This window comes from Paraburkholderia monticola, assembly GCF_001580545.1.
GTDB lineage: Bacteria > Pseudomonadota > Gammaproteobacteria > Burkholderiales > Burkholderiaceae > Paraburkholderia > Paraburkholderia monticola.
The window spans coordinates 1-54,874 of the sequence record NZ_LRBG01000010.1 but is presented as its reverse complement, the minus strand read 5'-3'; the positions used below and the strand labels follow the sequence as shown (position 1 = coordinate 54,874).

Below are 54,874 nucleotides of genomic sequence, written 5' to 3'. Positions count from 1 at the left end.
GTGCCGTTACGGCTGCCCGGCAGAAAGCACAGCGTGATCGAACTCACCGCGTTCTCCCAGACGTACATCGGCATCGCACCCGGCGCCGCGGCGTTGCGCGTCGCGAGACGCGGCGGCCCGTAACGGTCTTCGAGCGCGTCGCGCAGATCTTCGGCGGTCAGCTCGTCGATCACGAACGACATCTCGTAGAGCCGCAGCGCACCCTGTCCGTCGATGCGTGTGAAGCGCATCACGTGTTCGAGCGCCGGCGCGCCATCGACCACCGCTTGCGACACCGTCCAGCGCTCATCATCGCGATGCGCCCAGCGGCACGCGACGCTGAGACTGTCGGGCGACTTCAGCCGCATACCGAGCGCACCGGCCTGCACGTCGGTCTCGCAGATCGGCACGCTGCCGAGCGGCGTCGCGCGCACGGCGGAGCCCGCGCGGAATTCGTCGATCGTGATGCCGAGCGCGACGCCGCGAAACGAAAACGGCGCATCCTGCGAGCGCCGGCGCGTGTCGGTGACGACACGATTCGATGCCGCGCCGGCCGCACTAGGCGCGTTCGCGCGGCGCGCAACGGGTTGCGCCTGCGCGGCGCACGACAGCACGCCGCCGAGCAGCGCCAGGGCACAAACCATCCGGGTGAGCATCATGATTCAATCGATTGCGGAAGCGCACATGTCGAAAGGCGTCGCCGCCGCATGGCCGACGACCGGCAGCACCTTCAGGGTCGCCGCTGTGACCCGGCACGGCAGCGCCGCGGCGCCGCAGCCACCGAGCGGCAGCAGCAGCACGCCGAAAACGAGCCACGCCACGGCACGCCGCCGATGCTCAGGAGTTCTTGGTAACGGCACGCGGACCTCGTCAGCTCACGCGGTCGTGTTGACCAGATGACCGATCAGCCCCGTCCCGGCCGCACGTTGCTCGGGTTGCGCAAGCGCGGCGCTCTGCTGCGATTTCGCCGTGGCGCCGGTGGAGTTTGAAGTGGCGGCCTTCTCCTTAGGCGAGGTATTCGCCAGCGAGGAGAAGGGCGTGGAATTGAGCGTGTTGTGGATCGTCATGATGGGCCTCGCGAAGGCGCGCTTTGCGCACCTGTGTCGGTTGAACGCCGCGCACCGTCGACGAGGCTGCGGGCCTCGTTCGGCGTGCGGCGCGACGTGCTGCGGAACGAATCATCGCGCCGCGCAAGTGCCGACCATGGGCGAAGCAAAGCACGCTTTCGCGCGGTTGTTACGAACCGTTCCGCGCGCTTGCGAGTGCTTTCGAGTGCTTGCCGACTGTTGTCATCGCGTGCCGGTTGTTGCGGGTAGCGGGATCAGGCAGTGCTAAAGTAAGCGCTGAACTTCCGGTGATCTGCCCCCGCGGCGCGAGCCCGCCAGCGCCGCGCGGTACACAGTAAGTGTTGGTAAGGAAATGCCCGGTCGCGCGTCGGGCGCGCCAGTCTAGAATTTCGCCATGAATCCACAGGTCCTTATCGTCGACGACGATCCGGTCGTACGCGATCTGCTTTGCAAGTTTCTGCAGTCGAACGGCTTCGATGCGTCCGTGCTGCATGACGGCACCCATTTGCAGCGTCGTCTCGAGCGCGAGCGGCCGTCGGTCGTCGTGCTCGACATCATGATGCCGAACACCGACGGCCTGCGCGCGCTCACGGCGTTGCGCGCCGCCGGCGACGACATCCCGGTGATCTTCGTGACCGCGCGCGGCACGGTGGCGGACCGCATCGTCGGTCTGTCGCTTGGGGCGGACGACTATCTGACGAAGCCGTTCGATCCGCGCGAGTTGCTGGTGCGCATCCAGACCGTGCTGCGCCGGCGCGGGCCATCCACTACGAGTGCGCCGGAAGCACGCAAGCGCTATCGCTTCGGTCCGTTCGAACTCGACTTCGCCACGCGCTCGCTGACCCGCGACGACGCCAAGCTGCCGCTGCGCGACAGCGAATTCGCGCTGCTGAAGATCTTCGTCAACAACCCGTACAAGGTGCTGTCGCGCGTGCTGATTCACGATCTCGTGCATCGCGACAACCTCGCGTTCCGCGACCGCAGCCTCGACGTGCCGATCTGGCGCCTGCGCCGCGTGATCGAGAACGACCCGTCGAACCCGTGCTACGTGCAAACGGTGCGCGGCAAGGGCTACGTGTTCGTGCCCGACGCCAACGGCACGCCCTTCGAGGACGAGGCCGCCCCGAGCGCATGAAAAATCCGCTGAACACACTGTTCGGCAGAATGGCATTGCTGTCGACGGTAGTGCTGTTCGCGATTCAGGCGAGCTGGTTCGTGTTGGTATCGATGCAGCCGCCGCGCCATGAAATCGACGGCTTCGCGCGCGGCATCCTGCTCGTGCTGCAGGCGATCAACGGCGAGCCGATCAAGGGCACCGCGCTCGCGCCCGCGATGCGCGTGCATCTGGTGCCCACCTGGAACATGCCGACCAGCGTGCATCTGCGCGAGCCGCACGAGCATATGCTGGTCGAGCTGAGCCGGCACCTGCGCGAGAATCTGCCGCCCGGCACGCAGATCGCCGTCGACGATCTGCACCCACCGCAACTGTGGGTATTGTTTCCGGGCAAGTCCAACTGGGTCGTCGTGCCGGCCGACGTTCCGCCGCCGCCGCGGTTCCTGATCGAATCGGTCTCGATGCTGCTCGCCGGGCTGATCCTGTCGCTGTTCGCGGTGTGGCAGATGCAACGGCCGTTGTCGCGCGTCGCCGATGCATCGCGCGCGTTCGGCTCGGGCGGCCGGCCCGAACCCGTGCCGGTGCACGGCCCGCGCGAACTGCGCGATCTGATCGGCTCGTTCAACGACATGATGCGGCGCCTGAACGAAGCCGGCGACGACCAGGCGGTGATGCTCGCTGGCGTCGCGCACGATCTGAAGGCACCGCTCACGCGCCTGAAGCTGCGCGCGAGCGTGCTGGTGGACGAAAGCGAGCGCGCGGGCCTGATCCGCGACGTGGATTCACTGACCAATATCGTCCAGCAGTTTCTCGAATTCGCGGGTCAATCGGCGGACGCCGGCCCCCCCGTCGAAGTCGACGAGTTCTTGCGCGAGCAGTTTTCCTCGGGTGACTCCACGCAAGCCGCCGAGGTCGCGGAAATGCCCGAAGCCGTGGACACCGCTAGCGCCACCGAAGCCGCCGAACCCCCATTGTTCGCGCTCGATCTACGCGCCGGCCCCTCGTTCACGCTGCCGCGCACGCTGCTCGACCGGCTCGTGACGAACCTCGTCGACAACGCGCTCGAACACGGCATGGCACCGGTGGAAATTTCAACCGCGCGCAACGATCGTCATTGGAGCATCAGCGTGCGCGATCATGGCCCCGGCATTCCCGACGACCGCATCGCCGCGGCGATGAAGCCGTTCGTGCGGCTCGATGCCGCGCGTGGCGGCGAGGGCCATTGCGGACTCGGTCTCGCGATCGTCGCGCGGCTCGCGCACGATCGCGGCGGACGCTGCCTCGTGCGCAATCACGCGCGCGGCGGGCTCGACGTACGGATCGAATTGCCGGTGGATCCGGCACTGTCATGAGGATGGACGCAGGCAGCGAACGGTGAGCGGACCGAGGTACTTTCCGGTCCTTACCGCACCGACTCTGGCGGGGGCGATGGCCTTATAGTCGCACCTGGCAACCTCGATGCCGCCCTTCCCGGTCCGCCCGCACCCCTGGGGCGGACTTTTTTTTGCGCCGTCGGAAAGTTAGAAGCGCGTCAATGCACGAGCCGATTGTGCAGCGCCTCGATGGTCGCCGTGGCAAGACCGAGGCCTTGCGTCAGATAGCTCGTCATCGTGCCGTAGCTCGCTTGCACCTGGTCGAAGCCCGCTTGCAGATAATTCTCGTCGACGTCGAGCAAAGGCGCTCTCGCCGTCGCGATGGCCGCGCCTTGCTGCGCGCGCAGCGTGCTGGTTTGCGCGGCGATCGATGACCCGAGATAGACGTTGCTCAGCACATAGTCCTGCAGGATCACATCGAGCGGCACATTCGCGATGCTGAGCAATAGCGCCGCGACCCAGCCGGTGCGATCCTTGCCCGCATTCGAATGGAACAGCTGCGCGCCCGTGCCATTGGCGAGCGCACCGAGCAGCGCGCCAAAAGCGGCTCGCTGCGGGGCACCCGTCACATACGCGCGCGCCTGCGCCTGCATGAACGCGACGGCGTCGGCGGCGGTTTCGACCGGGGGCGCGATGAAGTCGTTGGTGCCGAGCACGTTCAGCGTGGACGAAGTCGCGCCCATCGGCAGCACGTCGGCGGTGCGCGTGATTTCGGCGGGCGTGCGCAGGTCGTAGACCGACACGATGCCGAGCTTGTCGAGCGTCGCCGCGTCCGTGCCGCTCAGCGTCAGCACGTTCGCGCGATAGAACACGCCGCGCCGCATCTGCTTGCCGTCGACAGTCAGATAGCCGGCACCCGCGCCGCCGACATCGCGGAAATTGGTAACCGACACGAGGCGCGGCGTCTCCGGCTGATCCACTTCGAGACTGCCGCCGCACGCTGACAGCAGCGTGCTGCCGAAACCCGCGGCCAGCATCGCCCCCGCCGAGCCCTTGAGAAAGCGCCGCCGCCCCGCCGACGGTTCGCCCAGCATGTCCCGCTTCACGGGCACGGTCGTGCTCGCAGCGGCGCGGAAAGGCGAACGGTATTTCGCAATAACGGACATCGGGGGCGGCAGGTGTCTAGGAAGAATGGGTGGGGCAGCCGGGCTGCAGACGCAGTTTAACGGTGACCAATAAGTTTTGCGTTACATCGTAGGGGTTAGTAAGAAAAAAAGAGGGACGGTTGCCCTCCGATCCATGCCGCGCGCATCGGGCCGCGACGGCGCGCGAGCACGCGAGCACGCGAGCCACGTGATTCGTCGCTCCGCACGCATGTGCCACTGATTTCCTTACGTTTGCGTTGCCTTAGCGTCTGTTACCGCATCGATGCCATTTTTGGCCCCAACTGGCGGCACGACGCGGCATCCTCGTAGAATACGGACACCCTACCATCCAGCCCCCGCAGGCAAAAGAAACCTGGAGACCACAACAAAACATGTCTTCTCTCCAATGGTTCACCGAGCTGACCCCGCGCGAGCGTCGCACACTTTACGCCGGATTCGGCGGCTACGCGGTCGACGCATTCGACTTCATGATCTACTCGTTCCTGATTCCGACGCTGATCGCGACATGGGGCATGAGCAAAAGCGAAGCGGGCATGATCGCCACCAGCTCGCTGATTTCGTCGGCGATCGGCGGCTGGCTCGCGGGCATTCTCGCCGATCGCCACGGCCGCATCCGTGTGCTGCAATGGACGATCGCCACCTTTGCGATCTTCACGTTCCTGTCGGGCTTCACGCAGTCGTTCTGGCAGTTGCTTACCACACGCACGCTGCAGGGCATCGGCTTCGGCGGCGAATGGTCGGTCGTGACGATCATGATGGCGGAGACGATCCGCTCGCCGCAGCATCGCGCGAAAGCGGTCGGCACCGTGCAGAGCAGCTGGTCGTTCGGCTGGGCGACCGCGGCGATCGTCTATTGGGCGGCGTTCGCGCTGCTGCCGGAACAGTACGCGTGGCGTGCGTGCTTCTGGGTGGGCCTGCTGCCCGCCGCGTGGATCATCTATATCCGCCGCAACGTCAGCGACCCCGAGATCTTTCTCGCGACGCGTCGCGCGCGCGAAAGCGGCTTCAACACCGCGCACTTCATGCAGATCTTCTCGGCCGCGCATCTGAAGACGACACTGCTCGGCAGCGCGCTGTGCACCGGCATGCTCGGCGGCTACTATGCGATCACGACGTGGCTGCCCACCTATCTGAAAACCGTGCGCCATCTGTCGGTGTTCAACACGAGCGGCTATCTGATCGTGCTGATCGTCGGTTCGTTCGCCGGCTATATCGTCGGCGCGATTCTGTGCGACAGGATCGGCCGGCGCGCGTCGTTCGTGCTGTTCGCGGTCGGCTCGTTCGTGCTCGGCATGGTCTACACGATGCTGCCGATCACCGACACGATGATGCTCGCGCTCGGCTTCCCGCTCGGCATCGTCGTGCAGGGCATTTTCGCGGGCATCGGCGCGTATCTGTCGGAGCTGTATCCGAATGAGATCCGCGGCTCGGGGCAAGGCTTCTGCTACAACCTCGGGCGCGGGCTCGGCTCGTTCTTCCCGATACTCGTCGGCATCTTCGCGCAGACGATGACGCTCGTGAAAGCAATGGGCATCGTCGCGGGCTCAGGGTATCTGCTCGTGATCGTCGCCGCGTTGTGCCTGCCGGAAACGAAGGGCAAGGTCCTCGGCGCGAGCCGCGCCGCCGCATGAGATCGTCTGAAATCGCCGCTCCCCAATCATGAAAACGATCGTACTCGGTGGTGGCGTGATCGGCGTCGCCACCGCTTTTTATCTGTGCCAGCAAGGCTGCGATGTGACGGTGATCGAGCGCGAACCCGACGTCGCCTTGTCCACGAGTTTCGGCAACGCCGGCGTGATCGCGCCGGGCTACGTGACGCCGTGGGCCGCGCCCGGCATGCCGACGAAAATCCTCAAGTACCTGTTCAAGCCCGCCTCGCCGCTCATCTTCCGGCCCACGTTCGATCCGGCCCAATGGCGCTGGATCGCGCGCTGGCTGCGCGAGTGCGACCTCGAACGCTTTCGCGTGAACAAGCAGCGAATGCAGCGCATCGCGTACTACAGCCGCGCGTGCCTGCATGAATTCCGCGGCCGTCATCCGTTCGACTACGGCCGCAGCCAGGGCTATCTGCAACTGTTTCGCAGCGAGTACGACGTCGAGCTCGCCCAGCCGGCGCTCGCGGTGCTGCGCGATGCGGGCATCGCGCATCGGGAAGTCAGCGCCGCGCAGTGTGCGGAGATCGAGCCGGGGCTGCGCTGGGCGGCGCAGGCGCCGTTCTCCGGCCTCTACCTGCCCGACGACGAAGCCGGCGACTGCGCGCGCTTCACCCGCGAGTTGCGCGCGATCTGCGAGCGCACTGGCGTGAGCTTTCGCTTCGACACGCGCGTCACGTCGCTCGATGTCGCGGGCGCGACCGTGCGCGGGGTGCACATTCACAGCGAGCGCGACGGACAGACGCTGCCGGCCGACGCGGTGGTCGTCGCGCTCGGTGTCGATAGCGCGACGCTGCTCGCGCCGCTCGGCGTGAAGGTGCCGCTCTATCCGGTGAAGGGCTATTCGGCGACGCTGCCCGTGACCGACGAAGAAAAAGCGCCGCGTGCGGCGCTGATGGACGAATCGTTGAAGACGGCGATCACGCGCTTCGGCAACAACCTGCGCATCGCGGGCACGGCGGAGCTTGGCAACCGCCAGACGACGCTGCGCGAGCAGGCGCTGCAAACGCTGCTCACGGTGCTGCGCGACTGGTTTCCGCACGCGGCCAATCCGACTTCCGCGCACTTCTGGGTCGGCCGCCGGCCGATGACGCCCGATGGCGCCCCGCTGCTCGGCCCGTGCAACATCGATAACTTATGGCTGAACCTCGGACACGGCTCGACCGGCTGGGCCATGTCGATGGGCTCGGGGCGTGTGGTCGCGGATCTGATCACACAGCGCAAGCCGGAGATCGATCTCGATGGCCTGACGCTGGCGCGCTATCGCAAATGAGACGGTCATAACGTCCCGCGACCACCCAAAAGAAAACCGGGCTCCCCCATTCAGGCGAGCCCGGCTTCTATTTTCACTGCATCGCTTTAACGCTACAGACACCCTTCATGGGGTGCCTTGTCGTCTCCACGTCTTCCTGCAAATCGTTGCCGGCGTGCACGGCCTGCAAGAAACCTGGCACACCGGCTGAAGACGTTTAACGCGGCAGTTCCGAATGACCCATCAGGAACGCATCAACCGAACGCGCGCACTGACGGCCTTCGCGGATCGCCCACACGACCAGCGACTGGCCACGGCGCATGTCGCCCGCCGTGAACACCTTGTCCACCGACGTGTAGTACGCCTTGTCGCCCTCGGTCGCGGCGCGCACGTTGCCGCGCGCATCCTTGTCGACGCCGAACGCTTCGAGCACCGGCGACACCGGCTGCGTGAAGCCCATCGCGAGCAGCACGAGGTCGGCCTTCATTTCGAATTCGGAGTTCGGCACTTCGACCATCTTGCCGTCTTTCCATTCGACGCGCGCGGCGATCAGCTTCTCGACCTTGCCGTTCTTGCCTTCGAGGCGCTTGGTCGCGACCGCCCAATCGCGCTCGCAGCCTTCCTCATGCGAGGACGACGTGCGCAGCTTGATCGGCCAGTACGGCCACACCAGCGGCTTGTTCTCTTCTTCCGGCGGTTGCGGCAGCAGTTCGAACTGCGTGACGCTCTTCGCGCCATGACGGTTCGATGTGCCCACGCAGTCCGAACCGGTGTCGCCACCGCCGATCACGACGACGTGCTTGCCCTTCGCGATCAGCTGGTTCGGCACCTTGTCGCCGGCGTTGACCTTGTTCTGCTGCGGCAGGAATTCCATCGCGTAGTACACGCCTTCGAGCTCGCGGCCCGGCACCGGCAGATCGCGCGGCGTTTCCGAACCGCCGGCAATCACGACCGCGTCGAACTGCTCGTTCAGCTCGGCCGGCGTGATGGTTTCCTTCGCGGTGTTGCCGATGTGCGTCGGCAGCGAGTCCGGCTTGCCGATGAACACGTTGGTGCGGAACGTCACGCCTTCGGCTTCCATCTGACGCATGCGGCGGTCGATCTGCCACTTCTCCAGCTTGAAGTCGGGGATGCCATAACGCAGCAGGCCGCCGACACGGTCGTTCTTCTCGAACACCGTCACGTCATGACCGGCGCGCGCGAGTTGCTGCGCAGCCGCGAGACCCGCGGGGCCCGAGCCGACCACGGCGACCTTCTTGCCGGTCTTGTGCTTCGGCGTTTGCGGCGCGACCCAGCCTTCGGTCCAGGCTTTGTCGATGATCGCGTGCTCGATCGACTTGATGCCGACCGGGTCGTCGTTGATGCCGAGCGTGCATGCCGCTTCGCACGGCGCCGGGCAGATGCGGCCCGTGAACTCGGGGAAATTGTTCGTGGAGTGCAGCACTTCGATCGCGTTCTTCCAGTCCTGACGGAACACCAGGTCGTTGAAGTCCGGGATGATGTTGTTGACCGGGCAGCCGTTGTTGCAGAACGGAATGCCGCAATCCATGCAACGTGCGCCTTGAATCTTCGCTTCGTCGTCGGTCAGCGCCGCGACGAATTCCTTGTAGTGCTTCACACGCGTGAGCGGAGCCTCGTACGTCTCGTGGCGACGTTCGAACTCGAGAAAACCGGTTGCCTTGCCCATGTGGTTCTCTTCTCTATCTGTATCTAGGGGTAATCTGGACCCGCCGCGCGTCAATTGATCGGAACGCGGCGGGTACGTCTAAATGTGACTTCCGTGCCGGCAGCTCAGGCGGCGAGCACTTCGCTGTTCGCCTTCTTGGCGGCGAGTTCGCCGAGCGCGCGCTTGTATTCGGTCGGGAACACCTTCACGAATTGACGGCGTGCCGCGTCCCAGTTTTCGAGCAGCGCCTTCGCACGCGGCGAGCCCGTAAATTGGAAGTGACGCTCGATGAGGCCCTTGAGCAGCGCTTCGTCAGTCGTGCCGCGATGCCACACGCCCTTGTCGACCGTGCGTTCCTGTTCGGCCTGCTGCAGCACCGGGTCGAGCGCGACCATCGACTTGTTGCACTTGCCCGCGAACGTGCTGTCCGGATCGAACACGTACGCGACGCCGCCCGACATACCGGCCGCGAAGTTACGGCCCGTCTCGCCGAGCACGACCACCGTGCCGCCCGTCATGTATTCGCAACCGTGGTCGCCCGTGCCTTCGACAACCGCCGTCGCGCCCGAGTTACGCACGCAGAAGCGCTCGCCCGCCACGCCGCGGAAGAAGGCTTCGCCATCGATCGCGCCGTACATCACCGTGTTGCCGCAGATGATGTTCTCTTCCGACTTGCCGCGGAAATCGTTGGTCGGACGGATGATGATGCGGCCGCCCGACAGGCCCTTGCCGACGTAGTCGTTACCGTCGCCGACCAGATCCAGCGTGACGCCCTTCGCGAGGAACGCGCCGAAGCTCTGACCCGCGGTGCCTTTCAGCTGGATGTGGATCGCGTCGTCCGCGAGGCCATCGTGACCGAACTTCTTCGCGATCGTGCCCGACAGCATCGCGCCGACGGTACGGTTCACGTTGCGCACCGGCTGGATGAACGACACGTGCTCGCCCTTCTCGATCGCGGCCTTCGCCTTCTCGATCAGCACGTGGTCGAGCGCGCGGTCGAGACCGTGATCCTGGACGTCGACGTGCTTGCGCGCGACTTCGGCCGGAACCTGCGGTTGATAGAACACGCGCGAGAAGTCGAGACCCTTCGCCTTCCAGTGCTCGATGCCCTTCTTCGTGTCGAGCAGTTCCGCGCGGCCGATCAGGTCGTCGAACTTGCGGATACCGAGTTGCGCCATGATTTCGCGCGCTTCTTCCGCAACGAAGAAGAAGAAGTTCACGACGTGTTCCGGCTGGCCCTGGAACTTCGCGCGCAGCACCGGATCTTGCGTCGCAACGCCGACCGGGCACGTGTTCAGATGGCACTTGCGCATCATGATGCAGCCTTCGACGACGAGCGGCGCCGTCGCGAAGCCGAACTCGTCCGCGCCGAGCAGCGCGCCGATCACGACGTCGCGGCCGGTCTTCATCTGACCGTCGGCCTGCACGCGGATACGGCCGCGCAGCTGGTTCAGCACCAGGGTCTGCTGCGTTTCGGCGAGACCCAGTTCCCACGGCGTGCCCGCATGCTTGATCGACGACAGCGGCGACGCACCCGTGCCACCGTCATGACCGGCGATCACGACGTGATCGGCCTTCGCCTTCGCGACACCCGCGGCAACCGTGCCGACGCCCGACTCCGACACGAGCTTCACCGAGATGCTCGACGACGCGTTCACGTTCTTCAGGTCGTGAATCAGTTGTGCCAGATCTTCGATCGAGTAGATGTCGTGGTGCGGCGGCGGCGAGATCAGGCCGACACCCGGCACCGAGTAACGCAGCTTGCCGATGTAGTCCGACACCTTGTGGCCCGGCAGCTGACCGCCTTCACCCGGCTTCGCGCCCTGCGCCATCTTGATCTGGATCTGGTCGGCCGACGCGAGGTACTCCGCCGTCACGCCGAAGCGACCCGACGCGACCTGCTTGATGCGCGAGCGCAGCGAATCGCCTTCCTTGAGCGGAATATCGACGACCACTTCGTCGCCGATCACGGACTTCATCGTGTCGCCGTTCTTGATCGGAATGCCGCGCAGCTCGTTGCGATAACGGTTCGCGTCTTCGCCGCCTTCACCGGTGTTCGACTTGCCGCCGATGCGGTTCATCGCGACGGCGAGCGTGGAGTGCGCTTCGGTGCTGATCGAGCCCATCGACATCGCGCCGGTCGCGAAGCGCTTGACGATTTCCTTCGCCGATTCGACTTCGTCGAGCGGGATTGCCTTGGTCGGATCGAACTTGAACTCGAACAGGCCGCGGAAGGTCATATGGCGCTTCGTCTGATCGTTGATCAGATGCGCATATTCCTTGTACGTCTGGTACGAGTTACTGCGCGCCGAGTGCTGCAGCTTGGCGATCGCATCCGGCGTCCACATGTGTTCTTCGCCGCGCACGCGGTAGGCGTACTCACCGCCCGCGTCGAGCATGTTCGCGAGGACCGGGTTGTCGCCGAACGCTTCGCGGTGCAGACGGATCGCTTCTTCCGCGACGTCGAACAGACCGATGCCGCCGACCTTCGACGACGTGCCGTGGAAGTACTTCGCCACGAGATCCGAGGCGAGACCGACCGCTTCGAAAATCTGCGCGCCGGTGTACGACATGTAGGTCGAAATGCCCATCTTCGACATGACCTTCTGCAGGCCCTTGCCGACTGCCTTGGTGAAGTTGTAGACCGCCTTCTCAGCCGACAGGTCACCCTTCAGGCCGGCCGCGAGCTGGCTCAGCGTTTCCATCGCGAGGTACGGGTGCACGGCTTCCGCGCCATAGCCCGCGAGCAGCGCGAAGTGATGCGTTTCACGCGCCGAACCGGTTTCGACGACGAGACCCGTGCTGGTGCGCAGCCCTTGCTGCACGAGGTGCGTGTGGATCGCGGCGGTCGCGAGCAGCGCCGGAATCGCGACGTTGTCGCGGTCGGTCTTGCGGTCCGACACGATCAGCATGTTGTAGCCGGACTTGACCGCATCGACGGCTTCCGCGCACAGCGACGCGAGACGCGCTTCGATGCCTTCCTTGCCCCAGGCGACCGGATAGCAGATGTTCAGTTCGTACGAACTGAACTTGCCGCCCGTGTACTGATCGATCGCGCGGATCTTCGCGATGTCCTTGAAGTCGAGCACCGGCTGCGACACTTCGAGACGCATCGGCGGGTTGATGTTGTTCGTGTCGAGCAGGTTCGGCTTCGGGCCGATGAACGACACGAGCGACATCACCATGTTTTCACGGATCGGGTCGATCGGCGGGTTCGTGACCTGCGCGAACAGCTGCTTGAAGTAGTGGTAGAGCGTCTTGTTCTTGTTGGACATGACCGCGAGCGGCGAGTCGTTGCCCATCGAGCCGACGGCTTCCTCGCCCGCTTGCGCCATCGGCGCCATCAGGAATTTCAGGTCTTCCTGCGTGTAGCCGAACGCCTGCTGGCGATCCAGCAGCGCAGCGGCTTCGCGGCGTTCCGTCACGACGTCCTCGGCCTTCGGCTCGATCTCGTCGAGCTTGATGCGCACGGCGTCGATCCAGCTCTTGTACGGCTTGGCGTTCGCGAGGTTGTCCTTCAGTTCCTTGTCGTCGATGATGCGGCCGTGCTCCATGTCGATCAGGAACATCTTGCCCGGCTGCAGACGCCACTTCTTGACGATCTTCGACTCGGGGATCGGCAGCGTGCCGGCTTCCGACGCCATGATGACGAGGTCGTCGTCGGTGACGATGTAGCGCGCCGGGCGCAGACCGTTACGGTCGAGCGTCGCGCCGATCTGGCGGCCGTCGGTGAACGCGATCGCGGCGGGGCCGTCCCACGGCTCCATCATGGCAGCGTGGTATTCGTAGAACGCGCGGCGGTTTTCGTCCATCAACGTGTGCTGTTCCCAGGCTTCCGGGATCATCATCATCATGGCGTGGACGAGCGGGTAGCCGGCCATCACCAGCAGCTCGAGACAGTTGTCGAACGATGCCGTATCCGATTGGCCCGGATAGATCAGCGGCCACAGCTTCGGCAGATCGTCGCCGAGCACGTGCGAGGCGATCGCGCCGGTACGCGCGTTCAGCCAGTTGACGTTGCCCTTCACCGTGTTGATTTCGCCGTTGTGGGCGATCATGCGGTACGGGTGGGCGAGTTCCCACGCCGGGAACGTGTTGGTCGAGAAGCGCTGGTGCACGAGGGCGAGCGCCGAGATGGTGCGGTCGTCCTGCAGGTCGCGGTAGTACACGCCGACCTGGCCCGCGAGCAGCAGACCCTTGTAGACGACGGTGCGCGCCGACATCGACGGCACGAAATATTCCTTGCCGTGCTTGAGCTTGAGCGCCTGGATACGGTGGCTCGCGGTCTTGCGGATGATGTACAGCTTCCGCTCGAGCGCGTCGGTCACCATGATGTCCTTGCCGCGGCCGATGAAGATCTGGCGGATCAGCGGCTCGCTAGCCTTCACGGTCGGCGAGATCGGCATGGCGTGGTCGACCGGCACATCGCGCCAGCCGAGCACGACCTGACCTTCGGCCTTCACCGTACGCTCCAGCTCCTGTTCGCAGGCGATGCGCGATGCGTGCTCCTTCGGCAGGAAGATCATACCGACGCCGTATTCGCCAGCCGGCGGCAGCGTCACGCCTTGCCGCGCCATCTCTTCGCGATAGAAGCCGTCCGGAATCTGGATCAGGATGCCCGCGCCATCGCCCATCAGCGGATCGGCGCCGACGGCGCCCCGGTGGTCGAGGTTCTCGAGAATCTTCAGGCCCTGCTGGATGATTTCGTGACTCTTCTTGCCCTTGATATGAGCGACGAAGCCGACGCCGCAGGCGTCATGCTCGTTTTGCGGGTCGTACAGACCTTGGGCGGCGGGAACCGGGTGAATCGGTTGCTGGTGGTCGTTCATGGGGACACCGTCTGTGAGGAGGCCGGACAGGCCGTTAAACCATTCTTTTTTTGCCGCAGTGCGCTTCGCAACCGCGACGGCGCTCGTATCGCAGCAGAACTGCGCGTGTCGAAAAGCGTCGGAAATCGGAATATACGCGACGAATCAATGGAATAGCAAATAAATCATGGTGATCAGCCCCCAATTATCAAATTGGTGCATCGCGGCTAATTTTTATTGGTGCCACATCAAAATGGGGCAAAAGAAAACGGCATACGAAATGCCGTCTTCATGCAGCCCCTTGATGCAAAACGCTTTATTCGGATTTAAAGCGGCTCTATCGGCGTCGCCATGGTCTCGCCACAGCGACTCCTCACTGCGTATGCGGCGTCTCGCGCACCTTGCGAGGCCGGCCACGCGGCAGCGGTGACACGCGCCGGTTCGCGGCGCGCGCCGCCCATTCGCGGTAGGTGTCGCTGCCGAGCACCCAGCCCTTCAATGTGGCTTGCTGGAGCTGACTCGCCTCGCGCTCGTCGAGCGGCTGCTCGCACAGGTCGCGATACGCGCGCTGTCGCTCGAACGGCGTATTGCCGAGCGACCAGTAGAGGGGGTGATCCGTAATCAGGCTGTCGAGCGTCAGGCCGATGTGATGACGATAGCTCGACCAGCGATAGTCCTCGGCCGCGTTGACCACCTGGGCGCGCACCGGACACATTTCGACGACCCGGCTCGCGAGCAGGAAGTAACGCTCGCCTTCGATCACCGTGGCCCGATAACGACCTTCCCACAGGGTGCCGCGACGCGCATAGCGCCGGTTGAAGTGCGCGACGTAGCGCCGCCCGACCGCCTGCATCGCCTTAGGCAGGCTCGACTCCTCGGTGGGGGTGACGAGCAGTTGCACGGCGCCCGGCATCAAGGCGTAAGCGTGGATAGAGAGGTGATGGTCCCGCGAAGCCGCCTTCAGACAGTCGATGAAAAGCTCGTAGTCCTGGTCGTCGACGAAGGCGGGTTGCTGGTCGAGCCCGCGGAGGATGACGTGTTGCGGCTGGTCGGGGACATAAAGACGTGCAAGCCGTGCCATGCTGAAGTGTCCAATAGTCGCGTTGGTATATACCCGAAGGTCCGAAGAACCGCATGCGCGCGAGGTTCGGCGCCATGCGGCCAAGCCAGAAAGCACGCGGCGCTTAGGGAGAAAACTCTAACCGCCGCGTATGGTTTGTTTCATACGTTCTAGTCATAATGAGCGGGCCTTTTTTGGAGGAGCACATATGAAATTAAAACAGGCCGTAATGGGGGTGGCGGCGCTAGCCTGCATGAGCACGGCAGCGCACGCACAATCGGCCGGCAGCATTTACCTCTCAACGGGCTGGTTCCATCTGGCGCCCCAATCGAGTAGCGATCCGCTGACCGTGACCAGCATCGGTGGTAGTCCGACCAACATCACCGAACCCAACACCGGGGCCTCGCTGGATTCGGCCGACACCATCGGTTTCACCGCCGGCTATTTTGTTACCGACCATATCGCAACTGAATTCGTCATTGGCGTCCCGCCTAATTTCAACCTGTACGGCACGGGTAATCTGGCGCAGTTCGGCAAGATCGGGCAGGCGAAACAGTGGAGCCCGACTCTGCTGTTCAAGTACTACTTCAACGCGCCGACCGCTACGTTCCGGCCGTATCTCGGTGTCGGTGTGAGCCGCATCTGGTTCACCGGCGAGGAGATCACCAACAGCGCATTCCAGGCCAACGTTCTGCATGGTCCGACCAGCGTGTCAACGGATAGTTCGTGGGAACCTGTGTTTAATGCGGGCTTCACGTACAACATCACTCAGCACTGGTACGCCGGCGTGTCGATCTCGTACCTGCCTCTCAGCACGACCGCGAAGCTGACCTCGCAGGCGACCACGCCGGTCGGCCCGCTGACCGTGACCTCGCAGACCAAGATCAAGCTGAACCCGATCGTCACTTACGTCAACATCGGTTACCGTTTCTAACGCTTCGCGAGAGCGGGTGACTTGAATTAGGGTAGTCGAATTTTCGCGGCCTGGGGAACGCCGTCATCGAGCCGATGACGGCGTTTTCATTTGGCGTTGCGCCAGCGCCAGGATGGCCGCATCATGCGGCACGAGCGTTTGTAAAATTGACGCGAATCAGGCACGCCCGTGTGCAATATCGGGCGACGATACGCGCCGGTCCGTTCTGTCGCGCTCCGCACGCGTGCTACGTTGTGGGCGATGCGGCGCGTGGCATCGAAGTTGCGTTCAGATGGCATTTCCTACGCTGCGGCAGTGATACTACGACTGCGCATAGCGTGTCCGCGCGACGATGCGCGGAGCCTTTCAACTCATCGACGGAGCGACCATGACAGCACTTCCAAATACGCGAGACGCCCTCGGCGAATCCTGGACCAGCGCGAGTCGCCGAGCGCGGCGCATCGCTCGCCACAGCCGCCATGCGGCCGAAGATATCGCGGTCGAGTTGCGCACCCTGCTGTCGGAACTCGAATCGACGTTGGCCGACGGCACCCAGGCCGACGCAGTGGCATTGCGCGGCAAATTGCGCAAACAACTGGACGCCGCGCGCGAGCGCCTGAACGACACGCGCGACGCGATGCGCGACCGCGCGGGCGTCGCGATCTCGGACGCCGATCACTACGTGCATGAGAATCCGTGGCAGACGATTGCTATCGTCGGCGGGGTTGCGTTGCTGCTGGGGGCGCTGTTCGCGTCGCGCTCACGATGACGCTGGCTTGCGCGGCCTGAAGGCGCTGACAGAAAGAAGCGGCTCGACGGCCGCTTCGAAGATGGCAAGGCTGAGCCTCGTCACGCCCCTCGCCGCCAGCGCCTAGTTATCGTCGATCACGAACAATCGCCGATACTCCTTTAGCGCGTAGCGATCGGTCATCCCCGCGATGTAATGCGCGATCAGACGCGGCTGACGCGCCGCATCGGTCGACTGGTAGTCCGGCGGCAGCAGTCGTGGGTCGTCGGTGAATGCATCGAACAGGCCGACCACGACGCGGCGCGCCTTGTTGGCCATGCGCATCACGCGATAGTGGCGGTACATGTTTCTGAACAGAAAGCGCTTGAGCGCCGCGGCCTGCGCGGCGATCGCATCGCTGTGCGCGACGAGCGGCGGCGCTGCGCGCACGTCAGCGAGTGACGCGGGCGCGTAGCGCGCGAGATTGGCCCGCGTCGTCTCGATCAGATCAACGATCAGCGTATTGATCACGCGCCGCACCGTCTCGTGAATCAGCCGGCGTCCTTCGATCTGCGGATAGTCGGCGCGCGCCGCCTCGCAGTGCGTCTGCCAGAGTTCAACTTCGGCGAGCTGCTCGAGCGTCAACAGGCCGGAGCGCAAACCGTCGTCGACGTCGTGATTGTTGTACGCGATTTCATCGGCGACGTTGGCAATCTGCGCTTCGAGCGATGGCTGCCGTCCTTCGAGAAAACGCTCACCCAATGCACCGAGCCGGCGCGCGTTGTCACGCGAGCAATGCTTGAGGATGCCCTCGCGCGTCTCGAAGCACAGGTTCAATCCATTGAACGCTCCGTAGTGCTCTTCGAGTTCGTCGACGACCGCGAGGCTTTGCAGGTTGTGTTCGAAGCCGCCGTGCTCGCGCATGCATTCGTTCAAGGCATCCTGGCCGGCATGGCCGAACGGCGTATGACCGAGATCGTGCGCCAGCGAAATCGCTTCGACGAGATCTTCATTGACGCGCAGATTGCGCGCGACCGACCGCGCGATCTGCGCAACTTCGAGGCTATGGGTGAGGCGCGTGCGAAACAGGTCGCCCTCGTGATTGACGAATACCTGGGTCTTGTACTCGAGCCGCCGGAATGCGGTCGAGTGGACGATGCGGTCGCGGTCGCGCTGAAACTCGGTGCGCGCGCTCGGCGCGGCTTCCGGATAGCGACGCCCGCGCGATTGACTCGAGTGCGCCGCGTACGGTGCGAGATGCGCTTCGAGCGCCTGTTGGGTCGGCACGGCGACGGCGGGTGCTGCAACGGCCGCAGTGGTGTCCGCGACGATGGCGCTGACGGCGCCGTTTCCGGCGGCCGCATGCGCGCTCGGGTCATGCTGGATATCGTCGCTGCGCCTGTCAGTCACCGGGTTCTCCGAAACATGGGCGGCGCCTCGTGACGCGCGTGCGTGAAGCGTGGCTGCAGGGCCGTGGTGAGTCTAGACGGCGGCGGCCAGCGTCGCATGCACTTCGGCGTCGGGCGCCGGGGTGATCAGCGTCTCACCGAAACGCTTCAGCAGGATGAACTTGATCGCGCCGGCTTCGGCTTTCTTATCGATCTGCATCAGCTCGACGTAACGATCCGCGCCGAGCGCGGGCGCACGCGTGGGCAGATGAGCGGCAAGCACCACATCGACGAGCCGCTTGCGCGACGCTTCGTCGAGATGGCCGAGGCGCACGGACAGATCCGCCGCCATCACCATTCCGCAGCCGACCGCCTCGCCGTGCAGCCACTCGCCGTAGCCGAGCCCGGCTTCGATCGCATGACCGAACGTGTGGCCGAAGTTGAGAATGGCGCGCAGACCGCCTTCACGCTCGTCTTGCGCGACCACCGATGCCTTGATCTCGCACGAGCGCTTGACCGCCTCGGCCATTGCCTCCGGCTCGCAGCGGTTCAAGGCGTCGATATTGGCCTCGATCCAGCTGAAAAAGCCGTCGTCGGCGATCGCGCCAGTCTTGATGACCTCGGCGAGGCCCGCCGCGAGTTCACGCCCGGGCAGCGTACGCAACGCGCCGATGTCGGCGATCACCGCCTGCGGCTGGTAGAACGCGCCGATCATGTTCTTGCCGAGCGGATGGTTGATGCCGGTCTTGCCGCCCACCGACGAATCCACCTGCGACAGCAACGTGGTCGGCACCTGGATGAACGGCACGCCGCGCATGTAGCAGGCGGCGGCAAACCCGGTCATATCGCCGATCACGCCGCCGCCGAGCGCGATCAGCGTGGTCTTGCGATCGGCGCGCGAGCCGAGCAGCGCGTCGAAGATCAGATTCAGCGTCTGGAGATTCTTGTGCGCTTCGCCGTCCGGCAAAACGACCGTGGACACCTGCTTGTTCAGCGGCGCGAGCGCCGCGCGCAGCTTGTCGCCGTACAGCGGATCGACGGTGCTATTGGTGACGATCGTGACCGAGTTGCCGGCGATATGCGGCGCGAACAACCCGGTCTGGCCGATCAGGTCGGCACCGATGTGGATGGGGTAGGCGCGCTCGCCCAGTTCGACGTTGACGGTAATCATACGGTCCATTATGACGCAGGATGTTTGGCGACGCCGGCCATCTCGAGCTGCATCAGAACCATGTTGACGAGTCCGTTGACCGAGGGCCGGCCGGTTTCAATCACGAAATGTGCGCATTCGCGGTACAGCGGGTCGCGCACTTCGTAGAGCGCTTCGAGGCGCGCCTTGGGGTCTTCCGTCTGCAGCAGCGGGCGATTCTTGTCGCGCCGCGTGCGCAGCCACAGGTCGTGCGGATTGGCGCGAAGATAGATCACGAGGCCGCGGCTTTTCAGCGCTTCGCGGTTTTCCGGCCTCAGGACCGCACCGCCACCGGTGGCGAGCACGATATTGTCGCGCCCGGTCAGATCGGAGATCACGCTCGCTTCGCGATCACGAAAGCCGGCCTCGCCTTCCATTTCGAAGATCACCGGAATGCGCGCGCCCGTGCGTGCCTCGATTTCATGGTCGGAATCGAAGAACGGGCGCTCGAGACGGCGCGCAACCGCCCGACCCACAGTGGTTTTGCCTGCCCCCATGAGCCCTACGAAAAAAACATTGGCGTGTGCGTCCCGCGCTTGCAACGGTGTCCTCTGGCTAATCTGGTGTAGTTCGTGCCGCAGCTTACTGGCAAAGCGGCTGCCTTGTCGAGCCTGCGCGCCGCCAGCGGACGGCGGTGCAGGCCTGTCCTAACGTGCCCTAATTTTCCCGCACCACCCGCGGCGTGATGAAAACCGCCAGTTCGCTGCGCGAGTCGCTGTGAGTCCGGTTGCGGAACAACGCGCCCAGAACCGGTATTTTGCCAAGGAAGGGCACCCGCTCGACGTCGTCGCGGTCGCCGGTCTCGTAAATTCCGCCGATCGACACCGTACCGCCATCCTCGACCTCGACACGCGTTTGCACGTGCTTGGTGTTGATCGCGGGCCCGGCATCGGTTTGCGCGCCGACGCTGTCCTTCGCGACGTCGAGATCGAGCACCACGCGGCCATCCGGCATGATCTGCGGCTCGACCTCCAGTTTGAGCGTCGCGCGCCGAAACTGCACGCCCGATACACCCTGCCCGACCTTCGCCTGATACGGCAGCTCGGTGCCCTGCTCGACGATCGCCTTCATCCGGTCCGCGGTGACGACCCGCGGGCTCGACACGATTTTCCCATGCCCCTCGGATTCGAGCGCCGAGAGTTCGAGATTCAGCAGCCGCGTCGCGTGCGCGGCGAACAGCGTGAGGCCGGCGGTGGCGGCATCGAAACCGGAGATCGGACGAGCTGACAGATCGTATACGGTGCCGTCCGAGCCTCCCGTCAGCCCCCTCGATGTCCCGTCCGCGCCCGTGCCGGCGAGCGACAGCCGCACCCCGAGATTGCGCGAAAAACCATGGTCGCCCTCGACGATCTGCGCCTCGATCAGCACCTGGCGAGTCGGCCGGTCGACGGAAGCGATCAGCGCCGCGATCTGTTCGAGCCGCCCCGCGAGGTCGGTCACGAACAACAGGTTGGTGCGCGGATCAGCGGTGACGGCGCCGCGTTTGGACAGCACGCGCTGGGTGCCGGAGCCGGTCAGCAGGCGCCGCACGTCCTCCGCATGCGCGTAGTGCAACTCGAACGTGCGGCTCGCGAGCGGTTCGAGGTCCGCGGCGCGCGCGTGGGCTTCGAAGCGCTGCCGTGCGCGCGCAGCGAGCTCGGCGGCCGGCGCGACCCAGATGACGTTGCCGTGACGCTCCATTGCCAGATTGTTGACGTCGAGCAGCGTGTCGAACGCGGTGCGCCACGGCACCTTGTCGAGACGTAGCGACACGGCGCCGCGCACTTTGTCGCTCGCGACGATGTTCAGGCCGGTGAACTCGGCGAAGGCTTTCAGCACCGCGCCGAGTTGCGCCTGCTGAAAGTTCAGCGAGATCGGCTTGTTGCCCTCTGGAAGGCCGAGGTCGGCGCCCGCCGCTGCGCCGGCGAGGCGCAACGGCGGCGGCAGCGGGACCGGCGGACCTTCGAGAGCGGGCGCGCCGGCGACTTCGTCGCGAGACTGCGCGACGGGTTGTTTTGCCGTCGGCGGCGGTATCGGGCCGGCGGCGAGGTCGTCCGGGGAAGCATCGGGGGCTATCGCGGAGGACAGGAGCGCCTCGTGAGCGTCCGGGTCCTCGACCGCGTTTTGCGTAGAAGCACCGCCAAACGGGTTCGCCACTTCGCCGATGCCGCCGCTCGGCAGCGGCGCTGTCCCGTAGCTTGTATCGGCCGATGCGACCGGGGCGTCGAGCGCCGCATAAGTCGGCAGAGGCGGCGGCAGCGGTGGCGTCGATGCCTGCGCGATGCCACCGCACAGCGTCGCAATGACGTAGAGCCCGAGACACAGCCCGACCCTGGTGCGGAACTCGCGTACGGCACCCAATGCCGCCGCGCTCCATCGCTTGAGCGCGCTCATCATGATGCCTCCCCGGTCAGCGTCAGCGTGCGCGTCGCCCCGCCGTTGGCGAGCGTGATGCCGAGCGCGTCGAGCTGCGTAACCCGCTCGACGCCCAGCTGCTGCCCAGCCGCGACCGTCGTCGTGCCGTCCGGCGTATCGAGCAATGCGAGCCCGCGCGTGCGATCACGCAACAAACCGACGAGGCGCAACTGCGCGATGTCGTCCGCCCCGCCGCTCGCGAAGATCTGCGCCCGCGCAAACGGATCGAAGAACACGGGGTCCTCGTCGTCATCTGCGTCGTCGGCGTCAGGGTCGGCGGCGCCACTCACCGGCTGGGTCACGGGCGCCGGCCGCAGCACGTCGTACACCTGCAGCGTCGCGGCCACGGCGAGCCCTTTGCCGTCCTGCTTGACGGTCACGTCGGCGGGAACGATCAGCACCGGCAGTCGCGCGAATCCGCTGAAAAACGCCATCAGATGAATGAAGTCCGTACGCGCGGTGAGCTGCAGCGCGCGCATCCGCTCGACGCCCTCGCCACTCACCGCGCCCGGTTCCACCGCGAGCAACGCGACGCCGCTCTGCGTGGCCAGCTCGGAGACGATTCGCACGTCGTCGGCGGAACTCCACGACGCAAAGGCCGACGCCCGGACCGGCGACGCCGCAGCCACGCCACGCAGCGACGGCAGTTGCGCGAGCGCTCGCCGCGCCTCGGCGAGACGCTGTGTGCTGGCCGCGAGCGCCAGACGGCTCGCTTCCAGTCCGGCGAGATCGGTCGTGTTCACGCTGTACGCGCCGAGGCCGAACACGAGCGCGGCAAGCGTCGCCGCGACGAGCCAGCGACGGCGCCGGCTCCACGTCTCGAGCGGCGCACGCACCTGCTTGACCCAGCGCGAAAGACCTGCGGGCACAGGGGCCGCACCGCGCGGTTCGAAAAAGATCGTGCTCATCGTGCACCTCCCGTTTGCGTGGCCTTCGGCATGGCCCTCAAGGCGCGCGTTGCTTTCGACGGTGGCTCGCCCCAGCGCAGACGTGCATCGAACTCCACCGGGCCGCCAATCACCGGTTCCTTGGGCGCGCCGCCCTTCCCCGCCGGCCGGTGCAGATCGCGCATTTCCGCGCCCTGCACACCGTGGATCGACCCAAGCCGCTTGAGCCAGTCAGCCGAAGCGATATGGCTGCCCGAAGTCGCCAGCAGCTCGGTCTCGTACTCGCGCTGGCGCAACTGCCGCAACACGACGCCATCGCCGGGCTCGAAGCTCAGCGCTTCGAGCAGATCTCGCAGATGCGCGAGCGGCGTCGCGAGGCTCGCCGCACGCGCCGCGGTTTTGCGCTGTTCTTCTTGGGCCCGCAGCAGCTTCGCGTGCTCCTCGAGCGGCGTGGCGAGCCGCGTTAGCGCCTGCCCAGCCGCCGCGCGCCGCGCATCGAGCCGCGCTGTGGCGAAGGTCTGCCAGCCCGCGACCAGCAACACGCCCGCAGCGCCGACGCACGCGGCCAAAGCCCAATCGCGCATGCAGCGGCGCCGCGCCAGACGCGCATTGCGTTGACGGTACGGCAACAGATTGAAGCCGCCGAGCCAACCCAAGGCGGCGGGCCGCTCACGCCGATCGGAGCTCGCGGGCGCGTCAGATGAAAACGACAGAACGCCGATCATTCCAGCACCCCGCGCAACGCGAGCCCAAACGCGACGGCCCCGGTCGGTTCGTGCAGCAACGCGTCGTCGAGCTGCCGCGATTGGCTGCCGAGCAGCGCGGAGTCGAACGGCAGCACCGAGCAACCGAGCACGTCGCCGATATCGGCAAGCGAAAAGCCGACGCCGTCGAGCAGATTGATTTCGCCGCCGATCAGCGCGCAGTCGAATTCCGGGCCGTGCATGAGGTCGCGCAACGCATCCGCAAGATCGGTATGTTCGGGCGCCGGATAGCGCATCTCGCCGACGCTCGCGCCATCGACGACGCGCCAGCCGTGCACGCCCTCCGCGCCCACCCACAGCGCCGCATAGGCTTCGTTCGGGTCGAGCTCGCGGCTCGCCGCGTAGCGCAGCGCACGCAAGGCCGCGTGCGGCTCGCCATCGATCGCGCAGAGCGAAATGCCGGCGGCCGCCGCGCACTCGATCCGCGCTTCGAGATGCTGACGCGCGGTCGCGGCGATCCTGACCGAGCGCACCGGCGAAGGTGTCTCGTCGAGGTACCAGTCGACCGCGAGTGCATGCCGCTCCAGCCCGGCGATGCGCTCCGCCTCGCCCATCACCGCGGGCGCGAGTCCGGCGAGCGCAACACCGCCGTCCTCCTCCTCACAGTCGCTCTGGGCAGCGAGCCGCGCGAGCGGCACCGTCGTCGTCAGTGTGGCCGACGCGGGCACGGCCATCGCGCAGCGCAGCGCGTGCGTCGCGCAGACGCGCGGCAAATCGGCGAACGCATCGCGCAACGCACGCGCGACGGCTTGCCGGTCGACGATCTCGGTGCCCGCCATGGCGCCGGCCGCGAGCGGCACGGTGTTCATATACTCGAGATGCAGCGCGCCGCGTGCGCGCGAGCGCTCGCTCAACACGATCAGCCTCACGTTTTGCGAACCGACGTCGATGCCGGCGGCGAAACGCTGCCGGCCTTCCCGCACTGCTTGAAGCCACGAATTTCTATAGGCCATCACGCCCTCCCTCTAACTCATGCGACGAACCATTCGAACGCGAGTAACGAGGGATCATTGTCGGCAGACGCACGTCCTAACGACATTCAGCCGAATGGCTAACGCAGACGCGAAGCCGCCCCGAGCGACATCAAAGCGACTACAGTGGGGACTACGGCGAAGTCATTCGCGCGCTGCCTGGCGTGCGCAGATCGCACGTCGTTCGTAAGCTTGCCGAAAGCAGAAACACCCTGGCGGCTATAATCGCGGGACTGTTTTTCCGGTACTCCTATGCAAGCCACGTCTCCTACGTCCCCGCCGCCCGCCCCGAAAAAGCGCAAACGCCCGTTGTGGCAGAAGCTCATCCTCGGCTTTGTCGGCTTGATCGTGGCGGGCATCGTGTGCGTGGTGCTGCTGCTCGGCTATGCACTCGTCGTCGCGACGCCGAACCTGCCGTCGCTCGATGCATTGACCGACTACCAGCCCAAGGTGCCGCTGCGCATCTACACGGCCGATCACGTGTTGATCGGCGAATTCGGCGAGGAGCGGCGCGACATCGTGCGCATCCAGGACGTGCCCGACAGCCTGAAGAAAGCGATCCTCGCGATCGAGGACGCCCGCTTCTATGAGCACGGCGGCGTCGATCTCACCGGCATCGCGCGGGCTGGCTTCGTCGCGCTGACCAACGGCCATGCGACGCAAGGCGCGAGCACGATCACGATGCAGGTCGCGCGCAACTTCTTTCTTTCCAGCGAGAAAACCTACACGCGCAAGATCTACGAGATGCTGCTCGCGTACAAGATCGAGTCGAAGCTGAGCAAGGATCAGATTCTCGAGGTGTACATGAATCAGATCTATCTCGGTCAGCGCGCGTACGGTTTCGCGAGCGCCGCGCGCGTGTACTTCGGCAAGGATCTGAAGGACTTGACGCTCGCCGAATCGGCGATGCTGGCCGGTCTGCCGAAAGCGCCCTCCGCGTATAACCCGGTCGTCAATCCGAAGCGCGCGAAGGTGCGTCAGGAGTACATCCTGCAACGCATGTACGAGTTGCACTACATCACCCAGGAGCAGTACGACGAGGCGAGCCGGCAGCGGCTCGTCGTGAAGGGCATGGGCAACAAGGAGTACAGCGTGCACGCGGAATACGTCGCGGAAATGGTGCGGCAGATGATGTACGCGCAGTACCGTGACGAGGCGTACACGCGCGGCCTGAACGTCGTGACCACGATCGATTCGGCCGACCAGGACGTCGCCTATCGCGCGCTACGCAAGGGCCTGATGGACTACGAGCGCCGCCACGGCTACCGCGGTCCGGAGGCGTTCATCGATCTGCCGGCCGACGCCGACGAGCGCGAGCAGGCGATCGACGACGCGCTGCTCGAGCATCCCGACAACGGCGAAATCATCGCTGCCGTGGTCACGGCAGCGAGCCCAAAGCAGGTGCAGGCGGCCTTTGTCGACGGCAATGTGGCAACGATTCAGGGCGACGGCCTGCGTTATGCGCAGTCCGCACTCGGCCCGCGCGCGCAGCCGAATCAACGCATCCGGCCGGGCGCGATCGTGCGGCTCGTGAAGAACGACGACGGCGACTGGTCGATCACGCAATTGCCGCAGGTGGAAGGCGCGTTCATCTCCGTGGTGCCGCAGGACGGTGCGATCCGCTCGCTGGTCGGCGGCTTCGACTTCAACAAGAACAAGTTCAATCACGTGACGCAGGCGTGGCGTCAGCCGGGTTCGAGCTTCAAGCCGTTCATCTATTCGGCGTCGCTTGAAAAGGGGCTCGGGCCGGCCACGATCATCAACGACGCGCCGCTCTTTTTCAGCGCGGCCGAAACCGGCGGCCAGGCATGGGAGCCGAAAAACTACGGCGGCGGCTTCGACGGTCCGATGACGATGCGCACCGCGCTGCAGAGGTCGAAGAACCTCGTGTCGATCCGCATCCTGAACCAGATCGGCCCGAAGTACGCGCAGCAATACATCACGCGCTTCGGCTTCGACGCGGACCGCCATCCTGCCTATCTGCCGATGGCGCTTGGCGCGGGCCTCGTGACGCCGCTGCAGATGGCGGGCGCGTTCTCAGTGTTCGCGAACGGCGGCTACCGGATCAATCCGTATCTGATCGCGGAAGTCACCGATCAGCGCGGCGGCGTCGTCGCGCATTCGCAGCCGCTCGTGGCCGGCCAAAGCGCGCCGTTCGCAATCCAACCGCGCAATGCCTATGTGATGAACAGCCTGCTGCAAAGCGTCGCGCAGCACGGCACCGGCGCGAAGAGCAACGTGCTCAAGCGCACCGACCTCGCCGGCAAGACCGGCACGACCAACGACTCGCGCGACGCATGGTTCGCCGGCTATCAGCACACGCTCACCGCAATCGCGTGGATCGGCTACGACAACCCGCGCAGCCTCGGCGACAAGGAAACCGGCGGCGGCCTCGCGCTGCCGGTGTGGATCGAGTACATGGGACGCGCGCTGAAGGGCGTGCCCGAGTACAAGATGACACGGCCCGACGACGTGACCGAAATCGGCTCGGAGCTTTATTTCGAAGACTTCACACCGGGGCACGGTTTCATCGCGACGGTCGGCATCAGTCAGGCGATGCTCGATGCCGAGGCGAGCGCTGCGCAGGCCGCGCCTGAGCAGGTCGGCGAGCAGGAAAAGCAGGACATCATGAATCTGTTCCGCGGGCATTGAGGCCGCGTCGATGTCCCGCTAGAAATGAAAAACCGCCGCGTTCGATACGCGGCGGTTCTGTTTTGAGGATGCTTCGCGCGGCGCGCTTATTGCGCGGTGAACTGCACCGGCTCGCCCGCCTGCTGCGTCGCATACTGCGTCAGCGCCGCGAAAAACTCCGAACCGCTGCGCGTATCGCGCCATTCACCATCGACGAAACGGAAGTGGAAACCGCCGGCCTTTGCCGCGATCCAGATCTCGCGCATCGGCGGCTGAAGATTGACGATGATCTTCGTGCGGTTCTCGAATTCGAGCGTCAGAACGTTGCCGCTGCGCTCGAGCTCGATGTCGGCGTCGGTGTCGTCGAGCGCGCTCTCGATGGCGGCCAGCACGGCTTCCGCACGGGTCAGGTAATCACTATCGGACATGCTAAACTCCATCGATTATTCATTCAGGGACAGTCATGCGAGTCGTAACTCGGATGCGCGCGGCAGCGCCCGGCCGCGCGATTGTAGCGGTTTTAGCCATTCTCGCAGGTTGTGCGCTCACCGGCTGCGGCCAACGCGGCTCGCTCTATCTGCCAACCGTACCGCCATTGCCTGCCCCGCCGGCTCACCGCACGCAAACGCCGTCGACCGATCAAACCCAACCGGCCAGCGACAGCGCGGCCGACATGGGCTCGGTTCCGGACACCTCGGGTACGCCGCTCACACTGTCCCCCGAAGACCAGCTCGCGACGCCGCCCGCTTCGCCGGCATCGGCTCCCGCAGTGCCGCTGCCCGCCTCTGCTGTTCCTTCCGTTCAATAAGACTTTCGCATGACTCGATCCGCATTTGACTACGTCGATGGCGTATTGCACGCCGAAGGCGTGTCCGCCGTTTCCCTCGCCGAGCAGTTCGGCACCCCGCTGTACGTTTATTCGCGCGCCGCGCTCACCGAAGCATGGAACGCTTATGCGGGTGCCTGCGCCGGGCGTCGCGCGAGCGTGCACGTGGCCGTCAAGGCCAACAGCAATCTCGCGGTGCTGAACGTGTTCGCGCGCCTCGGCGCGGGCTTCGACATCGTCTCGGGCGGCGAACTCGCACGCGTGCTCGCGGCCGGCGGCAAAGCGGAAAACACCGTGTTTTCGGGCGTCGGCAAGCAGGCGAGCGAAATGCGCGACGCGCTCGCGGCCGGCGTCAAATGCTTCAACGTCGAATCGATTCCCGAACTCGACCGCCTCAACGCGGTGGCGGGCGAGATGGGCAAGAAGGCGCCGGTGTCGCTGCGCGTGAATCCCGACGTCGATGCGAAAACGCATCCGTACATTTCCACCGGACTCAAGACGAACAAGTTCGGTGTCGCGTTCGAAGACGCTCGCGCCACGTACCAGGCGGCCGCGGCAATGGCGAATCTCGAGGTGGTCGGCATCGACTGCCATATCGGCTCGCAGATCACCGAAGTCGCGCCCTATCTCGACGCGATCGACAAGGTGCTGGAACTCGTCGAGCAGATCGAGCAGGACGGCGCGACGATTCGCCATATCGACGTCGGCGGCGGTCTCGGCATCACCTACGACGACGAAACGCCGCCGGAAATCGGTGAGTTCGTGCGCACGGTGCTCGATCGCATCGAAGCGCGCGGCCATGGTCACCGCGAAGTCTATTTCGAGCCGGGCCGCTCGCTGGTCGGCAATGCGGGGGTGCTGCTCACGCGTCTCGAGTTTCTGAAGCCGGGCGAGGACAAGAACTTCGCGATCGTCGACGCGGCCATGACCGATCTCGCGCGCCCCGCGATGTACGACGCGTATCACGCCATCGAGCCGGTCGTGAAGCGCGACGTGCCCGCGCACGTGTACGACGTGGTCGGCCCAGTCTGCGAAAGCGGCGACTGGCTCGGGCGCGAACGGTTGCTCGCGGTCGAACCCGGCGATCTGCTGGCGATTCGCTCGGCCGGCGCGTACGGCTTCGTGATGAGCTCGAACTACAACACCCGCGCGCGCGCCGCCGAGGTCATGGTGGATGGTACACAAGCGCACGTGGTTCGCGCGCGCGAAGAGATCAAGCAGCTGTTTGCGGGTGAAACGATTCTGCCGGCGTAAACGTCGGAACCGGCGGCAGGCCCCACGGTCGAGCGCAGCAATGAAAATGGCGATGCCGCGGTGGCATCGCCATTTTTATTTGAAACAGCGTGACGCGAATAAATTCGCCATCACCGTCGCCGCGTTCCCATCCTCCGCTCCCAGATCCACACCACCAGCCGCCACCCCAGCAACGCGATCATCACCGCGCCGTAAATCTTCGGCAGCAGCAGGTCGTGCTTGCCCGCCCTCATCCACCAGAAATGCAGAATCGCGAGCCCGCCGATCACATAGATCGCGCGATGCAGCGTCTGCCAGCGACGCCCGAGCTTGCGCACCATCGCGGGCGGCGACGTGACCGCGAGCGCGATCAGCAACACGAACGCGGCGAAGCCCACCGTGATGAACGGCCGCTTGCCGATGTCCTTCAGAATCTCCGCGACATCGAACCACTTGTCGAACCACAGGTACGTGGTGAAATGCAGCGTCGCATAGAAGAACGCGTAAAGCCCGAGCATGCGCCGCAAACGCACCAACGCGGCGACGCCGGTCAGACGACGCAGCGGCGTCACCGCGAGCGTGATGCAGAGGAACACGAGCGTCCACAGACCCGTCGAGCGCGTGATGAATTCGATCGGATTCGCGCCGAGCCGGTCGGTCACGCCGAACAGCACGAGGCGCGCGAGCGGGTACAGCGCCGCGATGAAGACCACGACTTTCGCCGGCACGACCCAGCGCGCGCCGCCGGCTGCACGCGGCTTCGCCGCCGACGTCGGACTGACGCGTCGTGCGGACGGCTCGTTGCGGGTGACAGGTTGCGTATCGGACGCCATCGCGCTCGCCTCAGAAGTTCTTCTTCAGGTCCATGCCCTGATAGAGCGACGCGACCTGATCGGCGTAGCCGTTGAACATCAGCGTCTTGCGTTTTGGCGTGAAAAAGCCGTCTTCCCCGATGCGCCGTTCAGTGGCCTGGCTCCAGCGCGGATGATCGACATTCGGATTCACGTTCGAATAGAACCCGTATTCGTTCGATGCATACGAGTTCCAGCTCGTCGGCGGCTGCTTCTCGACGAAGCGGATTTTCACCAGCGATTTCGCGCTCTTGAAGCCGTACTTCCACGGCAACACGACGCGCACCGGCGCGCCGTTCTGATTCGGCAGCACCTGGCCGTAGAGGCCCATCGTCAGCAGCGTCAGCGGATGCATCGCTTCGTCCATCCGCAGGCCTTCGGAGTAGGGCCAGTCGAGGATGGGCGCCGACAGTCCGGGCATCTGCGACGTATCCGCGAGCGTGATGAACTGCACGTACTTCGCGTTGCCGGTCGGCTCGGCGCGTTTGATCAGCTCGGAGAGCGAGACACCGATCCACGGCACCACGATCGACCAACCTTCGACGCAGCGATGCCGGTACACCCGCTCCTCGAGCGGCGCGAGCTTCAGCAGGTCGTCGATGTCGTACACCTTCGGATTCTTGATCTCGCCCTCGACGCTCACCTTCCACGGACGCGGCCGCAACGTGCCCGCGTGCTGCGCGGGGTCGGATTTGTCGGTGCCGAACTCGTAGAAATTGTTGTAGGTGGTGATGTCCTTGTACGGCGTGACCTTGTCGAGCGCGACGAACTTCGTGTTGGTTTTCGCCGCGAGCTTCTGCGCCTTCGGATCGGGGGACGAGTACGTCGCGCGCGCCTCGCCGCTCACGCCGATCAGGCTGCCGAGCGCCATTGCGCCCGCCGCCTGCAGGATGCGTCGGCGGTTCTCGAACACGTTCCGCGGCGTGATTTCGCTGCGCGCGATGTCATCGCCGATCAGTTGAATTCTGTCACTTCGCTTGACCCACATCGTGCTGCTCCTTGTCGGCCCGCCGCGTCGTGCGCGTTGCAGAGCCAAATTGATGATCGCCCGTCTGGGGGCGTCTGTCATCCCGAGGTACTCTATTAGCAAACACCACGGCGCAATGAATATTCCATCGGCCACAAAAAAACCGCCGGTGCGAAGCACGCGGCGGTTGTTGGTCGGTTCAGCGCGGCGGATCTTACAGCTTGCCGTAGCTATGCAGGCCCGAGAGAAACATGTTGACGCCGAGGAACGCGAAGGTCGTGACGAGCAGGCCGGTTAGCGCCCACCATGCGGCGACCGCGCCGCGCAGACCCTTCATCAGACGCATGTGCAGCCAGGCCGCGTAGTTCAGCCACACGATCAGCGCCCAGGTTTCCTTCGGGTCCCAGCTCCAGTAGCCGCCCCACGCTTCAGCGGCCCACAGTGCGCCGAGAATCGTCGCGATCGTGAAGAACGCGAAGCCGACCGCGATCGACTTGTACATCAGGTCGTCGAGCACATCGAGCGCCGGCAGACGATCCGCCAGCACGCCGCGCTCCTTCGCCAGATACGCGACGCCGACCATCGCCGACAGCGCGAAGCTGCCGTAGCCGATGAAGTTCGCCGGCACGTGAATCTTCATCCACCAGCTTTGCAGCGCCGGCACGAGCGGCTGGATCTGCTGGGCGTCGCGCGCGACCGAGTACCACATCAGGAAACCGACGGCGGCGCTGATCACGAGCATCACGAACGCGCCGAGCGCACGCGTGTTGTAGTGCTGCTCGTAGTACAGATAGAACAGCGCGGTGATCAGGCTGAACAGCACGAACACTTCATAGAGGTTCGAAATCGGAATATGGCCGACGTCCGCGCCGATCAGGTACGACTCGTACCAGCGCACCATCATGCCGACGAAGCCCATCAGCACCGCCGCCCACGTCATCTTCGAGCCGATCGCGGCGCCGGTCGGCGAACGCGACAGCAGCGAGATCCAGTAGAACACCGTCGCGAATACGAACAGCGCACTCATCCACAGGATCGCGGACTGGCTCGACAGGAAATACTTGAGGAAGAACGCGTTGTCGGCGCGGCTCAGATCACCGTGGTAGATCTGGATCGCGAGCAGGGAGAGCGCGGCGATTCCCACCATCAGCGGACGCACCGGCTTCCAGCGCCAGCCGAGCACGACGAAAACCGGCACCGAGCACACCAGCACCAGTTTGTCGTAGTAGTTCATGAACGGGTAATAGCGCGACAGCGCGAACCCGGCGCCCCCGACGAGCACGAGCGCGAACAGCCAGTCGACGATACCGAGTCGTTTCAGGAACGGACGCTCGTCGAAGAGCGGGAGTTCGGGCGTGCTGCTAGCAAACGCCTTGTCGGCGCGCGAAGCAGGCGATGAAGAGGTGGAAACCTGAGTCAAGTCCATGATCTTACCGGGTCGAATCCTTTGAGCTTGCCGACGAGGCGGCGGCCTGAGCGGCCGGGCTGGCATCGGCTGCTTCGATGAGTTGTGCGCCCAGTGCGGCGCTGACGGCGTCGCGCGTCTGGACGAACTCCTTCTCGAAGTCTAGCGTCTTGCGCGCGCTCGACATCGCCATCACGACGCTCGTGCCGTGGTCCGAATCCTTGAGCCAGAACCACAGACGCCGTTCGCGGACGTAGAACATCGAAAAGATGCCCAATACGAGAAGCAGGCTGCCAAGATACACGACTTTTTTGCCCGGTGCGCGCGTCAACTGAAATACCGAAGCTTGCACCTGCTTGAATGAGTCAAGCTGCAAAAAGACCGGCGATCCATACAAAAAGCTGTCAGATATCGCATTGAGCGAACTCTGGATGAAGCGGCTCGTGTCCGCGTCGGCCGGCGCGGCGGGCTCGCCGAGTTGCTGGCGCGACAGTTGCCACAAATCCCACGTCACGCCTTCGAGCATGCGCAACAGCAGGCCCGCGGCCTTTTCCTGCTCGCCTTTCGGTACCGAGCGGTCAATGAAACCAGCGATCGCCTGGAAGCCGCCCAGGGTTTCGCCATTCGGCATCTTCATACTGCCGTCAGCGCCAGAGAAAAGGGTCAGCACGCGCAACGCGCTTTCCTCCAGATGCTGCTGCAACTCCGCATTCGAGCCCGGCACCGAACGTTGCGCGAACTGATGAGCGGCGATGGCGCGTTGGCTCGGATCTTCGAGCGTCGCGCGCAGGTGCATCCACTCCTTGAGCGTGCCGCCGCTGTCGGCGGGAATGCGCAGGTAGCGGAACGGATCGTCTGGATTCACGCGCATGCCGGCGAGGAACATCTTCTCGCCGTTCACATCGACCGGCAGCATGTAATTGTTGTACTCGCGCGCCTGGCCGTCCTTGTCCCGAATCTTGTACTGCACCGATGGGCCGACGTTGTGCAGATCGAGCGGCTTCGAGGACTTCGCGCCGGAGCCGAGGCGCTCGTCGAAGGCTTCCTTCAGCGAGTGCTGCGCGACGACGCCGCGCGCATCGTTCTGGCCATTGCCGTTCGAGATGTTCTCGACGTTGATCGCGCGAAAGTCGGTGAATTCGACGGTCTTGCCGTCGGCGAGCGGCGTGGCCGGGTTCAACGGCGCGCTGCCGCCGATCGTGCCGCCGAACGGCACGGTCTTCGCGCTCGGGCCGGACATCGGGTACGCCGTCATCTGCATCTGCGAGCCGCCGTCCTGGAAGCTCGACTGGTAGATCGACACGCCGTCGTATTCGAACGGCTTGTTGACTTCGACGCGCGCCGGCACGCGCGCGCCGGTCTTGTGATCGACTACGACGATGTCACTCGCGAACAGCTTCGGCATGCCGGTCGAGTAGTAGTCGACGATGAACTTGTTCAGCTCGATCGAAAACGGCAGGTCCTGGATCAGCGAGCCGTCCGGCTGGTTGAGGATCGCCGTCGACACCCGCTGCCCTTCCGGCACCCACGCGTAGCCGCGGAACGTCGGGTTCGACTGCGACAGGCGATGTTCGGGCGGAATGTCGTTGATGACCGTGTTCGAGCGGATCGGCGACTTGTCGAACAGCCACATCTGCAGCTTGATCGGCAGATTGCTGTCGAGCAGGCCGCCTAGGCAGATCACGACGATCGCGATGTGCGCGGAGATGTAGCCGAACTTCGTCAGCGCGCCGCGCTTCGCGGCGATCAGCGTCGCGCCGTCCGACTCGCGTGTGACGAACTTGTAGCCGAGCTTCGCCGACAGTTTGGCGAGCACGGCGGTGGTCTGCGCGCGCGTGCCGTGAACCGCGAACTCGCCCTTGTGATGGAACGCGCGCAGACTGCCTTCACGAACCTTGTCCTTCCAGCTCTTGGCGTCGGCGACCATCTTCGGCGCATTGCGGATCACGCACAGCGACACCGACACCATCAGGAAGCCGAGAATCAGCATGAACCACCACGAGCTGTACACCGTGTAGAGGCTCAGCGCGCGGAAGATGTCCGCCCAGAACGGGCCGAACTGATTGACGTAGTTGGGATACGGATCGTCCTGCGTGAGGACGGTACCGATGATGCTGGCGATCGACAGAATCACGAGCAGCGCAATGGCGAAACGCATCGAGCTCAGAAGCTCGATGATGCTGCGCATGACGCGATTGCCCGACTTCGACTGCAGACCCGACGTGGTGACGCTCATTCAAACTCCGACTGAACAGCAAAAAAGGGTGAAGGGCTGTCGTTGCCACGACACCCTCACCCTTTTCTTGTTTTTCACCGGCCTCGTCGGGCCGGTTGGATTCGCGCGTGCGAGCCGTTTAATGCAGGCCCGCGATGTAGTCGGCAACAGCCTTGATCTCGTTGTCCGACAGACGCGATGCTATCGCATGCATCGCGTCGTTGTTATTACGAGCGCCCGGCCCTTGCGTGAACGCGGCCAACTGCGTCACCGAGTACTCGGCCCACTGTCCCGACAGGCGCGGATACTGGATCGGAATGCCCTGGCCCGTAGGCCCGTGGCATGCCGCACAGGCCGGCACGCCGCGGTCGGCAATCCCACCACGATAGATCTGCTGCCCCACCGCGACGGTGTTCTTGTTATGCGCATAGCCTGGCTTGGGCGTTTGCGTCGAGAAATAAGCCGCAACGTTGATCATGTCCTGATCGGAAAGCGCGGCCGCCATGCCCGCCATGATCGCATTGTTGCGCGCGGGTTGTTTGGCGCCAGGTTGCGTCTTGAAATCTCTGAGCTGCTTGACGAGATACTCAGGATGCTGGCCCGCCAGCTTCGGGTATGCGCCGCCGGCACTGTTGCCATCCGCTCCGTGACACGACGCGCACACCTGTAACGCGATTGCCTGCCCCCGATTGATGTCCGGCTTTGCCGGATCTGCTGCTCGTGCCTGAATTGCCAAACCTGAAAGACCTGCCGCTACATGAAGCACCATCAGAGTCTTGCACAGTCGATTCATTCGCACACCCTGTCTCGTCTTGTGGGATTTTAGAGGTTCTGCAAAGTACGACGACGGCGACCGAGTGACCGCCAGGAGCCCCCAAGGCACGTGGGGCGGCCCCCTCAGGTATTCAGTAAACCGTCGTATTGTACAATAACTCGCTAATCGCTTAGACGCCAGTCGGGCTTGACCCCGTTCCCGCCGCGGGCTCCGCGGCTTCTCCAATCTGGCTTCCACCATGCCCTTCCTGCTCCACGAATCCCGCTTTTTCACCACCGTCAATCATCTGCGTGACCTGCCGGCCAACGCGCAGCCCGAGATCGCTTTCGCGGGACGCTCGAACGCGGGCAAATCGACGGCGATCAATGTGCTCTGCAATCAGAGGCGACTTGCGTTCGCGAGTAAGACGCCAGGCCGAACGCAGCACATCAACTATTTCTCGGTTGGCAAGGCAGATGAGCCGACGGCCTATCTGGTCGACCTGCCGGGATACGGCTATGCGGAAGTGCCTGGCGCGGCGAAAGCGCACTGGGAAGCGCTGCTGTCCACGTATCTGCAAACGCGCTCGCAACTGCGCGGCATGATCCTGATGATGGATTCGCGCCGCCCGCTGACGGAGCTCGATCGACGCATGATCGAGTGGTTCGCGCCGACCGGTAAGCCAATCCACACGCTGCTCACCAAATGCGACAAATTGACGCGCCAGGAAAGCACGAACGCGTTGCGTACCGCGCAGAAGGGTCTGGCCGAATATCGAGCCGCGGGCTATCGAGGCGAGCTGACTGCGCAGCTATTTTCCGCACTCAAGAGAACGGGGCTCGACGAGGCGCACGAACTGATCGAGAGCTGGTTGATCCCGGCCTCAGCGGACGAAACAGGCGAAACGCCGCCAGCCGCGTGATGCATACCGGTATCGGCTCCTGCAGCGCGTGAATCGCCTGTAAGAGCCGCGTCAAAGCACGTTTGCCGCCGCCCATAAAAAAACCCGCCGCTTGAACGGCGGGTCAAACAGCCTAATCGAAAAACGACAGGCACCCGCTCAGGGAGGAGAAGCGGGGAGGTCAGCGCAAGGCGCCTTGCTCGATCGGTATGATATACCATTGTCTCGAAAAGTTTCCGGGAGGGGGCCAGGCGCGATTTGTCCACTCCACCCATCCACGATCTTCGATTCGCTATGAGCTTCTACCCGCACCACCGTCCGCGCCGCATGCGGCGTGACGACTTCTCGCGTCGCATGATGCGGGAAAACATCCTCACCACCAACGACCTGATTTACCCCGTATTCATCGTCGAAGGCACTAACGTGCGGCAAGCCGTGCCGTCGATGCCGGGCGTCGAGCGCGTGTCGGTCGATCTGCTGATGGGCGTCGCCGAGCAATGCGTCGAGCTGGGCGTGCCGGTTCTGTCGCTATTCCCCGCGATCGAGTCCTCGCTGAAAAGCCCCGAAGGCCGCGAAGCGGCCAACCCCGCGGGCCTGATCCCGCGCGCGGTGCGCGAGCTGAAGAAAAACTTCCCCGAACTTGGCGTGCTGACGGACGTCGCGCTCGATCCGTACACGAGCCATGGTCAGGACGGCGTGCTCGACGAAGCCGGCTACGTGATCAACGACGAAACCGTCGAAATTCTCGTGGAGCAGGCGCGCGTGCAGGCGGAAGCCGGCGTCGACATCGTCGCGCCGTCGGACATGATGGACGGCCGCATCGGCGCGATCCGCGAGATGCTCGAGAGCGAGGACCATATACACACGCGCATCATGGCGTACGCGGCGAAGTACGCATCGGCGTTCTATGGCCCGTTTCGCGATGCCGTTGGTTCCGCGACGAACCTCGGCAAGAGCAACAAGATGACCTACCAGATGGACCCGGCCAATTCGAATGAGGCGCTGCGCGAAGTGCAGGCCGACATCAACGAAGGCGCGGATATGGTGATGGTCAAGCCGGGCATGCCGTATCTCGACATCGTGCGGCGCGTAAAGGACGAGTTCCAGTTCCCCACCTACGTGTATCAGGTGAGCGGCGAATACGCGATGCTGAAGGCGGCCGCGCAAAACGGCTGGCTCGATCACGACAAGGTCATGATGGAATCGCTGCTCGCGTTCAAGCGCGCCGGCGCAGACGGCGTGCTGACGTATTTCGCGCTCGATGCCGCGCGGATTCTGCGCTCGCAGAAGTGAGCCGGCGCGCGATCTGGCGCGCATCTGTTGAAATAAAAAACGGAGGTGAACCCTTGGGGGTTCCCTCCGTTTTTTAATACTGACTATTTTCCCCGCTGCTTTTTGGTGGCATACCGCGTCGTTCAATCACACCCCCGACGAGCTCGCCCGATCCAAGGTACGCAGGAACTTGTCTGCTGATTCGTAGCCGACCACCCGCAGCACTTCTTTACCACCCTGATCGAAGAAAATAATTCCCGGCGGCCCGAACAGGTTGAAGCGCTTGAGCAACGCCTGGTCGTCGGTATTGTTCGCTGTGACGTCGGCGCGCAGAAGATTCATCTGCTTCAGCTTCGCCTGAACGCGCGGGTCGCTAAAGGTAAATTTCTCCATTTCCTTACAGCTCACACACCAGTCCGCGTAAAAATCTAGCATGGCGGGCTGTGCGGCCGTTTTGACGGCCTGGTCGAGTTGATCCGACGAGCGCACCGGGGCGAACGTCAAATCACTTTGCGAGCCCGTTGCGGCCGCGCTGGAGCCAATATTCGCGACGCCAGCCTGATTGCCGGCGCGCGCCGCCAGCACGGCTAGCGGCCGCAGTGGATCCGACGATCCCGCCGCGAGGCCAACTAGAAGCGCCGCCGCCCAGACCGCCATCACGACACCGGCCGCCCGGCCGAACCGGCGCCATATCGTGCCGCCTGCAACCGACCTGGAAAACAGGCCGAGCGCGACCGCGGCGATCAGTAGCCAGAGGGCGCTCAACAGCATCGACGCGGCCCCGCCGAGTACCGGCCAGACGATCCATAGCGCAGCGGCAAGCAGCACGACACCGAAGAACACTTTGACGCTGTCCATCCACTTGCCCGCGCGCGGCAATAGCGTGCCCGCGCCGAGGCCGATGATAAGCAGCGGCACGCCGAGGCCGATGCCCATCGAGAACAGCGCCACGCCGCCGAGCACGGCATTGCCGGTATGCGCGATGAAAGCGAGCACCGCAAAGAGTGGCGCGGTCATGCATGCACCGACCACCAGCGCCGACAACGCGCCCATCACGGCGACCGCAGTAAATTTGCCGCCCGAACGTGGCGCTGACGCGCTCGACATCCGATCGCGCCAGCGCGCCGGAAGCTCGATATCCATGCCGGCGATCAGCAAGAGCGCGAAAATTGTCAGAAACCCACCGAACGCGCCGAGCACCCACGGATTTTGCAGCCACGCACCGAGACTCTGTCCGACGAGTGCCGCCGCGACGCCCAGCACCGTGTACACGAGCGCCATCCCGATTACATACGCGAGTGACAGCGCGAAACCACGCCCACGCGTCACGCGGGCGCCCTCGCCGATGATGATCGCCGACAGGATCGGGATCATCGGATACGAGCACGGCAGCAAGCTCAAAATTGCACCCGCGACGAAATAAAGCCCGACGATCGCAAAGAAGCCGCCACGCTGCAGCAGCGACTGCGCGTAGTCGGCGCTGGTCGCGCGTTCGTACCAGGGCTCGTCGTCGGTTGGGGCGGGTTGTTGCGCGGTTGGGCCCGCTGCCGCGGTGCCCGCCGGCTGCAGCGCCTCACCGCTGACGTGATACACGCGCTCCATCGGCGGATAGCAGATGCCGGCATCGGCGCAGCCCTGCGACGTCACCGCAAGATCGAACGGTCCGGCAGCCTGCTTGACCGGAATCCGAATCGTCAGTTCGTTGCGATACGTCTCGACATTCTTGTTGAACGTCTGATCGAACTTCACGTGGCCGCCGGGCAGTTGCGGCTGGCCGAGCGTCGCACCGCCGTTGCGGGTCGCAAATGCGAAGCGCTCGCGGTACATGTAGTAGCCGTCCGCGATCTTGTACCTTACGACGACTTCACCGGGCTGCTCGGTCGCGCTGAACCTGAACGCGACGGCCGGGTCGAGAAAGTCGTCCGCGGCGCGCGCGAGCGAACCGAATTGCGCGAGGATCACGCAACAGAAAAGAAAGATTGCCGTGCGCAGCGCAGCGTGCGCGCGTCGGTCGAGACCGTTAAACATGAAGAGGGCGTTGGGTTTCAGCGGTGATCCACTGGCCATAGCCGGCGGAAGCCGTCGCTTGCCATGAGAGGATTTCCGGCGTGTCGTAGGGATGGTGAGCCTGAATGTACTGCTCGAGTTCGAGGGCCCGAGCGGCACTGGTCTTGAACAGCAGCTGGATTTCCCGCGCGGTTTCGATCGCGCCCTGCCAGTGATAGCTCGACTGCACGCTGCCTAGCTGCGTGACGCACGCACAAAGGCGCGCGGCGAGCGCGTCAGCGGCGAGTTGTTGAGCGACGACAGCATCGGGCACCGTCGTCAGCATCAAGATTACGTTCACACTCACACAAAGCTCCGGCGACACAGGATTTCGATCCCGATATCGTATCACCAGGCCCTGTCGCCCCGCAGAGCGCCACGCGGTGCGGCTGCGGCATTTGGCCGCTAAACGCCGCCTTTACCGAACAGGTGAAAAATCCACCGCCGGAAACAAAAAAGCCAGGCAATGCGCCTGGCTTTTTGTTGAAGCTCAAAAGCTTACTCAGCTTCTTGCACTTCCGTTTCTTCAACTTCCGGACGGTCGAGCAGTTCGACCAGTGCCATCGGAGCATTGTCGCCGACGCGGAAGCCGAACTTCAGCACGCGCAGGTAGCCGCCCGGACGGGTTGCGTAGCGCGGGCCGAGCACTTCGAACAGCTTCGTGACCGAGTCACGATCGCGCAGGCGATTGAAAGCCAGACGGCGGTTTGCCAGCGACGGCTTCTTGCCGAGCGTGATCAGCGGCTCGACGACTTTACGGAGTTCCTTCGCCTTCGGCAGCGTGGTCTTGATGACTTCGTGCTCGATCAGCGAGTTGGACATGTTACGGAGCATTGCCAGACGGTGGCTGCTCGTGCGGTTCAGTTTCCGCAGACCATGACGGTGACGCATGTTAATTCCTTCAGTTCAAAGTTTTGGTCCAGCTCTTCTATCGCACTCGTTGTTCCGCGTTGACGGCAAACACCGAGCGCACGGGCCGGTAGTGAAAAAAGACAAGACGCGGATTTTAAAGGAAAATCCGCGTCTTAGCCAGTACAGTACAGCCGTACAACTCGCGGGTGATACCCGGACGGCTTCTCGGCTTACTTGTCGAGACCAGCCGGCGGCCAGTTTTCGAGTTTCATGCCGAGCGTCAGACCACGCGACGCCAGAACTTCCTTGATCTCGTTCAGCGACTTGCGGCCCAGATTCGGTGTCTTGAGCAGCTCGTTCTCCGTGCGCTGGATCAGGTCGCCGATATAGTAGATGTTCTCGGCCTTCAGGCAGTTCGCGGAACGAACCGTCAGTTCGAGATCATCGACCGGACGCAGCAGGATCGGATCGATCTGCGGTGCGCGCGACGGCGCTTCCGCCGCTGCTTCGGTACCTTCCAGAGCCGCGAACACCGACAGCTGGTCGACCAGAATGCGAGCCGATTGACGGATCGCTTCTTCCGGCGAAATCACACCGTTGGTTTCGATGTTCATCACGAGCTTGTCGAGGTCGGTACGCTGCTCGACGCGAGCGCTTTCGACTGCGTAGCTGACGCGACGAACCGGCGAGAACGATGCGTCAAGCACGATACGCCCGATGATCTTGGCCGACTCTTCACCGTAACGACGAACATTGCCCGGCACATAGCCGCGGCCCTTCTCGACCTTGATCTGCACGTCGAGCTTACCGCCCTTCGACAGGTGTGCAATCACGTGATCCGGGTTGATGACTTCGCAATCGTGTGCGAGTTCGATATCCCCGGCGGTGACCACGCCTTCGCCTTCCTTGCGCAGCGTAACCGTCACTTCGTCACGGTTATGCAGCTTGAAGACGACACCCTTCAGGTTCAACAACAGGTTGACCACATCCTCTTGCACACCGTCGAGCGTCGAATACTCATGCACGACGCCTGCGATCGTCACTTCGGTCGGCGCATAGCCCACCATCGACGACAACAGCACACGCCGAAGCGCGTTACCCAAGGTGTGGCCGTAACCGCGTTCAAACGGTTCCATGACCACTTTCGCGTGGCTTTCACCAAGCGATTCAACTGCGATGATCTTGGGCTTCAACAAACTGGTTTGCATAGGTTTTCCTTTTCAATACCCTCGGCTCGTTACACCGATAAGGCTGACCGGTAACAACCTGAAAATAAACAGCCGAGACGCCCCCTTGCGCAACGCAATCGGGGCGCCCCGGCCGTCAATTCGATTACCGCGAATACAATTCGACGATCAGGCTTTCGTTGATGTCGCCAGCGATGTCGCTGCGCTCCGGCTTCTGCTTGAAAGTACCTTCGAACTTCTTCGCATCGACAGCGACCCAGCTCGGCATGCCGCCTTGTTCAGCGAGCGAAAGGGCTTCGACGATACGAGCCTGCTTGCGCTTCTGCTCGCGCACGGCGACGACATCGCCAGCCTTCACTTGCATCGACGGGATGTTCGTCACGACGCCGTTCACCGTGATTGCCTTATGGCCCACAAGCTGACGTGCCTCAGCGCGCGTCGAGCCGAAGCCCATGCGATACACGACGTTGTCGAGACGCGACTCGAGCAGTTGCAGCAGGTTTTCACCCGTGTTGCCCTTCAGTCGGTCTGCTTCAGCGAAGTAGCGGCGGAACTGGCGCTCGAGGACACCGTAGATGCGCTTCACTTTTTGCTTCTCGCGCAGCTGCGTGCCGTAGTCGGACGTACGTGCGCCCGAGGTACGGCCGTGCTGGCCGGGCTTGCTATCAAGCTTGCACTTGTCAGCGAGCGAGCGACGGGCGCTCTTCAGGAAGAGATCAGTGCCTTCACGGCGGGACAGCTTGGCCTTGGGGCCGATATAACGTGCCACGTTGATTCCTTTGATATATCACGCGAATGCTACTGCTCGCGCTAGTTCGAACCCTTTGGGTCGAACGGTGGACTTAGTCAATTCAATAACGAGCGCGAGCCCGCTGCCGCGCAAAGCGGCAACAGGCGCTCGCAAAACCAGCGTCTTAGATACGACGACGCTTCGGCGGACGGCAGCCGTTGTGCGGGACCGGCGTCACGTCGGAGATCGCGGTGATCTTGATGCCAAGACCATGCAGCGCGCGCACCGCCGATTCGCGGCCAGGACCGGGGCCCTTGATCCGCACTTCGAGGTTCTTCACGCCGTATTCCATTGCCACACGGCCAGCCGATTCAGCTGCGACCTGAGCTGCAAACGGGGTCGACTTACGCGAACCCTTGAAGCCCTGACCACCCGACGTTGCCCAGGCAAGCGCGTTGCCTTGACGATCGGTGATCGTGATGATGGTGTTGTTGAACGACGCGTGAACGTGAACCACGCCCTCGGCGACGTTCTTCTTGACCTTCTTGCGAACGCGTTGCGCCGCGGAGTTGTTCGAAGCCTTAGCCATTACGTTTTCCTGTAACTGTCAGTTCCGCTTACTTCTTCAGCGATTGCGCTGCACGACGCGGACCCTTGCGCGTACGGGCATTCGTACGCGTACGCTGGCCGCGCAGGGGAAGACCCTTACGATGCCGCACGCCACGATAGCAGCCGAGATCCATCAGGCGCTTGATGTTCATCGTCGTTTCACGGCGAAGATCGCCTTCAACGATGAACTTGCCGACTTCTTCACGCAGCTTTTCGAGGTCTGCGTCAGTCAGGTCTTTGACCTTCTTCGAAAATGCCACACCAGCAGCGACGCAAATGTCGCGCGAGCGCGTGCGACCGACACCATAGATAGCCGTCAGGCCGATTTCGGTGTGCTGGTGATTCGGGATGTTAACCCCTGCGATACGAGCCATTGTTTTTCCTCAAACAAAAAGCGCAAGCAAAAGCGCGGCGTTCAGCCTTGACGCTGTTTGTGGCGCGGATCAGAGCTGCAAATCACGCGCACAACGCCTTTGCGCTTGATAATCTTGCAATTGCGGCAAATGCGCTTAACCGATGCCATCACTTTCATGATATTACCCTTTTTTCAAATCACTTCGCCCGGAACACGATCCGCGCACGCGACAGATCGTAAGGCGTCAATTCAACCGTCACCTTGTCGCCCGGCAGAATCCGGATGTAGTGCATCCGCATCTTGCCGGATATGTGTCCCAACACGACATGGCCGTTTTCCAGCTTCACCCTGAAGGTAGCATTTGGCAGGTTCTCAATTACTTCCCCCTGCATCTGGATAACATCGTCTTTGGCCATAAGTCCTTTCAACGCATCGGGACGCCGCCGCCTTTGAAATTAGCTTTCTTCAGCAGCGATTCATACTGTTGCGACATAACGTACGACTGCACCTGCGCCATGAAATCCATTGTGACGACGACAATGATCAGCAGCGACGTTCCACCAAAATAAAACGGCACGTTCCAGCGCAGCACCAGAAATTCGGGCAGCAGGCAAACGAACACGATGTAGATCGCACCGGCCAGCGTCAGACGCGTGAGGATGCGGTCGATATATCGCGCCGTCTGATCGCCCGGGCGGATGCCAGGGACGAAAGCGCCACTCTTTTTCAGGTTGTCGGCCGTTTCCCTGCTGTTAAACACCAGTGCGGTGTAGAAGAAGCAGAAGAAGACGATCGCCAACGCGTACAGCAACACGTACACGGGCTGACCGGGCTTCAGGGCTTCGGCCACGTTGTGCAACGTGTCTGCGAACCAGCTGGTACGCGAACCCGAACTGAACCAGTTCAGGATTGTTGCCGGGAAGAGAATGATCGACGACGCGAAGATCGGCGGAATCACACCCGACATGTTCAGCTTCAGCGGCAAATGCGAAGACTGGCCGCCGTAAATCTTGTTGCCCACCTGCCGCTTTGCGTAGTTCACAAGAATCTTGCGCTGGCCGCGTTCGATGAACACCACCAGATACGTCACAGCAGCAATCAGCGCGACGACGATAATCGCCGAGATGATGCTCATCGAGCCGGTTCGCACCAGTTCAAAGAGACCACCGATTGCGTTCGGGAAACCCGCCGCAATACCGCCGAAGATGATGATCGAGATACCGTTGCCAAGCCCGCGCTCCGTGATCTGCTCACCCAGCCACATCAGGAACATCGTGCCGGTCACCAGCGTCACGACCGTCGTCAAACGGAACACCATCCCCGGATCGATCACAAGGCCCGGCTGATTTTCCAGCGCGACGGCAATACCGAACGCCTGGAACGTCGCCAGGACAACCGTGAAGACCCGCGTGTACTGCGTAATCTTCCGTTGACCTGCCTGCCCTTCCTTTTTCAGCGCTTCGAGCTGCGGCGAGACAATTGCCAGCAACTGCATGATGATCGACGCCGAGATGTACGGCATGATCCCCAGCGCGAAAATCGTGAACCGCGAAAGTGCGCCACCCGAGAACATGTTAAACATGCCAAGGATGCCGCCCGACTGGCTTTGGAACAACTTCGCCAGCTGGTCCGGGTCGATACCCGGCACCGGAATATGCGCGCCGATTCGGTAGACGACCAGCGCCAGCAGCAGAAACACTGCCCGCCGACGCAGATCGCCAAACTTCGCCGCGCTGCGACCGGGTTTTGCGAGACTCGGGCTGTTAGCCAAGTACCTTCTCCGATGCAAATGCTAGTGACGGCAAATAACTCGCGCGTTACTCGGCAAAAGAGCCACCGGCTGCTTCGATAGCAGCGCGTGCGCCCTTCGTCGCACCCAGACCCTTCACAACGACCTTGCGCTTGAGCTCGCCCGTTGCGATGATCTTGGCGCTACGGATCAGCTCGCCGACCAGGCCGGCTTGCTTGAGTGCCAACAGATCGATTTCGTCGACCGGCAGCTTCTCAATATCCGAGAGACGCACTTCCCCAACGAATTCCTTCGTCAGCGAGGTGAAGCCACGCTTCGGCAGGCGACGCTGCAGCGGCATTTGACCGCCTTCGAAGCCAACCTTGTGAAAGCCGCCCGAACGCGACTTCTGACCCTTGTGACCACGGCCAGCGGTTTTGCCGAGGCCGGAACCGATGCCGCGACCAACGCGACGCTTCGCGTGCTTCGCGCCTTCAGCCGGCTTCAGGTTATTCAATTCCATTATCAACTCCTTGAGTCCTGGTCAGCCGCTTAGCTGATGACCTTAACGAGGTACGAAACCTTGTTGATCATGCCGCGCACCGCCGGCGTGTCCTGCAACTCGCTAACCGAATTGAGTCGGCGCAGGCCCAAGCCACGCACCGTTGCACGGTGCGATTCACGGGTGCCGATCAGGCTCTTGACGAGCTGGATCTTGACAGTTTTATCAGACATGGTGTCCACCTTTAGCCCAGAATTTCTTCGACGGACTTGCCCCGCTTCGCAGCGATGTCGGCCGGCGTGGACTGCTTGCGCAGGCCGTCGAGCGTCGCACGAACGAGGTTGTACGGGTTCGTCGAACCGTGGCTCTTGGCCACGACGTTCTGCACGCCCATCACGTCGAACACTGCGCGCATCGGGCCACCAGCGATCACGCCGGTACCGTCCTTCGCCGGAGCGAGGAGAACCGTCGACGCGCCGTGCTTACCGTGCACTTCGTGTTGCAGGGTACCGTTCTTCAACGGCACCTTGAACATGTTGCGGCGAGCCTGTTCCATCGCCTTCTGGACAGCGACCGGCACTTCCTTCGCCTTGCCCTTGCCCATACCGACGCGGCCATCACCGTCGCCAACCACGGTCAGTGCAGCGAAGCCGAGAATACGGCCACCCTTCACGACCTTGGTCACGCGGTTGACCGAGATCATCTTTTCACGAAGGCCGTCGTCGCGTTCGTCAGCCTGAACTTTAGCTTGCATCTTTGCCATGACGAATTCTTCCCTTAGAACTTGAGTCCGGCTTCGCGCGCCGCATCAGCCAGCGCTTTCACGCGGCCGTGGTAACGGAAACCCGAACGGTCGAAGGCGACGGATTCGATGCCGGCAGCCTTAGCCTTTTCTGCAATGCGCTTGCCGATCAGGGTCGCAGCAGCAACGTTGCCACCCTTGCCCGACTGATCGGCCAATTGCGCACGCACTTCGGCTTCGAGCGTCGACGCGCTGGCGAGCACCTTGGTGCCGCACGGCGAGAACACTTGCGCATAGATGTGCGTGTTCGTGCGATGCACGGCGAGACGCGCGACCTGCAGCTCAGCGATCTTGATACGCGTCTGACGAGCGCGGCGCAGGCGAGATTGAGTCTTATCCATGATTGCGCACCCTTACTTCTTCTTCGTTTCTTTGAGGATCACAACCTCATCGGCGTAACGCACGCCCTTGCCCTTGTAGGGCTCCGGCGGGCGGTAGCCGCGCACTTCTGCCGCGACTTGACCGACTTGTTGCTTGTTGATCCCCTTGATCACGATTTCGGTTTGCGACGGGGTTTCTGCCTTGACGCCATTCGGCATCTGGTGCACCACCGGGTGCGAGAAACCCAGCGACAGGTTCAGCTTGTCGCCTTGCGCTTGTGCGCGATAACCGACGCCAACCAGCGTCAGCTTGCGCTCGAAACCCTTCGTCACGCCGTGCACCATGTTCGCAACCAGTGCGCGCATCGTGCCTGACATCGCATTCGCTTCGCGGCTTTCGTCGACCGGCTCGAACTTCAGCGTGCCGTTGTCGTTCACCACCTTCACGAGGCTGTTGGCAGCCTGCGAAATCGTACCCAGCGGACCCTTGACAGTGATGCTGTCGGCGCTCAGGGCCACTTCCGCGCCTTGCAGCACGATCGGGCTCTTACCTACTCGAGACATGTTTCTCTCCTTTCGGCCTTAAGCGACGTAGCAGATGACTTCGCCGCCAACGCCCGTTGCACGTGCCTTGCGGTCCGTCATCACGCCCTTCGGCGTCGACACGATTGCCACGCCCAGGCCATTCATGACCACGGGGATGTCGTTACGGCCGCGGTACACACGCAGACCAGGTTTCGAGACGCGTTCGATGCGCTCGATGACCGGACGGCCAGCGTAATACTTCAACACGATGTTCAATTCCGACTTCGCACCTTCGGACTTCACTGCGAAATCGTCGATATAACCTTCGTCCTTCAGGACCTGCGCAATCGCAACCTTGACTTTCGACGAGGGCATAGTCACCGAAACCTTCTCTACCATCTGCGCATTGCGGATGCGAGTCAGCATATCGGCGATAGGATCACTCATGCTCATTTATGTTTCTCCTATTACCAGCTCGCCTTGGTCAGGCCAGGGATCTCGCCGCGGAACGCGATTTCACGAATCTTGTTACGCGCCAGCCCGAATTTACGGAACGTGCCGCGCGGACGACCGGTAATTGCACAGCGGTTGCGCTTACGGGTCGGATTGGAGTTGCGCGGCAGTTGTTGCAGTTCCAGACGTGCGGCGTAGTGCTCTTCGTCCGACTTGCTCATATCGCCAATGATCGCCTTCAACTCCGCACGCTTGGGAGCGTACTTAGCAGCGAGGCGAGCACGCTTCTTTTCACGTTCGATCAGTGCCAGTTTAGCCACGGTAACCTCAGTTTCTGAACGGGAACTTGAAGCTGGCGAGCAGAGCCTTTGCTTCGTCGTCAGTCTTCGCAGTCGTCGTGATGCTGATGTTCAGCCCACGCAACGCGTCGATCTTGTCGTAGTCGATTTCGGGGAAAATGATCTGCTCTTTCACACCGATGTTGTAGTTGCCGCGGCCATCGAACGCCTTGCCCGAGACGCCACGGAAGTCGCGCACACGGGGGAGCGCAACCGTAACGAAACGGTCGAGGAATTCGTACATTGCCTGACCACGCAGCGTGACCATTGCACCGATCGGATAGCCCTGACGGATCTTGAAGCCAGCGATTGCCTTGCGTGCCTTCGTGATCACCGGCTTCTGACCTGCGATCTTCGTCAGATCGCCAACAGCGTTTTCGATGATCTTCTTGTCAGCGACGGCTTCGCCAAGGCCCATGTTCAGGGTGATCTTGGTGATGCGCGGCACTTCCATCACGGACTTGTAACCGAACTTCTCGATGAGGCCGGGTACAACCTTCTCTTTGTAAAACTCTTGCAAACGTGCCATTTTTTACTCCGCAGCGTCAGGCGCTCAGCACGGCACCGGTCGTCTTCAGGAAACGGACCTTCTTGTCCCCTTCGACCTTGATGCCTACACGCGATGGCTTGCCATTCGCGTCCACCAATGCGACGTTCGAAATTTGCAGCGGCATCGTCTTGGCTTCCACGCCGCCCGTCGTACCCTTCATCGGGTTCGGCTTGACGTGCTTCTTGACGAGATTGATGCCCTCGACAGAAACTGTCTCGCCGTGAACGGCCAGCACTACGCCACGCTTGCCCTTATCTTTGCCGGTGATGACGATAACTTCGTCACCCTTGCGAATCTTGTTCATCGCGACTCCTTACAGCACTTCAGGCGCCAGCGAAACGATCTTCATAAATCGTTCGCTACGCAACTCGCGCGTGACAGGCCCGAAAATACGGGTGCCGATCGGTTCGAGCTTGGTGTTGAGCAACACAGCTGCGTTGCCGTCGAACTTGATCAGCGAGCCGTCCTGACGGCGCACGCCCTTGGCGGTGCGAACCACCACGGCGTTGTAAATTTCGCCTTTCTTCACGCGCCCGCGCGGCGTTGCCTCTTTGACAGTCACCTTGATGATGTCGCCAATGCTGGCATAACGACGCTTCGAGCCGCCGAGCACCTTGATGCACATGACTTCACGTGCACCCGTGTTGTCGGCCACTTCAAGCCGAGTTTCGGTCTGGATCATGGTTTATCTTTCCCAACTTAATCCGGTCACACCACCATGGTGCTTCCCGGTCAGTCTTGGTCCCGTCAGCCGATCGGCTGCTTGGGTTAGAACAGCAGCGACGGCAAACGAAACCCGCCATCGCAATCCGGTGAATCCTTCGGAACAGGCTGGCGCCCGAACCGCTTCCCCCACCAACTTCGCCCGCGACGGGGCTCCCATAAAGAGGGAAGACCGAAATTATATCAAATAATCTCGGTCTTGCAAGCGAAACTTACTGCGATTTCAACTACTTCTACAGCTTTGCGACATTAGATGACGCGAGCAGCCTCGACCAGGCGAGCCACAACCCAAGCCTTCGTCTTCGAAATCGGACGAGTTTCCTGGATTTCAACGAGGTCACCCTCGTTGTACGTGTTCGCATCATCATGCGCGTGATACTTCTTCGAACGCACGACATACTTGCCGTAGATCGGGTGCTTCACGCGGTGCTCGACCAGCACGGTAACCGTCTTGTCCATCTTGTTGCTGACGACCTTGCCGACCAGCGTCCGCTTGAGCGAGGTTTTTACGCTATCGTTCATTTCTGGTTCGCCTTCTCAGTCAGGACGGTCCGCACACGTGCGATGTCGCGACGGACCTTCTTCAGCTGGCTCGTGTTCGTGAGCTGCTGGGTCGCGAGTTGCATGCGCAGGCCGAATTGCGCCTTCAACAGGTCCGACAGCTCCTTGTTGAGCGCGGCCTGATCTTTCTGGTGAAGCTCGGAAGCCTTCATCATTTGCTCCTTAGGCGCCGAGCTGACGCACGATAAACGTCGTCTTCAGCGGCAGCTTCGCTGCAGCCAGACGGAACGCTTCGCGAGCCAGTTCTTCGGTTACGCCGTCCATTTCGTACAGCATCTTGCCCGGTTGAATCTCAGCGACGTAGTACTCCGGGTTACCCTTACCGTTACCCATACGCACTTCAGCCGGCTTGGTCGAGATCGGCTTGTCCGGGAAGATCCGGATCCAGATGCGGCCACCGCGCTTGATGTGACGCGTCATAGCACGACGCGCCGCTTCAATCTGGCGCGCGGTCAGACGGCCACGACCGACAGCCTTCAGGCCGAACTCACCGAACGACACCGCGTTGCCGCGGGTAGCAACGCCGGTGTTACGACCTTTCTGCTCTTTGCGATACTTTCTGCGTTTCGGTTGCAGCATCGTTATTCTCCAGTCTTCCCGTCGCCGCCGGCGCCGCCAGCACGACGAGGAGCGCCACGGCGTGCACCTGCCGGGCCACCACCTTCACCATCACGACGGGGACGGCGATCGCCACCCGGACGTGCGTTGCGGCGCGGACGCTTTTCTTCGGCGACTTCTTCGACCACCGGTGCGTCGTTGCGGCCGAGCGTGTCGCCCTTGTAGACCCACACCTTCACGCCGATGATGCCGTACGTCGTCTTTGCTTCGGACGTTGCGTAGTCGATATCAGCACGCAGCGTATGAAGCGGCACGCGACCTTCGCGATACCATTCCGTACGAGCGATTTCGATACCGTTCAGACGGCCCGCGCTCATGATCTTGATGCCTTGAGCACCCAGACGCATCGCGTTCTGCATCGCACGCTTCATCGCGCGGCGGAACATGATCCGGCGCTCGAGCTGTTGCGTAATCGAATCAGCGATCAGTTGCGCGTCGGTTTCCGGCTTGCGGATTTCTTCGATGTTGACGTGAACCGGAACGCCCATGCGCTTTTGCAGCTCGGACTTCAGCAGTTCGATGTCTTCGCCCTTCTTGCCGATCACGACACCCGGACGCGAGCTGAAAATCGTGATGCGTGCGTTCTTTGCAGGACGCTCGATCACAACGCGGCCGACGGACGCGTTCTTCAGCTTCTTCTTCAGGTATTCACGAACACCGATGTCTTCCTGCAACATCGCCGCGAAATTGTTGTTGTTCGCGTACCAACGCGAAGCCCAATTGCGGCTGACGGCCAAACGGAAGCCAGTCGGATGAATTTTCTGTCCCATCGTATGACCCCTTAATTCCCGACCGTCACAGTGATGTGACAGGATTGCTTCTCGATGCGGTTACCGCGGCCTTTAGCGCGCGCGGTAAAACGCTTCAGCGACGCTGCCTTGTCGACGTAGATGCTCTTGATCTTGAGCTCGTCGATATCGGCACCTTCGTTGTGCTCCGCATTCGCGATCGCCGACAGCACGACCTTTTTCACGATTCCCGCAGCCTTCTTCGGCGAGAACGTCAGAACGTTCAGTGCCTTGTCGACCGGCAAACCGCGGATCTGGTCAGCCACAAGGCGCGTTTTCTGCGCCGAGATGCGGGCACCGCGATGAATTGCTTTCACTTCCATCTTGATAGCCCCTTATTTCTTGGCCTTCTTGTCGGCCGCGTGACCCTTGAACGTACGGGTCAGTGCGAACTCGCCAAGCTTGTGGCCGACCATGTTTTCCGTGACATACACCGGAACGTGTTGACGCCCGTTGTGAACGGCGATCGTCAAGCCGATGAAGTCCGGCAGGATCGTCGAGCGACGCGACCAGGTCTTGATCGGTTTCTTGTCACGCGATGCTGCAGCCGCCTCAACCTTCTTCAGCAAATGGGCGTCGCAGAACGGACCTTTCTTAATAGAACGTGCCATTGCCTACTCCTTAACGCTTGTGACGGCGCTGGACGATCATGCTCGTCGTGCGCTTGTTGCTGCGGGTGCGATAGCCCTTCGCCGGCGTGCCCCACGGGCTCACCGGATCGCGGCCAGCCGCAGTCTTGCCTTCGCCACCACCGTGCGGGTGGTCAACCGGGTTCATTGCAACGCCACGCACCGTCGGGCGGATACCGCGCCAGCGGTTCGCGCCGGCCTTACCGATTTGACGGAGGCTGTGCTCTTCGTTGCCCACTTCACCGATCGTCGCGCGGCATTCAACGTGCACGCGGCGGATTTCGCCCGAACGCAGACGAACCTGTGCGTAGATGCCTTCGCGAGCCAACAGCATGGCCGACGTACCAGCCGAACGCGCCATTTGCGCGCCCTTGCCCGGCAGCATTTCGATGCAGTGAATCGTCGTACCGACCGGAATGTTACGGATCGGCAGCGTGTTACCTGCGCGGATCGGCGCTTCCGAACCCGACATCAGTTGCTGACCGACGGTGACACCCTTCGGCGCGATGATGTAGCGGCGCTCGCCGTCTGCGTACAGAACCAGCGCGATGTTCGCGCTACGGTTCGGGTCGTACTCGAGACGCTCGACCTTTGCCGGAATACCATCCTTTGTACGACGGAAGTCGACGACACGATAGTGATGCTTGTGACCACCACCCTTGTGACGCGTGGTGATGTGACCGTTGTTGTTACGGCCGGCGGTCGACGACTGCGTGTCGAGCAGTGCCGCGAACGGCTTGCCCTTATGCAGTTCTTTGTTGACCACCTTGACCATCGCGCGGCGGCCCGGCGAAGTCGGCTTAACTTTCACGATTGCCATGATTACTTGGCCTCCGCTTCAAAGTTGATTTCCTGGCCGGGCTTCAGGCAGACGTACGCCTTCTTCACGTCCTTGCGCTTGCCCATGAAGCGACCAAAGCGCTTGGCTTTGCCCTTCGCGACCAGCACGTTGACGGAATTGACTTCCACCTTGAACAGCAGCTCGACTGCAGCTTTCACTTCCTGCTTCGTGGCATCCGGCGCGACTTCGAACACAACCTGCTCGTTCTTGTCGGCAACCAGCGTCGCCTTTTCGGAGACCACCGGCGCGAGCAGAACCTGCATCAAACGATGATCGTTCTTGCGAATCTCGCTCATGACAGCAACTCCTCGATCTGGGCGACCGCAGCCTTCGTGATCAGGATCTTCTTGAAGTAGATCAGCGACAGCGGGTCGGCGTAACGCGGCTCGACAACCGCCACGTGGGCGAGGTTGCGCGACGCGAGGTACAGGTTTTCGTCAACCGTGTCAGTAATCACCAGCACGGAGTCGAGACCCATCGCCTTGAATTTTTCGGCCAGCAGCTTCGTCTTCGGCGCTTCGAGCGTCAGCTCGTCGACCACCGAGATGCGGCCTTCGCGGGCCAGCTGCGAGAAGATCGAGCAGAGACCTGCGCGATGCATCTTCTTGTTGACCTTGTGCGAAAAGTTTTCTTCCGGCGAATTCGGGAAGATCCGGCCACCGCCGCGCCACAGCGGGCTCGACGACATACCGGCACGGGCACGACCTGTACCCTTTTGGCGCCACGGCTTCTTGGTCGTGTGCTTGACCTGCTCACGATCCTTCTGCGCGCGGTTGCCGCTACGGGCGTTCGCCTGGTACGCAACCACCACCTGGTGAATCAGGGCTTCGTTGTAATCGCGGCCGAACACGACGTCCGACGCGCTAACGCCTGCACCTTCCTGACCATTGGCATTCAGGAGCTTAAGTTCCATTATTTCGCTCCTTTCACGGCGCGCGTCTTCACGGCCGGCGTAACGAATACCTTGCCACCCTTCGCACCCGGCACCGCACCCTTGACCAGCAGCAACTTGCGGTCAGCGTCGATACGAGCGATTTCGAGGTTTTGCACCGTTACCTTCTCGTCACCCATGTGACCGGTCATGCGCTTACCCGGGAAAACACGACCCGGATCCTGCGCCATACCGATCGAGCCCGGCACATTGTGCGAGCGCGAGTTACCGTGCGACGCACGGCCAGACGCGAAGTTGTAACGCTTGATGGTACCGGCGTAGCCCTTACCGATCGACACGCCTTGCACGTCGACCTTCTGGCCCACTTCGAACAGCTCGGGACCAACCACGGTGCCATTCGACAGCTCGGCAGCCTTAGCGGCATCGATCTGGAATTCTTTGAGGATTTCACCGGCCTGAACACCGGCTTTGGCGAGATGACCTGCCAACGGCTTCGTCACGCGCGATGCACGGCGCGTACCGAAGGTAACCTGCACGGCCGTGTAGCCGTCGGTTTCCACAGTCTTGATCTGCGTCACACGGTTGTCGGACACGTCCAGCACGGTGACGGGAATCGAATCCCCTTCAGCCGTGAAGATACGGGTCATGCCAACCTTGCGACCTACGAGTCCAAGGCTCATCGTTTTCTCCATTCCCGACTGCGATTGGTCGGGGCTAATTTACAAAATGCCGGCGCCGTTTCGGGCATGAATTCATGCTGCAGCACGCCGACTTTTTTGCGCAAATGCGCGAAAAGCCCACTATTATAGCGAGGCCTTTCGTTTTCCGCAAGCAATCAATGACTTAGCTCCGTCCGACTTGCCGGACAAGGGCTGAAAGCCTTACTGCAGCTTGATTTCAACGTCCACACCGGCCGGCAGATCCAGCTTCATCAGCGCGTCGACGGTCTTGTCCGTCGGGTCGACGATGTCCATCAGACGCAGATGCGTACGGATTTCGAGCTGGTCACGCGACGTTTTGTTGACGTGCGGCGAACGCAGGATGTCGAAACGTTGAATGCGGGTCGGCAGGGGCACCGGACCACGAACGATTGCGCCAGTCCGCTTTGCCGTGTCGACAATTTCAGCTGCCGATTGATCGATCAGGCGATAGTCGAAAGCCTTCAGGCGAATGCGGATTTTCTGGTTCTGCATGACAAATTCCTTGAAAAGAGCGAGGCGATATTGCATCGCCGATTAGAAAAAGAACGTAGGTCCGGGCGCTCGCGGAGAGCGAGTGCCCGAACCCGGGCACTGCATACTGCTACAGCAATCCTCGATTTTACTCGATGATCTTGGCGACGACACCAGCGCCGACGGTACGGCCACCTTCGCGAATTGCGAAACGCAGGCCTTCTTCCATCGCGATCGGGTTGATCAGCTTCACCGTGATCGACACGTTGTCGCCCGGCATCACCATT

The 54,874-nt window shown here is 62.8% G+C and carries 63 protein-coding genes (1 of these 63 cut by a window edge); 11 read left to right on the top strand and 52 right to left on the bottom strand.

Annotated elements, in window-relative coordinates:
• The 3 genes in view from CI15_RS13150 to CI15_RS13140 are tightly spaced (at most 54 nt apart) and all read right to left on the bottom strand, a layout consistent with a single transcriptional unit that may run on beyond the window.
• Positions 1-638: the 5' portion of a hypothetical protein gene (locus CI15_RS13150; protein WP_062128399.1), read on the bottom strand. The gene continues 85 nt to the left of window position 1, outside the view; only the first 638 of its 723 coding nucleotides appear in the window; its start codon is at positions 636-638; its stop codon lies beyond the left edge, outside the window.
• A gap of 3 nt (positions 639-641) precedes the next feature.
• Complete coding sequence (locus tag CI15_RS37280) at positions 642-800, bottom strand: DUF6726 family protein (RefSeq protein WP_062128398.1); 159 nt, start codon at positions 798-800, stop codon at positions 642-644.
• A gap of 54 nt (positions 801-854) precedes the next feature.
• Entirely contained in the window at positions 855-1,046 is a 192-nt protein-coding gene (locus tag CI15_RS13140; protein WP_062128396.1) for a hypothetical protein, read from the bottom strand.
• A 394-nt stretch (positions 1,047-1,440) separates the two neighbouring features.
• On the opposite strand from CI15_RS13140, the gene CI15_RS13135 reads away from it, so the two are divergent.
• A complete protein-coding gene (locus CI15_RS13135; protein ID WP_062128394.1) occupies positions 1,441-2,181 on the top strand; it encodes a response regulator in 741 nt (246 codons plus the stop codon).
• On the top strand, positions 2,178-3,512 hold the full coding sequence (locus tag CI15_RS13130; protein WP_062128392.1) for an ATP-binding protein: 1,335 nt from the start codon (positions 2,178-2,180) through the stop codon (positions 3,510-3,512). Before CI15_RS13135 ends, CI15_RS13130 begins: the two co-directional genes overlap by 4 nt.
• 179 nt (positions 3,513-3,691) lie before the next feature.
• Here CI15_RS13130 and CI15_RS13125 read toward each other — a convergent pair whose 3' ends face one another.
• Complete coding sequence (locus CI15_RS13125) at positions 3,692-4,567, bottom strand: tyrosine-protein phosphatase (protein WP_062128574.1); 876 nt, start codon at positions 4,565-4,567, stop codon at positions 3,692-3,694.
• A 443-nt stretch (positions 4,568-5,010) separates the two neighbouring features.
• Between CI15_RS13125 and CI15_RS13120 the strand changes: the two genes are divergently transcribed.
• Both CI15_RS13120 and CI15_RS13115 read left to right on the top strand, forming a co-directional pair.
• A complete protein-coding gene (locus tag CI15_RS13120; protein ID WP_062128390.1) occupies positions 5,011-6,270 on the top strand; it encodes an MFS transporter in 1,260 nt (419 codons plus the stop codon).
• Between the two features lie 28 nt (positions 6,271-6,298).
• Positions 6,299-7,564 carry a D-amino acid dehydrogenase gene (locus CI15_RS13115; protein ID WP_062128388.1) on the top strand — a complete coding sequence of 422 codons (1,266 nt, stop codon included), beginning with the start codon at positions 6,299-6,301 and terminating at the stop codon, positions 7,562-7,564.
• A gap of 196 nt (positions 7,565-7,760) precedes the next feature.
• On the opposite strand, the gene CI15_RS13110 is transcribed toward CI15_RS13115, so the two are convergent.
• The 3 genes from CI15_RS13110 to CI15_RS13100 form a co-directional block, all read right to left on the bottom strand.
• Entirely contained in the window at positions 7,761-9,230 is a 1,470-nt protein-coding gene (locus CI15_RS13110; protein WP_062128386.1) for a glutamate synthase subunit beta, read from the bottom strand.
• Between the two features lie 104 nt (positions 9,231-9,334).
• Positions 9,335-14,038: a glutamate synthase-related protein gene (locus CI15_RS13105; RefSeq protein WP_062128384.1), complete on the bottom strand. Its 4,704-nt coding sequence runs from the start codon at positions 14,036-14,038 to the stop codon at positions 9,335-9,337.
• 352 nt (positions 14,039-14,390) lie between these two features.
• Positions 14,391-15,098: a transposase gene (locus CI15_RS13100; RefSeq protein ID WP_062128382.1), complete on the bottom strand. Its 708-nt coding sequence runs from the start codon at positions 15,096-15,098 to the stop codon at positions 14,391-14,393.
• 187 nt (positions 15,099-15,285) lie between these two features.
• On the opposite strand from CI15_RS13100, the gene CI15_RS13095 reads away from it, so the two are divergent.
• On the top strand, positions 15,286-16,011 hold the full coding sequence (locus tag CI15_RS13095; RefSeq protein WP_062128380.1) for an OmpW/AlkL family protein: 726 nt from the start codon (positions 15,286-15,288) through the stop codon (positions 16,009-16,011).
• Between the two features lie 367 nt (positions 16,012-16,378).
• The gene (locus CI15_RS13090) at positions 16,379-16,759 is read left to right on the top strand and encodes an ElaB/YgaM/YqjD family protein (protein ID WP_062128378.1); all 381 of its coding nucleotides are present in this window, start codon (positions 16,379-16,381) and stop codon (positions 16,757-16,759) included.
• Positions 16,760-16,861: 102 nt separating this feature from the next.
• Here CI15_RS13090 and CI15_RS13085 read toward each other — a convergent pair whose 3' ends face one another.
• The 7 genes from CI15_RS13085 to pilM all read right to left on the bottom strand — a co-directional run bounded on the left by CI15_RS13085 (position 16,862) and on the right by pilM (position 24,292).
• Positions 16,862-18,127, bottom strand: coding sequence for a deoxyguanosinetriphosphate triphosphohydrolase (locus tag CI15_RS13085; protein ID WP_062128376.1), 1,266 nt, complete (start codon positions 18,125-18,127; stop codon positions 16,862-16,864).
• A 72-nt stretch (positions 18,128-18,199) separates the two neighbouring features.
• Positions 18,200-19,276, bottom strand: a complete 1,077-nt coding sequence (aroB, locus tag CI15_RS13080) for a 3-dehydroquinate synthase (RefSeq protein ID WP_420915857.1) — start codon at positions 19,274-19,276, stop codon at positions 18,200-18,202.
• Between the two features lie 8 nt (positions 19,277-19,284).
• Entirely contained in the window at positions 19,285-19,836 is a 552-nt protein-coding gene (locus CI15_RS13075) for a shikimate kinase (RefSeq protein ID WP_062128372.1), read from the bottom strand.
• A 115-nt stretch (positions 19,837-19,951) separates the two neighbouring features.
• Entirely contained in the window at positions 19,952-21,670 is a 1,719-nt protein-coding gene (locus tag CI15_RS13070; RefSeq protein WP_062128371.1) for a type IV pilus secretin PilQ, read from the bottom strand.
• Positions 21,667-22,596 carry a hypothetical protein gene (locus tag CI15_RS13065; RefSeq protein WP_062128369.1) on the bottom strand — a complete coding sequence of 310 codons (930 nt, stop codon included), beginning with the start codon at positions 22,594-22,596 and terminating at the stop codon, positions 21,667-21,669. Before CI15_RS13065 ends, CI15_RS13070 begins: the two co-directional genes overlap by 4 nt.
• Positions 22,593-23,300 (bottom strand): hypothetical protein, encoded by a 708-nt coding sequence (locus tag CI15_RS13060; protein WP_062128366.1) that lies wholly within the window; start codon positions 23,298-23,300, stop codon positions 22,593-22,595. Before CI15_RS13060 ends, CI15_RS13065 begins: the two co-directional genes overlap by 4 nt.
• The gene (pilM, locus tag CI15_RS13055; protein WP_062128364.1) at positions 23,297-24,292 is read right to left on the bottom strand and encodes a pilus assembly protein PilM; all 996 of its coding nucleotides are present in this window, start codon (positions 24,290-24,292) and stop codon (positions 23,297-23,299) included. The genes CI15_RS13060 and pilM overlap by 4 nt, the downstream gene beginning before the upstream one ends.
• A gap of 270 nt (positions 24,293-24,562) precedes the next feature.
• Between pilM and CI15_RS13050 the strand changes: the two genes are divergently transcribed.
• Entirely contained in the window at positions 24,563-26,962 is a 2,400-nt protein-coding gene (locus CI15_RS13050) for a penicillin-binding protein 1A (protein ID WP_062128362.1), read from the top strand.
• Positions 26,963-27,048: 86 nt separating this feature from the next.
• Here the strand turns inward: CI15_RS13050 and cyaY are convergent, their stop codons facing one another.
• The gene (gene cyaY / locus CI15_RS13045; RefSeq protein ID WP_062128360.1) at positions 27,049-27,369 is read right to left on the bottom strand and encodes an iron donor protein CyaY; all 321 of its coding nucleotides are present in this window, start codon (positions 27,367-27,369) and stop codon (positions 27,049-27,051) included.
• Between the two features lie 35 nt (positions 27,370-27,404).
• On the opposite strand from cyaY, the gene lptM reads away from it, so the two are divergent.
• Together lptM and lysA are read left to right on the top strand one after the other, a co-directional pair.
• A complete protein-coding gene (lptM, locus tag CI15_RS35310) occupies positions 27,405-27,749 on the top strand; it encodes an LPS translocon maturation chaperone LptM (protein ID WP_075643696.1) in 345 nt (114 codons plus the stop codon).
• 9 nt (positions 27,750-27,758) lie between these two features.
• The gene (gene lysA / locus CI15_RS13040; protein ID WP_062128358.1) at positions 27,759-29,021 is read left to right on the top strand and encodes a diaminopimelate decarboxylase; all 1,263 of its coding nucleotides are present in this window, start codon (positions 27,759-27,761) and stop codon (positions 29,019-29,021) included.
• Between the two features lie 110 nt (positions 29,022-29,131).
• Here the strand turns inward: lysA and msrQ are convergent, their stop codons facing one another.
• The 5 genes from msrQ to CI15_RS13015 form a co-directional block, all read right to left on the bottom strand.
• Entirely contained in the window at positions 29,132-29,833 is a 702-nt protein-coding gene (gene msrQ, locus CI15_RS13035) for a protein-methionine-sulfoxide reductase heme-binding subunit MsrQ (protein WP_062128356.1), read from the bottom strand.
• Between the two features lie 10 nt (positions 29,834-29,843).
• Positions 29,844-30,839, bottom strand: coding sequence for a protein-methionine-sulfoxide reductase catalytic subunit MsrP (msrP, locus tag CI15_RS13030; protein ID WP_062128353.1), 996 nt, complete (start codon positions 30,837-30,839; stop codon positions 29,844-29,846).
• 193 nt (positions 30,840-31,032) lie between these two features.
• Entirely contained in the window at positions 31,033-32,244 is a 1,212-nt protein-coding gene (ccsB, locus tag CI15_RS13025; RefSeq protein WP_062128351.1) for a c-type cytochrome biogenesis protein CcsB, read from the bottom strand.
• A gap of 4 nt (positions 32,245-32,248) precedes the next feature.
• Entirely contained in the window at positions 32,249-34,459 is a 2,211-nt protein-coding gene (locus tag CI15_RS13020; protein WP_062128349.1) for a cytochrome c biogenesis protein ResB, read from the bottom strand.
• Positions 34,460-34,577: 118 nt separating this feature from the next.
• Positions 34,578-35,231 carry a c-type cytochrome gene (locus CI15_RS13015; protein ID WP_062128347.1) on the bottom strand — a complete coding sequence of 218 codons (654 nt, stop codon included), beginning with the start codon at positions 35,229-35,231 and terminating at the stop codon, positions 34,578-34,580.
• A gap of 220 nt (positions 35,232-35,451) precedes the next feature.
• Between CI15_RS13015 and yihA the strand changes: the two genes are divergently transcribed.
• A complete protein-coding gene (gene yihA, locus CI15_RS13010; protein ID WP_062128345.1) occupies positions 35,452-36,114 on the top strand; it encodes a ribosome biogenesis GTP-binding protein YihA/YsxC in 663 nt (220 codons plus the stop codon).
• 273 nt (positions 36,115-36,387) lie between these two features.
• Positions 36,388-37,386 (top strand): porphobilinogen synthase, encoded by a 999-nt coding sequence (hemB, locus tag CI15_RS13005; protein WP_062128343.1) that lies wholly within the window; start codon positions 36,388-36,390, stop codon positions 37,384-37,386.
• Between the two features lie 126 nt (positions 37,387-37,512).
• Here hemB and dsbD read toward each other — a convergent pair whose 3' ends face one another.
• The 32 genes from dsbD to CI15_RS35300 form a co-directional block, all read right to left on the bottom strand.
• Positions 37,513-39,393 carry a protein-disulfide reductase DsbD gene (gene dsbD, locus CI15_RS13000; RefSeq protein ID WP_062128341.1) on the bottom strand — a complete coding sequence of 627 codons (1,881 nt, stop codon included), beginning with the start codon at positions 39,391-39,393 and terminating at the stop codon, positions 37,513-37,515.
• Positions 39,386-39,697 (bottom strand): divalent-cation tolerance protein CutA, encoded by a 312-nt coding sequence (gene cutA / locus CI15_RS12995; protein WP_420915858.1) that lies wholly within the window; start codon positions 39,695-39,697, stop codon positions 39,386-39,388. Before cutA ends, dsbD begins: the two co-directional genes overlap by 8 nt.
• Positions 39,698-39,909: 212 nt before the next feature.
• Complete coding sequence (rplQ, locus tag CI15_RS12990; RefSeq protein WP_008923330.1) at positions 39,910-40,302, bottom strand: 50S ribosomal protein L17; 393 nt, start codon at positions 40,300-40,302, stop codon at positions 39,910-39,912.
• A 191-nt stretch (positions 40,303-40,493) separates the two neighbouring features.
• Positions 40,494-41,471 carry a DNA-directed RNA polymerase subunit alpha gene (locus CI15_RS12985; protein ID WP_007730697.1) on the bottom strand — a complete coding sequence of 326 codons (978 nt, stop codon included), beginning with the start codon at positions 41,469-41,471 and terminating at the stop codon, positions 40,494-40,496.
• Between the two features lie 124 nt (positions 41,472-41,595).
• A complete protein-coding gene (gene rpsD, locus CI15_RS12980; protein ID WP_062128339.1) occupies positions 41,596-42,219 on the bottom strand; it encodes a 30S ribosomal protein S4 in 624 nt (207 codons plus the stop codon).
• Positions 42,220-42,364: 145 nt separating this feature from the next.
• On the bottom strand, positions 42,365-42,769 hold the full coding sequence (rpsK, locus tag CI15_RS12975; RefSeq protein WP_006052224.1) for a 30S ribosomal protein S11: 405 nt from the start codon (positions 42,767-42,769) through the stop codon (positions 42,365-42,367).
• A 28-nt stretch (positions 42,770-42,797) separates the two neighbouring features.
• Positions 42,798-43,163, bottom strand: a complete 366-nt coding sequence (gene rpsM / locus CI15_RS12970; RefSeq protein WP_013589830.1) for a 30S ribosomal protein S13 — start codon at positions 43,161-43,163, stop codon at positions 42,798-42,800.
• Between the two features lie 41 nt (positions 43,164-43,204).
• Positions 43,205-43,321, bottom strand: a complete 117-nt coding sequence (gene rpmJ, locus CI15_RS35305) for a 50S ribosomal protein L36 (protein ID WP_004199844.1) — start codon at positions 43,319-43,321, stop codon at positions 43,205-43,207.
• Positions 43,322-43,341: 20 nt separating this feature from the next.
• Positions 43,342-43,560, bottom strand: coding sequence for a translation initiation factor IF-1 (gene infA, locus CI15_RS12965; RefSeq protein WP_004521905.1), 219 nt, complete (start codon positions 43,558-43,560; stop codon positions 43,342-43,344).
• Between the two features lie 8 nt (positions 43,561-43,568).
• Positions 43,569-44,915, bottom strand: coding sequence for a preprotein translocase subunit SecY (gene secY, locus CI15_RS12960; RefSeq protein WP_008923333.1), 1,347 nt, complete (start codon positions 44,913-44,915; stop codon positions 43,569-43,571).
• A gap of 46 nt (positions 44,916-44,961) precedes the next feature.
• The gene (gene rplO, locus CI15_RS12955; RefSeq protein ID WP_062128337.1) at positions 44,962-45,396 is read right to left on the bottom strand and encodes a 50S ribosomal protein L15; all 435 of its coding nucleotides are present in this window, start codon (positions 45,394-45,396) and stop codon (positions 44,962-44,964) included.
• A 29-nt stretch (positions 45,397-45,425) separates the two neighbouring features.
• Positions 45,426-45,608 (bottom strand): 50S ribosomal protein L30, encoded by a 183-nt coding sequence (gene rpmD, locus CI15_RS12950; RefSeq protein WP_062128570.1) that lies wholly within the window; start codon positions 45,606-45,608, stop codon positions 45,426-45,428.
• 11 nt (positions 45,609-45,619) lie between these two features.
• Positions 45,620-46,138, bottom strand: coding sequence for a 30S ribosomal protein S5 (gene rpsE, locus CI15_RS12945; RefSeq protein ID WP_004197945.1), 519 nt, complete (start codon positions 46,136-46,138; stop codon positions 45,620-45,622).
• 14 nt (positions 46,139-46,152) lie between these two features.
• Positions 46,153-46,518, bottom strand: coding sequence for a 50S ribosomal protein L18 (gene rplR, locus CI15_RS12940; RefSeq protein ID WP_008923336.1), 366 nt, complete (start codon positions 46,516-46,518; stop codon positions 46,153-46,155).
• Between the two features lie 12 nt (positions 46,519-46,530).
• A complete protein-coding gene (rplF, locus tag CI15_RS12935; RefSeq protein WP_062128335.1) occupies positions 46,531-47,061 on the bottom strand; it encodes a 50S ribosomal protein L6 in 531 nt (176 codons plus the stop codon).
• 18 nt (positions 47,062-47,079) lie between these two features.
• Entirely contained in the window at positions 47,080-47,475 is a 396-nt protein-coding gene (gene rpsH, locus CI15_RS12930) for a 30S ribosomal protein S8 (RefSeq protein ID WP_006052216.1), read from the bottom strand.
• 14 nt (positions 47,476-47,489) lie between these two features.
• Positions 47,490-47,795 (bottom strand): 30S ribosomal protein S14, encoded by a 306-nt coding sequence (rpsN, locus tag CI15_RS12925; protein ID WP_006052215.1) that lies wholly within the window; start codon positions 47,793-47,795, stop codon positions 47,490-47,492.
• 7 nt (positions 47,796-47,802) lie between these two features.
• On the bottom strand, positions 47,803-48,342 hold the full coding sequence (gene rplE, locus CI15_RS12920; RefSeq protein ID WP_008923339.1) for a 50S ribosomal protein L5: 540 nt from the start codon (positions 48,340-48,342) through the stop codon (positions 47,803-47,805).
• 16 nt (positions 48,343-48,358) lie between these two features.
• Positions 48,359-48,667: a 50S ribosomal protein L24 gene (gene rplX, locus CI15_RS12915; protein WP_062128333.1), complete on the bottom strand. Its 309-nt coding sequence runs from the start codon at positions 48,665-48,667 to the stop codon at positions 48,359-48,361.
• 9 nt (positions 48,668-48,676) lie between these two features.
• Positions 48,677-49,045 carry a 50S ribosomal protein L14 gene (rplN, locus tag CI15_RS12910; protein ID WP_006998478.1) on the bottom strand — a complete coding sequence of 123 codons (369 nt, stop codon included), beginning with the start codon at positions 49,043-49,045 and terminating at the stop codon, positions 48,677-48,679.
• A gap of 290 nt (positions 49,046-49,335) precedes the next feature.
• Positions 49,336-49,608: a 30S ribosomal protein S17 gene (gene rpsQ / locus CI15_RS12905; RefSeq protein WP_007180129.1), complete on the bottom strand. Its 273-nt coding sequence runs from the start codon at positions 49,606-49,608 to the stop codon at positions 49,336-49,338.
• Positions 49,605-49,799 carry a 50S ribosomal protein L29 gene (gene rpmC / locus CI15_RS12900; RefSeq protein ID WP_007180130.1) on the bottom strand — a complete coding sequence of 65 codons (195 nt, stop codon included), beginning with the start codon at positions 49,797-49,799 and terminating at the stop codon, positions 49,605-49,607. Before rpmC ends, rpsQ begins: the two co-directional genes overlap by 4 nt.
• Before the next feature lie 10 nt (positions 49,800-49,809).
• Positions 49,810-50,226, bottom strand: coding sequence for a 50S ribosomal protein L16 (gene rplP, locus CI15_RS12895; RefSeq protein WP_008923342.1), 417 nt, complete (start codon positions 50,224-50,226; stop codon positions 49,810-49,812).
• Between the two features lie 2 nt (positions 50,227-50,228).
• Positions 50,229-51,035, bottom strand: a complete 807-nt coding sequence (rpsC, locus tag CI15_RS12890) for a 30S ribosomal protein S3 (protein WP_012434570.1) — start codon at positions 51,033-51,035, stop codon at positions 50,229-50,231.
• A gap of 11 nt (positions 51,036-51,046) precedes the next feature.
• Positions 51,047-51,376, bottom strand: a complete 330-nt coding sequence (gene rplV / locus CI15_RS12885) for a 50S ribosomal protein L22 (RefSeq protein WP_004199272.1) — start codon at positions 51,374-51,376, stop codon at positions 51,047-51,049.
• Between the two features lie 12 nt (positions 51,377-51,388).
• On the bottom strand, positions 51,389-51,664 hold the full coding sequence (rpsS, locus tag CI15_RS12880; RefSeq protein ID WP_006998484.1) for a 30S ribosomal protein S19: 276 nt from the start codon (positions 51,662-51,664) through the stop codon (positions 51,389-51,391).
• Positions 51,665-51,674: 10 nt separating this feature from the next.
• A complete protein-coding gene (gene rplB, locus CI15_RS12875; protein ID WP_013589834.1) occupies positions 51,675-52,502 on the bottom strand; it encodes a 50S ribosomal protein L2 in 828 nt (275 codons plus the stop codon).
• Between the two features lie 2 nt (positions 52,503-52,504).
• Positions 52,505-52,819 (bottom strand): 50S ribosomal protein L23, encoded by a 315-nt coding sequence (rplW, locus tag CI15_RS12870; RefSeq protein WP_062128331.1) that lies wholly within the window; start codon positions 52,817-52,819, stop codon positions 52,505-52,507.
• Positions 52,816-53,436, bottom strand: coding sequence for a 50S ribosomal protein L4 (gene rplD, locus CI15_RS12865; RefSeq protein ID WP_007180136.1), 621 nt, complete (start codon positions 53,434-53,436; stop codon positions 52,816-52,818). Before rplD ends, rplW begins: the two co-directional genes overlap by 4 nt.
• Complete coding sequence (rplC, locus tag CI15_RS12860; RefSeq protein WP_062128568.1) at positions 53,436-54,095, bottom strand: 50S ribosomal protein L3; 660 nt, start codon at positions 54,093-54,095, stop codon at positions 53,436-53,438. Before rplC ends, rplD begins: the two co-directional genes overlap by 1 nt.
• 201 nt (positions 54,096-54,296) lie before the next feature.
• Positions 54,297-54,608 carry a 30S ribosomal protein S10 gene (rpsJ, locus tag CI15_RS12855; RefSeq protein ID WP_017777154.1) on the bottom strand — a complete coding sequence of 104 codons (312 nt, stop codon included), beginning with the start codon at positions 54,606-54,608 and terminating at the stop codon, positions 54,297-54,299.
• 127 nt (positions 54,609-54,735) lie between these two features.
• Positions 54,736-54,874, bottom strand: a 139-nt coding sequence (locus CI15_RS35300) for an EF-Tu C-terminal domain-related protein (RefSeq protein ID WP_082549441.1), incomplete at its 5' end; no start/stop codon positions are given.

Coding starts and splice junctions, on each gene's coding strand:
- CI15_RS13140 (WP_062128396.1), bottom strand. CDS start 1,046: ATGACGATCCACAACACGCTCAATTCCACGCCCTTCTCCTCGCTGGCG.
- CI15_RS13135 (WP_062128394.1), top strand. CDS start 1,441: ATGAATCCACAGGTCCTTATCGTCGACGACGATCCGGTCGTACGCGAT.
- CI15_RS13130 (WP_062128392.1), top strand. CDS start 2,178: ATGAAAAATCCGCTGAACACACTGTTCGGCAGAATGGCATTGCTGTCG.
- CI15_RS13125 (WP_062128574.1), bottom strand. CDS start 4,567: ATGCTGGGCGAACCGTCGGCGGGGCGGCGGCGCTTTCTCAAGGGCTCG.
- CI15_RS13120 (WP_062128390.1), top strand. CDS start 5,011: ATGTCTTCTCTCCAATGGTTCACCGAGCTGACCCCGCGCGAGCGTCGC.
- CI15_RS13115 (WP_062128388.1), top strand. CDS start 6,299: ATGAAAACGATCGTACTCGGTGGTGGCGTGATCGGCGTCGCCACCGCT.
- CI15_RS13110 (WP_062128386.1), bottom strand. CDS start 9,230: ATGGGCAAGGCAACCGGTTTTCTCGAGTTCGAACGTCGCCACGAGACG.
- CI15_RS13105 (WP_062128384.1), bottom strand. CDS start 14,038: ATGAACGACCACCAGCAACCGATTCACCCGGTTCCCGCCGCCCAAGGT.
- CI15_RS13100 (WP_062128382.1), bottom strand. CDS start 15,098: ATGGCACGGCTTGCACGTCTTTATGTCCCCGACCAGCCGCAACACGTC.
- CI15_RS13095 (WP_062128380.1), top strand. CDS start 15,286: ATGAAATTAAAACAGGCCGTAATGGGGGTGGCGGCGCTAGCCTGCATG.
- CI15_RS13090 (WP_062128378.1), top strand. CDS start 16,379: ATGACAGCACTTCCAAATACGCGAGACGCCCTCGGCGAATCCTGGACC.
- aroB (WP_420915857.1), bottom strand. CDS start 19,276: ATGATTACCGTCAACGTCGAACTGGGCGAGCGCGCCTACCCCATCCAC.
- CI15_RS13070 (WP_062128371.1), bottom strand. CDS start 21,670: ATGATGAGCGCGCTCAAGCGATGGAGCGCGGCGGCATTGGGTGCCGTA.
- CI15_RS13065 (WP_062128369.1), bottom strand. CDS start 22,596: ATGAGCACGATCTTTTTCGAACCGCGCGGTGCGGCCCCTGTGCCCGCA.
- CI15_RS13060 (WP_062128366.1), bottom strand. CDS start 23,300: ATGATCGGCGTTCTGTCGTTTTCATCTGACGCGCCCGCGAGCTCCGAT.
- pilM (WP_062128364.1), bottom strand. CDS start 24,292: ATGGCCTATAGAAATTCGTGGCTTCAAGCAGTGCGGGAAGGCCGGCAG.
- CI15_RS13050 (WP_062128362.1), top strand. CDS start 24,563: ATGCAAGCCACGTCTCCTACGTCCCCGCCGCCCGCCCCGAAAAAGCGC.
- cyaY (WP_062128360.1), bottom strand. CDS start 27,369: ATGTCCGATAGTGATTACCTGACCCGTGCGGAAGCCGTGCTGGCCGCC.
- lptM (WP_075643696.1), top strand. CDS start 27,405: ATGCGAGTCGTAACTCGGATGCGCGCGGCAGCGCCCGGCCGCGCGATT.
- lysA (WP_062128358.1), top strand. CDS start 27,759: ATGACTCGATCCGCATTTGACTACGTCGATGGCGTATTGCACGCCGAA.
- msrQ (WP_062128356.1), bottom strand. CDS start 29,833: ATGGCGTCCGATACGCAACCTGTCACCCGCAACGAGCCGTCCGCACGA.
- msrP (WP_062128353.1), bottom strand. CDS start 30,839: ATGTGGGTCAAGCGAAGTGACAGAATTCAACTGATCGGCGATGACATC.
- ccsB (WP_062128351.1), bottom strand. CDS start 32,244: ATGGACTTGACTCAGGTTTCCACCTCTTCATCGCCTGCTTCGCGCGCC.
- CI15_RS13020 (WP_062128349.1), bottom strand. CDS start 34,459: ATGAGCGTCACCACGTCGGGTCTGCAGTCGAAGTCGGGCAATCGCGTC.
- CI15_RS13015 (WP_062128347.1), bottom strand. CDS start 35,231: ATGAATCGACTGTGCAAGACTCTGATGGTGCTTCATGTAGCGGCAGGT.
- yihA (WP_062128345.1), top strand. CDS start 35,452: ATGCCCTTCCTGCTCCACGAATCCCGCTTTTTCACCACCGTCAATCAT.
- hemB (WP_062128343.1), top strand. CDS start 36,388: ATGAGCTTCTACCCGCACCACCGTCCGCGCCGCATGCGGCGTGACGAC.
- dsbD (WP_062128341.1), bottom strand. CDS start 39,393: ATGTTTAACGGTCTCGACCGACGCGCGCACGCTGCGCTGCGCACGGCA.
- cutA (WP_420915858.1), bottom strand. CDS start 39,697: ATGCTGACGACGGTGCCCGATGCTGTCGTCGCTCAACAACTCGCCGCT.
- rplQ (WP_008923330.1), bottom strand. CDS start 40,302: ATGCGTCACCGTCATGGTCTGCGGAAACTGAACCGCACGAGCAGCCAC.
- CI15_RS12985 (WP_007730697.1), bottom strand. CDS start 41,471: ATGCAAACCAGTTTGTTGAAGCCCAAGATCATCGCAGTTGAATCGCTT.
- rpsK (WP_006052224.1), bottom strand. CDS start 42,769: ATGGCTAAGGCTTCGAACAACTCCGCGGCGCAACGCGTTCGCAAGAAG.
- rpsM (WP_013589830.1), bottom strand. CDS start 43,163: ATGGCTCGTATCGCAGGGGTTAACATCCCGAATCACCAGCACACCGAA.
- rpmJ (WP_004199844.1), bottom strand. CDS start 43,321: ATGAAAGTGATGGCATCGGTTAAGCGCATTTGCCGCAATTGCAAGATT.
- infA (WP_004521905.1), bottom strand. CDS start 43,560: ATGGCCAAAGACGATGTTATCCAGATGCAGGGGGAAGTAATTGAGAAC.
- rplO (WP_062128337.1), bottom strand. CDS start 45,396: ATGGAATTGAATAACCTGAAGCCGGCTGAAGGCGCGAAGCACGCGAAG.
- rpmD (WP_062128570.1), bottom strand. CDS start 45,608: ATGTCTGATAAAACTGTCAAGATCCAGCTCGTCAAGAGCCTGATCGGC.
- rpsE (WP_004197945.1), bottom strand. CDS start 46,138: ATGGCAAAGATGCAAGCTAAAGTTCAGGCTGACGAACGCGACGACGGC.
- rplR (WP_008923336.1), bottom strand. CDS start 46,518: ATGGATAAGACTCAATCTCGCCTGCGCCGCGCTCGTCAGACGCGTATC.
- rplF (WP_062128335.1), bottom strand. CDS start 47,061: ATGTCTCGAGTAGGTAAGAGCCCGATCGTGCTGCAAGGCGCGGAAGTG.
- rpsH (WP_006052216.1), bottom strand. CDS start 47,475: ATGAGCATGAGTGATCCTATCGCCGATATGCTGACTCGCATCCGCAAT.
- rplE (WP_008923339.1), bottom strand. CDS start 48,342: ATGGCACGTTTGCAAGAGTTTTACAAAGAGAAGGTTGTACCCGGCCTC.
- rplX (WP_062128333.1), bottom strand. CDS start 48,667: ATGAACAAGATTCGCAAGGGTGACGAAGTTATCGTCATCACCGGCAAA.
- rplN (WP_006998478.1), bottom strand. CDS start 49,045: ATGATCCAGACCGAAACTCGGCTTGAAGTGGCCGACAACACGGGTGCA.
- rpsQ (WP_007180129.1), bottom strand. CDS start 49,608: ATGAACGATAGCGTAAAAACCTCGCTCAAGCGGACGCTGGTCGGCAAG.
- rpmC (WP_007180130.1), bottom strand. CDS start 49,799: ATGAAGGCTTCCGAGCTTCACCAGAAAGATCAGGCCGCGCTCAACAAG.
- rplP (WP_008923342.1), bottom strand. CDS start 50,226: ATGCTGCAACCGAAACGCAGAAAGTATCGCAAAGAGCAGAAAGGTCGT.
- rpsC (WP_012434570.1), bottom strand. CDS start 51,035: ATGGGACAGAAAATTCATCCGACTGGCTTCCGTTTGGCCGTCAGCCGC.
- rplV (WP_004199272.1), bottom strand. CDS start 51,376: ATGGAAGTGAAAGCAATTCATCGCGGTGCCCGCATCTCGGCGCAGAAA.
- rpsS (WP_006998484.1), bottom strand. CDS start 51,664: ATGGCACGTTCTATTAAGAAAGGTCCGTTCTGCGACGCCCATTTGCTG.
- rplB (WP_013589834.1), bottom strand. CDS start 52,502: ATGGCAATCGTGAAAGTTAAGCCGACTTCGCCGGGCCGCCGCGCGATG.
- rplW (WP_062128331.1), bottom strand. CDS start 52,819: ATGAGCGAGATTCGCAAGAACGATCATCGTTTGATGCAGGTTCTGCTC.
- rplD (WP_007180136.1), bottom strand. CDS start 53,436: ATGGAACTTAAGCTCCTGAATGCCAATGGTCAGGAAGGTGCAGGCGTT.
- rplC (WP_062128568.1), bottom strand. CDS start 54,095: ATGAGCCTTGGACTCGTAGGTCGCAAGGTTGGCATGACCCGTATCTTC.
- rpsJ (WP_017777154.1), bottom strand. CDS start 54,608: ATGCAGAACCAGAAAATCCGCATTCGCCTGAAGGCTTTCGACTATCGC.